Annotated in this window: 51 protein-coding genes and 1 riboswitch (1 of these 52 only partly in view); of the genes, 35 read left to right on the plus strand and 16 right to left on the minus strand. The window is 44.2% G+C overall.

The genetic code is table 11. The features are described 5' to 3' along the window. Positions 1-270: 270 nt before the first annotated feature. The gene (gene ybaK / locus ABXT42_RS00515; protein WP_443628427.1) at positions 271-735 is read right to left on the minus strand and encodes a Cys-tRNA(Pro) deacylase; all 465 of its coding nucleotides are present in this window, start codon (positions 733-735) and stop codon (positions 271-273) included. A gap of 226 nt (positions 736-961) precedes the next feature. On the opposite strand from ybaK, the gene ABXT42_RS00520 reads away from it, so the two are divergent. Next, the gene (locus ABXT42_RS00520; protein ID WP_443628428.1) at positions 962-2,137 is read left to right on the plus strand and encodes an oxidoreductase; all 1,176 of its coding nucleotides are present in this window, start codon (positions 962-964) and stop codon (positions 2,135-2,137) included. 3 nt (positions 2,138-2,140) lie between these two features. Here ABXT42_RS00520 and trmB read toward each other — a convergent pair whose 3' ends face one another. After that, on the minus strand, positions 2,141-2,845 hold the full coding sequence (gene trmB, locus ABXT42_RS00525) for a tRNA (guanosine(46)-N7)-methyltransferase TrmB (RefSeq protein ID WP_443628429.1): 705 nt from the start codon (positions 2,843-2,845) through the stop codon (positions 2,141-2,143). A gap of 164 nt (positions 2,846-3,009) precedes the next feature. Here trmB and hemC point away from each other — a divergent pair, with 164 nt between their 5' ends. The 7 genes from hemC to glpK all read left to right on the plus strand — a co-directional run bounded on the left by hemC (position 3,010) and on the right by glpK (position 11,731). Further along, complete coding sequence (hemC, locus tag ABXT42_RS00530) at positions 3,010-3,936, plus strand: hydroxymethylbilane synthase (RefSeq protein WP_443628430.1); 927 nt, start codon at positions 3,010-3,012, stop codon at positions 3,934-3,936. A 7-nt stretch (positions 3,937-3,943) separates the two neighbouring features. After that, positions 3,944-4,723 (plus strand): uroporphyrinogen-III synthase, encoded by a 780-nt coding sequence (locus tag ABXT42_RS00535; protein ID WP_443628431.1) that lies wholly within the window; start codon positions 3,944-3,946, stop codon positions 4,721-4,723. Positions 4,724-4,817: 94 nt separating this feature from the next. After that, complete coding sequence (locus ABXT42_RS00540) at positions 4,818-6,050, plus strand: uroporphyrinogen-III C-methyltransferase (protein WP_443628432.1); 1,233 nt, start codon at positions 4,818-4,820, stop codon at positions 6,048-6,050. Positions 6,051-6,053: 3 nt separating this feature from the next. Next, entirely contained in the window at positions 6,054-7,253 is a 1,200-nt protein-coding gene (locus tag ABXT42_RS00545; protein WP_443628433.1) for a heme biosynthesis HemY N-terminal domain-containing protein, read from the plus strand. Positions 7,254-7,408: 155 nt separating this feature from the next. Beyond that, entirely contained in the window at positions 7,409-8,668 is a 1,260-nt protein-coding gene (gene rho / locus ABXT42_RS00550; protein ID WP_443628434.1) for a transcription termination factor Rho, read from the plus strand. Between the two features lie 79 nt (positions 8,669-8,747). Beyond that, entirely contained in the window at positions 8,748-10,238 is a 1,491-nt protein-coding gene (ubiD, locus tag ABXT42_RS00555; protein WP_443628435.1) for a 4-hydroxy-3-polyprenylbenzoate decarboxylase, read from the plus strand. After that, a complete protein-coding gene (gene glpK / locus ABXT42_RS00560) occupies positions 10,238-11,731 on the plus strand; it encodes a glycerol kinase GlpK (protein WP_443628436.1) in 1,494 nt (497 codons plus the stop codon). Before ubiD ends, glpK begins: the two co-directional genes overlap by 1 nt. 36 nt (positions 11,732-11,767) lie before the next feature. Here the strand turns inward: glpK and ABXT42_RS00565 are convergent, their stop codons facing one another. The 5 genes from ABXT42_RS00565 to ABXT42_RS00585 all read right to left on the minus strand — a co-directional run bounded on the left by ABXT42_RS00565 (position 11,768) and on the right by ABXT42_RS00585 (position 15,753). After that, positions 11,768-12,214 (minus strand): hypothetical protein, encoded by a 447-nt coding sequence (locus ABXT42_RS00565; protein WP_443628437.1) that lies wholly within the window; start codon positions 12,212-12,214, stop codon positions 11,768-11,770. A gap of 106 nt (positions 12,215-12,320) precedes the next feature. Next, positions 12,321-12,587, minus strand: coding sequence for a hypothetical protein (locus ABXT42_RS00570; RefSeq protein WP_443628438.1), 267 nt, complete (start codon positions 12,585-12,587; stop codon positions 12,321-12,323). 39 nt (positions 12,588-12,626) lie between these two features. Continuing rightward, positions 12,627-13,730: an alpha/beta hydrolase fold domain-containing protein gene (locus ABXT42_RS00575; protein WP_443628439.1), complete on the minus strand. Its 1,104-nt coding sequence runs from the start codon at positions 13,728-13,730 to the stop codon at positions 12,627-12,629. Next, positions 13,727-14,902, minus strand: a complete 1,176-nt coding sequence (locus ABXT42_RS00580) for a vWA domain-containing protein (protein ID WP_443628440.1) — start codon at positions 14,900-14,902, stop codon at positions 13,727-13,729. Before ABXT42_RS00580 ends, ABXT42_RS00575 begins: the two co-directional genes overlap by 4 nt. 5 nt (positions 14,903-14,907) lie before the next feature. Further along, on the minus strand, positions 14,908-15,753 hold the full coding sequence (locus ABXT42_RS00585; protein ID WP_443628441.1) for an AAA family ATPase: 846 nt from the start codon (positions 15,751-15,753) through the stop codon (positions 14,908-14,910). A gap of 158 nt (positions 15,754-15,911) precedes the next feature. On the opposite strand from ABXT42_RS00585, the gene ABXT42_RS00590 reads away from it, so the two are divergent. After that, positions 15,912-16,943, plus strand: coding sequence for a GlxA family transcriptional regulator (locus ABXT42_RS00590; RefSeq protein ID WP_443628442.1), 1,032 nt, complete (start codon positions 15,912-15,914; stop codon positions 16,941-16,943). Here ABXT42_RS00590 and ABXT42_RS00595 read toward each other — a convergent pair. Further along, the gene (locus tag ABXT42_RS00595) at positions 16,940-17,551 is read right to left on the minus strand and encodes an HAD family hydrolase (RefSeq protein ID WP_443628443.1); all 612 of its coding nucleotides are present in this window, start codon (positions 17,549-17,551) and stop codon (positions 16,940-16,942) included. The genes ABXT42_RS00590 and ABXT42_RS00595 overlap by 4 nt on opposite strands. Positions 17,552-17,659: 108 nt before the next feature. Between ABXT42_RS00595 and purE the strand changes: the two genes are divergently transcribed. The 6 genes from purE (at position 17,660) to thiB (ending at position 22,861) form a co-directional block, all read left to right on the plus strand. Then, positions 17,660-18,151, plus strand: a complete 492-nt coding sequence (gene purE, locus ABXT42_RS00600) for a 5-(carboxyamino)imidazole ribonucleotide mutase (RefSeq protein ID WP_443628444.1) — start codon at positions 17,660-17,662, stop codon at positions 18,149-18,151. Positions 18,152-18,160: 9 nt separating this feature from the next. After that, complete coding sequence (purK, locus tag ABXT42_RS00605) at positions 18,161-19,246, plus strand: 5-(carboxyamino)imidazole ribonucleotide synthase (RefSeq protein WP_443628445.1); 1,086 nt, start codon at positions 18,161-18,163, stop codon at positions 19,244-19,246. Beyond that, the gene (locus ABXT42_RS00610; RefSeq protein WP_443628446.1) at positions 19,246-20,199 is read left to right on the plus strand and encodes an ornithine cyclodeaminase family protein; all 954 of its coding nucleotides are present in this window, start codon (positions 19,246-19,248) and stop codon (positions 20,197-20,199) included. The genes purK and ABXT42_RS00610 overlap by 1 nt, the downstream gene beginning before the upstream one ends. A 2-nt stretch (positions 20,200-20,201) precedes the next feature. After that, positions 20,202-20,681: a potassium channel family protein gene (locus ABXT42_RS00615; protein ID WP_443628447.1), complete on the plus strand. Its 480-nt coding sequence runs from the start codon at positions 20,202-20,204 to the stop codon at positions 20,679-20,681. Next, positions 20,674-21,555, plus strand: coding sequence for a heme-dependent oxidative N-demethylase family protein (locus ABXT42_RS00620; protein WP_443628448.1), 882 nt, complete (start codon positions 20,674-20,676; stop codon positions 21,553-21,555). Before ABXT42_RS00615 ends, ABXT42_RS00620 begins: the two co-directional genes overlap by 8 nt. Before the next feature lie 75 nt (positions 21,556-21,630). After that, positions 21,631-21,748: riboswitch (TPP riboswitch) on the plus strand. A 93-nt stretch (positions 21,749-21,841) separates the two neighbouring features. Further along, entirely contained in the window at positions 21,842-22,861 is a 1,020-nt protein-coding gene (thiB, locus tag ABXT42_RS00625; RefSeq protein ID WP_443628449.1) for a thiamine ABC transporter substrate binding subunit, read from the plus strand. Positions 22,862-23,093: 232 nt separating this feature from the next. Here the strand turns inward: thiB and ABXT42_RS00630 are convergent, their stop codons facing one another. Then, positions 23,094-23,447, minus strand: coding sequence for a glutaredoxin (locus ABXT42_RS00630; protein ID WP_443628450.1), 354 nt, complete (start codon positions 23,445-23,447; stop codon positions 23,094-23,096). A 162-nt stretch (positions 23,448-23,609) separates the two neighbouring features. On the opposite strand from ABXT42_RS00630, the gene ABXT42_RS00635 reads away from it, so the two are divergent. From ABXT42_RS00635 to ABXT42_RS00655, 5 genes are all read left to right on the plus strand, one after another. Then, positions 23,610-24,203, plus strand: a complete 594-nt coding sequence (locus ABXT42_RS00635; RefSeq protein WP_443628451.1) for a DUF938 domain-containing protein — start codon at positions 23,610-23,612, stop codon at positions 24,201-24,203. Between the two features lie 24 nt (positions 24,204-24,227). After that, complete coding sequence (locus ABXT42_RS00640) at positions 24,228-25,679, plus strand: DUF1800 family protein (RefSeq protein WP_443628452.1); 1,452 nt, start codon at positions 24,228-24,230, stop codon at positions 25,677-25,679. Then, complete coding sequence (locus tag ABXT42_RS00645) at positions 25,672-26,829, plus strand: DUF1501 domain-containing protein (RefSeq protein ID WP_443628453.1); 1,158 nt, start codon at positions 25,672-25,674, stop codon at positions 26,827-26,829. Before ABXT42_RS00640 ends, ABXT42_RS00645 begins: the two co-directional genes overlap by 8 nt. A 20-nt stretch (positions 26,830-26,849) precedes the next feature. Next, entirely contained in the window at positions 26,850-27,659 is an 810-nt protein-coding gene (locus ABXT42_RS00650; protein WP_443628454.1) for a hypothetical protein, read from the plus strand. Between the two features lie 93 nt (positions 27,660-27,752). Beyond that, positions 27,753-28,544 (plus strand): OmpA family protein, encoded by a 792-nt coding sequence (locus ABXT42_RS00655; RefSeq protein WP_443628455.1) that lies wholly within the window; start codon positions 27,753-27,755, stop codon positions 28,542-28,544. 74 nt (positions 28,545-28,618) lie between these two features. Here the strand turns inward: ABXT42_RS00655 and ABXT42_RS00660 are convergent, their stop codons facing one another. Continuing rightward, positions 28,619-29,134, minus strand: a complete 516-nt coding sequence (locus ABXT42_RS00660) for an Lrp/AsnC family transcriptional regulator (RefSeq protein ID WP_443628456.1) — start codon at positions 29,132-29,134, stop codon at positions 28,619-28,621. Positions 29,135-29,194: 60 nt separating this feature from the next. Between ABXT42_RS00660 and ABXT42_RS00665 the strand changes: the two genes are divergently transcribed. Next, positions 29,195-30,646 (plus strand): aminotransferase class V-fold PLP-dependent enzyme, encoded by a 1,452-nt coding sequence (locus ABXT42_RS00665; RefSeq protein ID WP_443628457.1) that lies wholly within the window; start codon positions 29,195-29,197, stop codon positions 30,644-30,646. 43 nt (positions 30,647-30,689) lie between these two features. Here ABXT42_RS00665 and ABXT42_RS00670 read toward each other — a convergent pair whose 3' ends face one another. Continuing rightward, positions 30,690-31,652, minus strand: a complete 963-nt coding sequence (locus tag ABXT42_RS00670) for a LacI family DNA-binding transcriptional regulator (RefSeq protein ID WP_443628458.1) — start codon at positions 31,650-31,652, stop codon at positions 30,690-30,692. A 236-nt stretch (positions 31,653-31,888) separates the two neighbouring features. On the opposite strand from ABXT42_RS00670, the gene ABXT42_RS00675 reads away from it, so the two are divergent. The 9 genes from ABXT42_RS00675 (at position 31,889) to gnd (ending at position 41,707) form a co-directional block, all read left to right on the plus strand. After that, positions 31,889-33,118, plus strand: a complete 1,230-nt coding sequence (locus tag ABXT42_RS00675; RefSeq protein WP_443628459.1) for an ABC transporter substrate-binding protein — start codon at positions 31,889-31,891, stop codon at positions 33,116-33,118. Positions 33,119-33,190: 72 nt separating this feature from the next. Then, positions 33,191-34,108, plus strand: a complete 918-nt coding sequence (locus ABXT42_RS00680; protein WP_443628460.1) for a carbohydrate ABC transporter permease — start codon at positions 33,191-33,193, stop codon at positions 34,106-34,108. Next, positions 34,101-35,006, plus strand: a complete 906-nt coding sequence (locus tag ABXT42_RS00685; protein ID WP_443628461.1) for a carbohydrate ABC transporter permease — start codon at positions 34,101-34,103, stop codon at positions 35,004-35,006. Before ABXT42_RS00680 ends, ABXT42_RS00685 begins: the two co-directional genes overlap by 8 nt. Positions 35,007-35,013: 7 nt before the next feature. Beyond that, positions 35,014-36,093 carry an ABC transporter ATP-binding protein gene (locus tag ABXT42_RS00690; RefSeq protein WP_443628462.1) on the plus strand — a complete coding sequence of 360 codons (1,080 nt, stop codon included), beginning with the start codon at positions 35,014-35,016 and terminating at the stop codon, positions 36,091-36,093. Positions 36,094-36,111: 18 nt separating this feature from the next. Continuing rightward, positions 36,112-36,876, plus strand: a complete 765-nt coding sequence (locus ABXT42_RS00695; protein ID WP_443628463.1) for a sugar phosphate isomerase/epimerase family protein — start codon at positions 36,112-36,114, stop codon at positions 36,874-36,876. After that, complete coding sequence (locus ABXT42_RS00700; protein WP_443628464.1) at positions 36,869-37,990, plus strand: Gfo/Idh/MocA family protein; 1,122 nt, start codon at positions 36,869-36,871, stop codon at positions 37,988-37,990. The genes ABXT42_RS00695 and ABXT42_RS00700 overlap by 8 nt, the downstream gene beginning before the upstream one ends. A 21-nt stretch (positions 37,991-38,011) precedes the next feature. Then, positions 38,012-39,067 (plus strand): sugar phosphate isomerase/epimerase family protein, encoded by a 1,056-nt coding sequence (locus ABXT42_RS00705; RefSeq protein WP_443628465.1) that lies wholly within the window; start codon positions 38,012-38,014, stop codon positions 39,065-39,067. Position 39,068: 1 nt separating this feature from the next. Next, positions 39,069-40,190 carry a Gfo/Idh/MocA family protein gene (locus ABXT42_RS00710; RefSeq protein WP_443628466.1) on the plus strand — a complete coding sequence of 374 codons (1,122 nt, stop codon included), beginning with the start codon at positions 39,069-39,071 and terminating at the stop codon, positions 40,188-40,190. A gap of 68 nt (positions 40,191-40,258) precedes the next feature. Next, a complete protein-coding gene (gnd, locus tag ABXT42_RS00715; RefSeq protein WP_443628467.1) occupies positions 40,259-41,707 on the plus strand; it encodes a decarboxylating NADP(+)-dependent phosphogluconate dehydrogenase in 1,449 nt (482 codons plus the stop codon). Positions 41,708-41,726: 19 nt separating this feature from the next. Here the strand turns inward: gnd and ABXT42_RS00720 are convergent, their stop codons facing one another. The 4 genes from ABXT42_RS00720 to ABXT42_RS00735 form a co-directional block, all read right to left on the minus strand. Next, a complete protein-coding gene (locus ABXT42_RS00720; protein WP_443628468.1) occupies positions 41,727-43,754 on the minus strand; it encodes an FG-GAP repeat domain-containing protein in 2,028 nt (675 codons plus the stop codon). A 195-nt stretch (positions 43,755-43,949) separates the two neighbouring features. Further along, entirely contained in the window at positions 43,950-44,813 is an 864-nt protein-coding gene (locus ABXT42_RS00725) for a DUF6279 family lipoprotein (RefSeq protein ID WP_443628469.1), read from the minus strand. Positions 44,814-45,309: 496 nt separating this feature from the next. Next, positions 45,310-45,777: a hypothetical protein gene (locus tag ABXT42_RS00730; protein WP_443628470.1), complete on the minus strand. Its 468-nt coding sequence runs from the start codon at positions 45,775-45,777 to the stop codon at positions 45,310-45,312. A gap of 285 nt (positions 45,778-46,062) precedes the next feature. Continuing rightward, the gene (locus ABXT42_RS00735; RefSeq protein ID WP_443628471.1) at positions 46,063-46,761 is read right to left on the minus strand and encodes a hypothetical protein; all 699 of its coding nucleotides are present in this window, start codon (positions 46,759-46,761) and stop codon (positions 46,063-46,065) included. A gap of 849 nt (positions 46,762-47,610) precedes the next feature. On the opposite strand from ABXT42_RS00735, the gene ABXT42_RS00740 reads away from it, so the two are divergent. The 4 genes from ABXT42_RS00740 (at position 47,611) to ABXT42_RS00755 (ending at position 53,438) form a co-directional block, all read left to right on the plus strand. Continuing rightward, positions 47,611-47,808, plus strand: a complete 198-nt coding sequence (locus ABXT42_RS00740) for a hypothetical protein (protein WP_443628472.1) — start codon at positions 47,611-47,613, stop codon at positions 47,806-47,808. A gap of 550 nt (positions 47,809-48,358) precedes the next feature. Continuing rightward, entirely contained in the window at positions 48,359-49,651 is a 1,293-nt protein-coding gene (gene hisD, locus ABXT42_RS00745; protein ID WP_443628473.1) for a histidinol dehydrogenase, read from the plus strand. A gap of 220 nt (positions 49,652-49,871) precedes the next feature. Further along, positions 49,872-50,015, plus strand: a complete 144-nt coding sequence (locus ABXT42_RS00750; RefSeq protein ID WP_443628474.1) for a hypothetical protein — start codon at positions 49,872-49,874, stop codon at positions 50,013-50,015. Between the two features lie 1,506 nt (positions 50,016-51,521). Further along, the gene (locus ABXT42_RS00755) at positions 51,522-53,438 is read left to right on the plus strand and encodes a hypothetical protein (protein ID WP_443628475.1); all 1,917 of its coding nucleotides are present in this window, start codon (positions 51,522-51,524) and stop codon (positions 53,436-53,438) included. A 195-nt stretch (positions 53,439-53,633) separates the two neighbouring features. Here the strand turns inward: ABXT42_RS00755 and ABXT42_RS00760 are convergent, their stop codons facing one another. After that, positions 53,634-54,512, minus strand: coding sequence for a hypothetical protein (locus tag ABXT42_RS00760; protein WP_443628476.1), 879 nt, complete (start codon positions 54,510-54,512; stop codon positions 53,634-53,636). 326 nt (positions 54,513-54,838) lie between these two features. On the opposite strand from ABXT42_RS00760, the gene ABXT42_RS00765 reads away from it, so the two are divergent. Beyond that, positions 54,839-57,671, plus strand: the 5' portion of a protein-coding gene (locus ABXT42_RS00765) for a hypothetical protein (protein ID WP_443628477.1). Its footprint extends 344 nt past the window's final position; 2,833 of the gene's 3,177 nt are visible here — the first part of the coding sequence; its start codon is at positions 54,839-54,841; its stop codon lies beyond the right edge, outside the window.

Genomic DNA, 57,671 nt, shown 5'->3' on the forward strand with positions numbered 1-57,671 from the left:
TTATATAAGAACTCTAGACTTTTTGGGCCTGCATGTTTTTTAATAATCTCTAATAATAAAAACCAGCATAACTATTCGCTTGCTTGTTAACTTGTAACAATTTCATTACTACAGATACGGCCATACTATTCTAATAATATGCAACTTATAGTAATAATGCAAATTAAGAATTATCCCTATATTTATGAATAGAAATTTAGGCGAGCTTATCCACAGCAGTATTTAAGCGCTGTGTTGTATTACAGAGGGGGTGTGGGTAGTGGGTTTTATTTAGGTAAGGCCAGCAAATTTGGCGTTTGTGGCAGTGGCTAGGTCTTGTGCAGCAAGTTCTATTTCTAGGCCGCGGTGGCCGCCACTTACATACATGCTTTTATGGCTTAGAGCGCTTTCATCTATCACCGTGGGCAATGGGCGCTTTTGCCCCAAAGGGCTCACACCGCCCAGCACATAGCCACTGCTGCGGCTTACTGCGGCAGGGTTTGCCATGCTTACTTTCTTTGCGCCTATGGCTTTGGCCATGCGCTTGAAGTTTAATTGGTGGCCCACAGGCAGCACAGCTACGGCTAGGGTATTGGTATGGGTTTCCACTACTAAGGTTTTAAACACGATGTCTGCATTCACGCCTAGTTTGGTGGCGGCTTCCAAGCCATAGGAAGCTGCACTCGCATCATGTGTGTATTCATGCAAGCTATGGGTTATGCCTAGTTTTTTAAGCTGATCAATGGCTGGAGTCATGGATTTTTTGCTACTTATTGGTGAGTATTGCTGAGTGCTGGTGGGCCAAAACTATAGCCTACATGTTACCCCTAAGTGGCTTAGGAATCGAGGCTCAAGCATCACATTACAGCGCAGCCACTATGGCATTATTAAAAGGCATTGTTGGTGGTGAGGTGAGACGATATAATGGTGTTTAAGAATGTTTGATATCTGATTGATAAGGAATATAAAAATTAATACCACCTTGCTGAAAAGCTCACTACACCTTCCATGCGGCCTGTTATTAAAAAACAGGTTGGCAAAGTCTGCTATGTCAGACTCTTTGGCAAATGGCAAAGGTGACTCTACACCAGCCCAAGCCAAGCTATATGAGCGCTGGGCAAAAGGTGGTATTGGCTTGTCTATCGTAGGCGAAGTGCAAGGTGATGCTCGCTATCCAGAAAAGCCAGGTAATTTGGTATTTCATGATGCATCACACCAAAAAGCTCTACAAACGCTGGTTAAAAAAGCCACGGTTAATGGCGCACATATTTGGGCTCAGTTGGGCCATGCGGGGGCGCTTTCTCACCCACCTATTAGCCAGCCTGTAGGCCCATCGGCATTGGATGTGTCAGGCATACAGTGCAGGGGTTTACTGGTGAATGAGGTGCAGCAGCTACCTAAAATGTATGCAAAAACAGCGCTTTTTGCAAAAAATGTAGGCTTTGGTGGCGTGCAGATTCATGCTGCCCATGGATTTTTGCTTAGTCAATTCCTTTCGCCTTTGTTTAACTCTAGACAAGATAACTATGGTGGCTCTATTGAAGCTCGCTCTAGCATTATCATTGATATTATTAATGAAGTTCGCAAAACCGTAGGGCCAAGATTCCCTATCGGTATCAAGATCAATTCTTCAGACATGCTAGAGGGCGGGCTAACAGAAGCCGACGCCTTGGAGTTTGTACGTATACTTGATGGCACTTCAGTAGATTTAATCGAAATTAGCGGCGGTACTTATTTCCCGGGCACTAAGTCTAGCTCTGACGGTGGCGGTGGTGGGCCTTATTTTCTGGGCTTTGCCGAGCAAGCACGTGGGGCAACGAATATCCCGCTCATGCTAACGGGCGGGTTTAAGTATCACCAGCAAGCCGCGGATGCCTTGGCAAGTGGGCATGTAGATATCGTAGGTTTGGCGCGGGCTTTAGTGGTAGAGCCCAATGTGGCTAACCTATGGCTAGCCAAAGATCCCAGTGATCCAAGCTACCCTAGTTTTGAATCAACGCCGCAGGGTGGCATAACGGCGTGGTACACCATGAGAATTAGCGCGTTAAGCCAAGGCTATGAGGATGACTTTGCTCTAAGCCCCGCTGATGCTCTAGCTATTTATGAGCAACGCGACAAATTGCGCTGTGTGCCCTGGCTAAAGCGCTTTAACCAATAGGTGTTAAGCGTCTTTTTGATACATTAAATCCCACACACCATGGCCTTTACCTTCACCGCGGCGCTGAAACTTAGTGCTAGGGCGAAAGTCTGGCTGTGGTGAATACTGTTGTGGCCCCGCTTGGTTGCTATAGCCTGGCGCAGGCTCCATCACTTCCATCATATGCTCTGCATAGGGCTGCCAATCTGTGGCCATGTGGAATACACCACCTGCGCTAAGTTTTTGACGAATATCTTGCGCAAAACTAGGCTGCACTATGCGGCGCTTGTTGTGCTTTTTTTTGTGCCATGGGTCTGGAAAAAATAGTTGCACCCCACCCAAGCTGTCATCTTTAATGCATTGTTCCATCACTTCAATGGCGTCATCACAAAACACGCGCACATTACTTAGCTCTTGAGTGGCTAGGTTATTAAGCAGTCGGCCTACACCTGGGCGATGCACTTCTATGCCAATATAATTATTTTCTGGCATGGTGGCGGCCATGGTAGAAAGCGAGTCGCCCATACCAAAACCAATTTCCATAATCACTGGGTGGTCATTGCTAAATAACTCAGTAAAGTTTAGTGGGCCTTTATCTAAGGTTAAACCATACAATGGCCAATAGTGCTCTAGGGCGTGTTCTTGCGAGGGCGTCATGCGGCCTGCACGTTTTACAAAGCTGCGAATACGGCGTGGGTTTTCAATATCAGGGGTTAAATCAGAATACATAAATAAAGTCTTAGTAGATATGGGGCTGCTTGGTGATCATTTTACCTATTACTGATGAATAAATCAGCATGATGATGATGTCTATATTACATACTATCTCACACAAAAAGCAGAGCAATTTGGTACACTACATCATCTTCTAATATTTAATGATTTTCTTACCTATGACAACCATTCGCATCGCCACTCGTGAAAGCCAGCTTGCCCTTTGGCAGGCTTATTTTATTAAAGCAGAATTAGAGCGTCATCATCCTGGCATCATCATTGAGATTTTGGGAATGAAAACCAAAGGCGACAAAATTTTAGATGTGCCTTTGGCTAAAGTAGGCGGTAAGGGTTTGTTTGTAAAAGAGCTAGAGCATGCCATGTTAGAGGGCCGTGCAGACATTGCCGTGCACTCTATGAAAGATGTGCCAATGGATTTCCCTGAAGGTTTGGGCTTGTCTATTATTTGTGAACGTGAAGATTCAAGTGATGCGTTTGTAAGTAATCACTACGCCTGCTTAGACGATTTACCGCAAGGTGCTAAGGTGGGCACCTCAAGCCTGCGTCGCCAATTACAAGTAAAAGCGCTGCGGCCTGATCTGCAATTATTAGATTTGCGCGGTAATGTGAACACCCGCTTAGCCAAGCTAGATGCAGGCCAATATGATGCCATTATTCTTGCCAGTGCGGGCTTAATGCGCCTTGAGTTTCACGAGCGCATTCGTTCACGCTTAACAGATGAGCAGTGCTTGCCAGCGGGTGGGCAAGGTGCAGTGGGTGTGGAGTGCCGTGTGGATGATGCCCAAACTATGGCGCTACTTGCACCCTTGCACCACGCAGACACTGCAGATCGTGTGATCGCAGAGAGAGCATTAAATAAACGCTTAGAAGGCGGTTGCCAAGTGCCTATTGCCTGTTTTGCGCAGCTAGAAGGTGATCAATTGTGGCTGCGTGGTTTGGTAGGTGAGGTAGACGGTAGCCGTGTGCTCACTACCCAAATCAGAGGCCCGCGCGCACAAGCCGAACAACTTGGCATCCAAGCTGCAGAAGATCTATTAGCACAAGGTGCTGGTGAAATTCTGCAGGCTATTTACGCCGATCAGTAAGCAGCCTATGACCGCTATAAAGGTGCTTGTCACACGTCCCGTTGCGCAAGCCAAAGCCATGGTAGAGCTGCTGCAAAAGCAGGGTTTCCAAGTTCAGCATTTGCCTTGCTTGGCCATTGAGCCTGTGCAGCTTATAAGTGAAGATGGTTTGCAAAGTAAACGTTTGGCTATGGAGCTATCTACTTTTGATCATGTGATTGTGATCAGCACCAATGCTGCGCAACATTGGCTAGACTTAGTACAAGACTATTGGCCTCAATGGCCTGTGGGCGTCAACTGGTGGGGCATGGGCGAGTCTACCCAAGCCATGTTAGTGGCTGCGGGAATTGACGCCGGTAGGCCTGCAACAGGAGACACCAGTGAAGCCTTGCTTGCCCATTTATTACCTCAAATTAGAATGCATGACAAAGTGCTTATAGTGCGTGGTCAAGGGGGTAGGCAAACACTGTCAGATGCCTTAACTGCAGCCGGCGCCAAGGTAGACTATGCCCAGTGCTACCAGCGCAAAATGCCACAGTTAAGTGCGTTGCAGCTTTTGCAAGTGGATGAATTTGCCCCACAAGCAGTGATTTTACAAAGCGGTGAAACCTTAGAAAATTTTGACGCATTATTAGCGCATAAACCCTGGTGTGATAAACACAATATCGTGTTGGTGTTACCAAGCATGCGGGTGGCAGATCAAGCCCGTGCATTAGGCTATAGTGTATTACTCACTAGCAGTAGTGCCAGTAACCAATCTATGTGCGATACTTTGCTACAATCAATGTTGTTACCGATACAAAAATAAGCACCTTGCCCTGTAGTTAATACAAGTGTTAAAACAAGTGGTAAGATGCAGTGAAAGCAGGCCTTACGGCCGCACAAAAAAGGATGCTTACGCAGTGACACAAGATCAAAATAACGCTAATAGCAAAACGCTAGAAAAAGGCGCGGGTCTCAAATCTTCCGCCACCAAAACAGCTAAAGTATCCAAACCAGCAGATCGTGCTACGGCATCAAAAACAAAGCCAGCAGGCCAAGCTAAGCAAGGTTTGTTGTGGCTGCTTGTGCTAATATTAATCGCAGCCGTGGCAGGCTTGGGTTATTTGCAGTGGCAAACTCAGTCTTTCACGGCGCAGCTTACCTCAGGCCAAAGCGGCCAATCTAAAGCCCTAGAAAATTGGCAACAAAAGCAGCAATCTTTGTCACAAAAGCTAGATGACGCCACGCTTGCCAATGCTGCAGCACTTAGCAATATCAAAACCGAACAAACAGATATAAAAAATAATCAACAGGCCATGGATGATGCCCTTGTAGTGGCATTAGAAGCCATGGCAAAAGCACAATTAGATCAGGGCCAAGTGTTACCTAAGTGGCAGTTAGCAGAAGCAGAATATTTATTGCGTCTAGCCAACCAAAGATTAGCCATGGAGCAAGCTAGCGAATCAGCTATTGCCTTGCTTAGCGCTGCTGACATCATCATACGAGACAGCGAGCAAGTAGGCACCTATGGCATTAGGCGTGCCATTGCCCTAGATTTAGCTTCCCTTACTGCAGTGCCAAGTGTGGATGTGCAAGGGGTGTATGCCCAGCTTGCAGCGTTATCTTCTTTGGCATCTAAGCTTACCTTTATCCCCCCTCGCAGTGAGGCGGTGGCGGTTGAAGCAGTACAATCTACTCAAGATAGCACTCTACCGGTTTCTTCTGCACAGGGTGTTACATGGAGTGAGTCTTTATGGCTTGGCACTAAAAGTGCCAGTGCTGGTATTTTCTCAGAGCTAAAGCAGCTGGTTAAAGTGCAATCACGCACACAAGAAGACCAACAATTACTCACTCCAGCGGCGCAGCTTTTAGTGCGCATGCGTATTGAAATGGCGTTAAGCCAAACGCAGGTGGCTCTTTTGCGCCGCCAACAAGGCATTTATGATCAATCCTTGGAAGGTGTGCAGCAGCTTTTAACCCAGTACTACCGCCCAAGTGACGCGGTGGTTAAGGCCATGAATAAAACAATTGACGAACTAAGTGAAGTAAAAGTGTTGGTTAATATGCCCAATATCAGTGGATCTTTGGTGGCGTTGCAAGGCTTTATTGCGACCTTGCATGACACTCCAGCGCAGCCATTGGTGGGAGAATAACTCATGCGTTTTTTCATCCTAGTCATCTTATCGGTGTTAATTGCAGGTGCAGGTTTAGGTGCTTTAGCTAATATAGATCCAGGCTATGTGTTACTAGCTTGGGGTGACACTAGTGTGGAAATGAGCATTTGGATATTACTAGCAGCTATTGTTCTGCTATTTGTGGTGATGTCTTTTAGCCTACGATTGGTTACTTCGCTCAATTTGCCCTTTAAAGTAATCGGCAAATGGCAAGAGACTAGCCGCACCAAACGCATGCAAGCTCAAATACGTTTAGGGTTGTTAGCTTTGGCTGATGGCCAAAACTTGCGCGCACAAAAAAAATTTGCTGAAATATCCTCTACCACAGACCAGCCCTTTGTAGTGTTGCCAGCGCTGGCTCAAGCGCTAGGTAGACAGGGCAAGATGGAAGAAGCACGTAAAGTGTTAAATCAACTGGTGGCCAAATTTCCAGATGCTCAGCAGTTAGTTTATTTAAAGCTTTGCGAAATATGTTTATATCAAGGTGACCATGAAGGTGCTCTTGGCGCATTACAAAGCCTGCATAAGCTTAGCCCTAAACATGCAGAAGCCAATCAGCTACTGCTAGATTTATTACAGCGTCAGCAAATGTGGCCCGAGCTGATTAGTTTATTAAAGGTGGTGGGTAGTTGTAATCAGCTAAGTGAAGAACAGCTAGCTCAGCAGCAGCAGTTGGCCTATGGGCGTGCTTTTAGTACAAGCCAAAACCAAGCAGGTAGTGCAGCAAAAAGCAGCTTAGACCAGCTCCAAGCCTTGTGGAAAAAAGCCCCTAAAAGTGTGACTAATCACACCCCAAGTATTGTGAGCTACGCTAAAGCGATGGCCCGTATTGAGGGCGATAGCGCCGTTACAACACAAACATTCATAGAGCACACACTCAAGCAGCAATGGTCAGATGAGCTAGTGCTTGAATATGCACACCTGCCTTTAGCAGATTTGTCTAAAAGTTTAAAACAAGCAGAAGCTTGGCAAGCCTCTGCAAAAGACAGTGCAGCCTTGCAGCTCACATTAGGCCGCTTATGCGGTGGCTTAGAGCTTTGGGGCAAAGCCCAAGACTATTTGCAAGCCAGTATTAGCTTGCAAGCCAGCAAAGAGGCGCATGCCGAAATGGCTCGATTACAGTATAAAATGGGCCATGTTGATGCTGCTATAGAACATTATCGCTTATCCAGCGTATTTTAAAGTTGACAGTTGGCGCCGCTTAATACAGACTGTAAGCAATCCAGCAAGACCTTCTGTCTTAATCGGCTGTATTTTTACCGGCTAACTTAGCCTGACTATTCCACTAATTTCATTTTCCTCGCTAGCGCGCACTGACGCCCCTTCGCTTATTACTTATGAATCTAACTGAATTAAAAACTAAAACAATGCCTGAACTTGTTGAAATTGCCCAAGGTATGGGTCTCGATAATGTAGCTAGGTCTCGTAAACAAGAATGTATCTTTAGCATTCTTAAACGTCATGCTAAAAGTGGCGAAGATATTTTTGGCCAAGGTGTGCTAGAAATATTGCAAGATGGCTTTGGCTTCTTGCGCTCAGCAGACGCTTCTTATTTAGCAGGGCCGGACGACATTTATGTCTCGCCAAGCCAAATACGCCGCTTTAGCCTTCGCACAGGCGACAGCATAGACGGTAAGATCCGTCCACCCAAAGATGGCGAACGCTATTTTGCCCTGCTTAAAGTGAACAGCATTAACTATGGGCCACCAGAACAAGCAAAGCATAAAGTGTTGTTTGAAAACCTAACACCTTTGTTCCCTACGGAACGTTTAAGCATGGAGCTTGGTAATGGCTCTAGTGAAGACTTAACGGCCCGTATCATCGATTTAACAGCGCCAATGGGCAAAGGCCAGCGTGCCTTGATTGTGTCCCCACCTAAGGCTGGTAAAACCTTGATGCTGCAAAATATTGCGCATTCCATTACGCGTAATAATCCAGATTGTCATTTGATCGTGTTGCTTATTGACGAGCGTCCTGAAGAAGTGACCGACATGAAGCGCTCTGTGCGTGGCGAAGTAGTGGCTAGCACGTTTGACGAGCCACCTTCACGTCACGTGCAAGTAGCTGAAATGGTCGTTGAAAAAGCCAAGCGTTTGGTAGAGCACAAAAAAGACGTGGTCATCCTTTTGGATTCAATCACTCGTTTGGCTCGTGCCTACAACACTGTAATCCCTTCTTCTGGCAAGGTATTAACCGGTGGTGTTGACGCCCATGCATTAGAGCGCCCTAAGCGTTTCTTTGGTGCGGCACGTAATATTGAAGAAGGCGGTAGCCTTACCATTATTGCTACAGCATTGACCGATACTGGCTCGAAGATGGACGAAGTGATCTTTGAAGAATTTAAGGGCACAGGTAACTCAGAAGTGCACTTGGATCGTAAAATTGCCGAGCGCCGTGTATTCCCTGCCATCAACATCCGTAAGTCTTCCACTCGTCGTGAAGAGCTATTAACTCGTGATGAAGAGCTGCAGCGCATGTGGATTTTGCGTAAATTGCTTGATCCTATGGAAGATGGCCAAGCGACTGAATTTTTGTTGGATAAGCTTAAAGGTGCTAAAACCAACGAAGAGTTCTTCATGTCTATGAAGCGTAAGTAAGACATTATTTAGTATTATGAATAAAGGTGGCTACCTAATGTAGTCACCTAATACAGTGGAGAATGGGTAGGCTATGGCCATGAAATATAAAGACCTACGCGACTTCATCGCAAGCCTTGAAGCCCAAGGTGAGCTAAAACGCATTACTAAAGAGGTGGACCCACACCTTGAAATGACTGAAATCTGCGATCGCACTCTGCGAGCAGAAGGCCCCGCCTTATTATTTGAAAACCCCAAAGGTTTTGACACTCCCGTATTAGCTAACCTGTTTGGCACACCCAAACGTGTGGCTCTTGGTATGGGCGCTGAAAGTGTAGAAAGCTTGCGTGATATAGGCCACTTACTTGCCGCGTTAAAAGAGCCAGAGCCCCCTAAAGGCTTTAGAGACGCTTTAGACAAGTTGCCACTTTATAAACAAGTGCTCAACATGGCTCCCAAGCTCATTAGCAAACCACCATGCCAGCAATATGTAATGACAGGCGATGAGGTTGATCTTGCTAAGCTACCTATTCAAACCTGCTGGCCAGGTGATGCTGGCCCTCTAGTAACATGGCCTTTAGTGATTACTCGCGGGCCTAATAAGAAGCGCCAAAACCTTGGTATATATCGCCAGCAAGTGATCGGCAAAAACCGCTTAATCATGCGCTGGTTGTCTCATCGTGGTGGTGCGTTAGATTTTCGTGATTGGAAAATTGCCCACCCAGGTGAAAATTTTCCAGTGGCTGTAGCTTTAGGCGCAGATCCTGCCACTATTTTAGGTGCTGTTACACCGGTGCCAGACAGTTTAAGTGAATATGCTTTTGCAGGGCTTTTACGTGGTAGTAAAACAGAAGTAGCCACCTGTATGACAAGTGATTTGCAAGTGCCTGCCAGTGCCGAATACATATTAGAAGGGCACATCAAGCCTGATGATATGGCAGATGAAGGCCCCTTTGGTGATCACACCGGTTACTATAACGAAGTAGACAGTTTTCCAGTATTCACTGTAACGCGCATCACTCACCGTAAAGACCCTATTTATCATAGTACCTTTACAGGCCGTCCGCCAGATGAGCCAGCAATACTAGGTGTGGCCCTAAACGAAGTGTTTATACCTTTGTTACAAAAACAATTTCCAGAAATCACAGACTTCTATCTTCCCCCAGAAGGGTGCTCCTATCGCATGGCGATAGTCACCATAAAGAAGCAATACCCAGGCCACGCCAAGAGAGTGATGATGGGCGTATGGTCTTTTTTACGCCAATTTATGTACACCAAATTTGTCATTGTTACTGATGATGATATAAACGCCCGTGACTGGAAAGACGTGATTTGGGCCATGACTACGCGCATGGACCCAGCACGAGACACGATGCTAGTAGAAAATACACCGATTGATTATTTAGACTTCGCATCACCCGTATCTGGTTTAGGCTCTAAAATGGGTATGGACGCTACCAATAAATGGGAAGGCGAAACCACCCGAGAATGGGGCACTACCATCACTATGGACGAATCTGTAAAGCAGCGTGTGGATGATATGTGGGACGAGCTGGGTATTTTTAATATCACTAGCCCTGAGGATAAATAATGGCTGACAACGCTTACCTTATCACCATAGATCAAGGCACAACAAGCTCACGCTGCATTATCTTTGCTAAAGATGGCTCTATTGTAAGCAGCGCCCAAAAGGAATTTGAACAACATTACCCACAAAATGGCTGGGTAGAGCATCACCCTCAAGACCTTTTAGATACGGTTGTGGCAGTGTGCCAAAAAGCCCTTGAAGATAGTGGGCTAAAGGCCTCTCAAATTGCTGGTATTGGTATCACTAACCAGCGTGAAACTACTTTGGTGTGGGACAAAAACACAGGCCAAGCTATCTACCCTGCTATTGTATGGCAAGACCGTCGCACTGCTAAAGTATGCGATGCTCTCAAGCAAAGCGGCCATGAACCGATGGTTAACGCCAAAACAGGGTTATTGTTAGATCCTTATTTTTCAGCTTCTAAACTGAGCTGGATATTAGATCATGTAGAAGGCTCTCGTGCGCTAGCACAAAAAGGTGAGCTACTATTTGGCACTGTGGATAGCTACCTTATGTGGCATTTAAGTGGTGGGCGTATTCATGCCACAGATGCTACCAATGCTTGCCGCACTTTAATGTTTAACATCCATACTCAAATGTGGGATGAAGACTTACTAGCGTTATTTAATATCCCCAAACAGATGTTGCCAGAAGTTAAAGACACGGCTGATAACTATGGGCTTATTGAAGCAGATATTCTAGGGCATCCGTTACCGATCTATGCGGTAGCAGGTGATCAACATGCTGCTCTTTTTGGTCAAGCGTGCTTTGCCTCAGGCATGGCTAAAAGCACCTATGGTACAGGCTGTTTTTTAATGCTAAATACAGGTGACAAACCACAAAAATCCACGAGCCGTTTGTTAACTACTATGGCATACCGCCTTAATGGTAAGCCAGTGTATGCCTTGGAAGGTAGTATTTTTGTAGCAGGCGCAGCTATTCAATGGCTAAGGGATGGCTTAAAAATTATTGGCAGTGCAAGCGAGGCTGAGAAGCTCGCAGGCTCAATAGCCATAGATCACGGCGTGTATATGGTGCCGGCATTCACTGGCCTTGGTGCGCCTTATTGGGACCCTCAGGCACGAGGGGCCATATCCGGTTTAACCCGTGATACTGGCATTGAAGAGATTGTCAGTGCAGGTGTTCAGTCTGTGTGTTACCAAACTAAAGACCTACAAGAAGCGATGAAAAATGATGGTGTGTTACTTGAAACCTTAAGGGTAGATGGCGGCATGGTAGTGAATGACTGGTTTTTAAATCACTTAGCCAACATGTTAGATGCGCGAGTTGATAGGCCTACGTGTGTAGAAAGTAGTGCCTTAGGCGTGGCTTATTTGGCAGGCTTGCAGAGCAAGGTGTACGCTTCATTAGATGAGATTAGCCAAATGTGGCAGTGCGACCGAAGCTTTGAGGCGACTATGCCAAAGGCCAAAAGAGATCAACTGTACGATGGTTGGCTTAATGCTGTGAGTAAAGTACAAACCCAGCCTGCTTAAGCAGGCCAAGCAATATTGCAAAATGCTGTTTTTGTCTTATTGTGACAGTGCATCTCTGGGTGACACGGTCACAGAAATTTGGCTTCCCCGAAGGGTGCCACGCTTAATCTGAATGGTAGCCACACGGCTGCCTTTTTCGTAGGTCAGCACTGATACGTCAGATTGCACAGAGGTAATGTTTAACCAGCCTTGGTTAGGCATATTTTTTAAATAGTATTCAAATGCCTGCACCGGATCTAACTTAGATTTAAGCACTGCGCGCCCAATCCATTGTTCACCTGTGTTTAGTAACAAAGATTTATCTACGGCAAGCTCATCGTTGGCAGAGATAGGAATGTCTGCGTAAGAATTTGTCACTGCTGGGCTGTTGCCCGCCAATGTATTGCCATCTGCAGTGGGTATAGTGGTAGCAGGCAGGCTACAAGCAGTCATCAATAGCAGCCCAAACACTAAACTTGCTGCTTTAATAATTTGTTTTAACATTGCTCAAGATCCTTTTAACACGTTAATTTAATCGTTATAGCATAAGTATAACTAAGCCAAGCTATGAAAGCAGCACTTTAGCTAGATTACCTGTATTGATTGGTGGTTATGGTTGAGTGAGTTGCAGTTGCTGCCATTTTTTTGCAGCTTTAAGGGTAAGCATACCATTGGGGTTTAACACTTGAGCTTTTTGTAATCGTTGCTGCGCCAAGGCAAGCTGCCCACTTTCCATATATCCAAGTGATAACTGGGCGTATATGTCTGCAGCTAATTGCTGTTGCTGAGGATCAATCTTTGGGCCAACACTACATGCCGTAAGCCATGTTAATGCAATGGCCATTATAGCTGTGGTGGTTAAGTTATTTTTTATCATGACTAAAGCTTAGTCTAAAACTCACACATTGCTGGCGTTTTAGTCGAAAATTAAGTCAGTCATTAATTGGGTCAGCTTTTGGTTAATATTTGCACCTTCTTTCGCTAGGTCAAATACGATGTCAAAGTGGTTTTTAGTATCCACCTCAAAACACTGGCTGGCTGCACCGTCGCTCAATAGCTGTTGATGGTACTCTTGGCTTTGACGCTTAAACTCCTGGGTTTCGTTGCTGCCATAAGCAATAATGCAAGGCGGTAAGCCTTTATTTGTAAACAGCCCTGGGCTTAGATCTGTGGCACTTTGTGGAGTGAGGTGCAGTGGTTCGTTGATGTAAGTGTTTACCAATGGGCGCAAATCATAGACACCACTGATAAGCACTGCACCTCCAATAGACTGTGGGCTAAGGCCGTGAAGGCTTTGTTGGGCCGCTTGTAATACGCTGGCACATAAATGTGCCCCTGCAGAGCTGCCTGCAATGATCACCCTGTTAGTATCAAAGCCTAGTGTTTCATTTTGTGCGATTAGCCAAGCCACTGCATAGCAACACTGGGCGATCATTTGGTTAATGGTAGCTTCTGGCGCAAGGGTGTAGTCGACCACAGCTAAGTGAGTGCCTTGCTCGTTTAATCCAGGGGCCATAAAGCAGGATTCATCTTTGCTAAGTTGCTGCCAATAACCGCCATGAATATAAATGACTAAAGGGCCACCAGTTTTGGCTGCAAAGTAATCTAGTCTTTCGCCTTTCGTTGTTGTGGCATCACCGTAACTAAGATTGGCTTGATAATTGAGTGTATCTTGAGCCATCTGTGAGTGGCTTATGTAGTCATTGATATACACCATAATGTCTTCTACACAGGAGCTGGGAGAGTACTCTTGCTCAATTTTTGCAAGGCTCATGTGTTTCCATGGCATGGGGAATCTGCGCCTTAAAGGCTCCACTTTTGCGGGTGTTTGGGCGCGGCGATGGGCTTTAAGTAAGCTATTAATAGGGCGATGGCAATTACCACAATCTCCAGCCACGCCAAGGGCTACCCGTAGTTTACGAAAGTCGTCATAGCCTTTTTCAATGGCTTCGTTGACACTATCTTGATGTACGTTAAAGCAAGTGCAAATAACAGGATTATTGCGCTCAAGCTTAGTCATTTTGCTAGAGCCTTAATGGCATCACTTAGTCCACTTAAAGTCATAGGGAACATTTTGTCATCCATAAGCTGCTTGGTCATGCCCACAGACTGGGTATAGCGCCAATGATCGGGTGCCACTGGGTTAAGCCATGTCACTGTATCAAAATGATTGGTGAGCCTTTGCATCCAAACATGGCCAGGCTCTGCATTCATATGCTCCACACTGCCATATGGGCTATTTATTTCATAGGGTGACATGGAGGCGTCACCCACAAAAATAACCTTATAATCACGGCCATAGGTGTGAATAATGTCATACACACTAGTGCGTTCATGTTGCCTGCGCATATTGTTACGCCAAAGGCTCTCATACACAAAATTATGAAAGTAAAAATGTTCTAAATGTTTAAACTCAGAGCGACAAGCGGCAAATAATTCTTCACACACTTGGATATAAGGGTCCATAGACCCACCCACATCAAGCATAAGTAACACTTTTACAGCGTTGTGCCGCTCGGGCACAAGCTTAAGGTCTAGCATGCCAGCATTTTTAGCTGTAGCGCTGATCGTATGATCTAGATCCAACTCATCTGCAGCACCTGTGCGGGCAAATTGGCGCAGCTTTCTAAGGGCTACTTTTATGTTGCGAGTGCCTAATACCACGCTATCATCAAGGTCTTTAAATTGGCGCTTTTCCCACACTTTTGCAGCGCTCTTATTGCGGCTTTCACCGCCCACACGGATGCCCTCTGGATGGTAACCACTGTGACCAAATGGAGAAGTGCCTCCAGTGCCAATCCACTTACTGCCGCCTTGGTGGCGTTTTTCTTGCTCTTTAAGGCGTTCTTTAAAGGCGTCTAATAGCTCTTCTAACCCGCCTAAGGACTCAATTTTTGCTTTGTCTTCATCACTAAGCTGTTTCATAAACTCTGCGCGCAACCATTCTTCTGGAATGAGGGCGCTTAGCACATCTTCTAAGCTTTCTAACTGCTTAAAATACGCACCAAATACACGATCAAATTTATCGAAGTTGGCTTCATCTTTTACCAGGCAGATGCGTGCAAGGTGATAAAAGTCGTCTATGTCTGCAAAAGCTAGATGATGTTGCAGGGCTTCCAGTAATATCAAATATTCTTTGATTGAAACAGGAATTTGAGCACGCTTTAAAGTGTAAAAAAAGTTAACCAGCATAGTAACTAACGCTGTTCCCTGCGGGCCATAAATGCCAGCCGCTCTAGTAGAGCAACGTCTTGTTCATTTTTTAACAAGGCGCCGTAAAGGGGAGGTATGGCCTTTGTTGGGTCACGGTTGGCTAATAAATCTTCAGGGATTTCGTCTGCCATAAGCAGCTTTAACCAATCAATAAGTTCAGAGGTGGAGGGTTTCTTCTTTAGGCCAGGGATGTCGCGCACATCAAAAAACATCTGCATAGCTTCTGCTACAAGGGCTTGGCTAATGTCTGGATAATGCACATCCACAATGGCCTTCATGGTTTTTTTGTCAGGGAAGTTAATGTAATGGAAAAAACAGCGTCGTAAAAAGGCATCAGGCAGTTCTTTCTCATTATTACTAGTAATAATAACCACAGGACGATGTTTAGCTTGGACGCGCTGCCCTGTTTCATAAACATGAAACTCCATTTTATCCAGCTCTACCAATAAGTCGTTAGGAAATTCAATGTCGGCTTTATCTATTTCATCAATCAACAATACAACACGTTCATCCGCATCAAAGGCTTGCCATAGTTTGCCCTTTTTAATGTAATGTCCCACATCATTAACTTTCTCATTGCCTAGCTGCGAGTCTCGCAAGCGTGACACTGCATCATATTCGTATAATCCTTGTTGGGCCTTGGTGGTAGATTTCACATGCCATTGCATTAACGGCATACCTAACGCTTGGGCCACTTCTTCTGCGAGCAAGGTTTTACCGGTGCCAGGCTCGCCTTTAATTAATAAGGGGCGTTGCAAGGTGACTGCAGCATTAACAGCCATTTGTAAGTCTTTGGTGGCGACGTATTTCTTAGTACCAGTAAAATTCATAATCTAAACTCAAGCATTTGCTAATGAGGCTATTTTGGCATGAATAGCACGACTAAGCAGCAAAACTTATAAGTCACTTAGTCGCTAACATTAATAGATGATCCGATGCACAGGTGAATTGCTTTGAGGCTGTCAAAATCCAGTGGTATAATTTATTTATGACAGACTTCCCCCACACAAAGCTTAAAGCTCAGATTTATCCCATAGAAGCAGCGTGTACTCCTGTCACCAATAAACATGCAGGGGAGCTTCGTAACTTTTGCTTTTTCTTGCAAAATAATTTCTCCATGATGGCGCTGACCTCTGCACTTGACGCATTGCGAACAGCTAATTTACTCAGTGAAGAACAGCTTTACACTTTTCGCTTGGTGAGTATAGATGGGGGCCCTGTGTGCAGTGACTTAGGCTTTGCCGCAATGGCAGATGAAGGCTTGGATGATCTTAATCTTAACGATCTTGACGCGTTTGTGATTTGTGGAGGGCTGCGGGTAGATCTACATGCTCCCGCTCCACTGATCAAGTTTTTACGGCTATCTGATCTGCGTAAAAAGGCATTAGGGTCTTTGTGGAATGGGTTATTTGCCTTAGCCGAAGCTGGCCTAATGGAGGGTAAAGCAGGTGTGGTGCATCGGGGAAATAAAGCTAGCCTTAGAGAGCGATTTCCCAGTGTAGACCTCAAAGATAAAGCGTACATTATAGGTGAGCAATGTTTTAGCTGTGCCGGTGGAAATAGTGCGTTAGATATGATGTTAGAGCTAATGCTTGAGCATCGTGGTAAACCTTTTGTAAGAGGTATTTGTGACATTCTTACCTGTGATCGTATTAATGACACAGGCGAGCCTGCTTTTTTAAATAATCAGGCTGATGTGAGGTTACCGGAAAATCTCAAAGACGTGATCGCACTAATGGAAAACAATATGGAAGAAATGCTGTCAGCTGAAGAGATAGCTTCTTTGGTGGGCATTTCTCGACGCCAAATCGAGCGCCAATTTCAACGATATCTAGATAGTACACCTACCCGATTTTACCTGGAGCTGAGGCTTAAGCGTTGCCACCAATTACTAACCCAAACGGCCCTTAGTATGAGTGACATTTCACTGGCTTGTGGGTTTGTGTCTTACCCTCATTTTAGTAAATGTTACCGGCAATATTTTGAAGTAACACCGTCCCAAACGCGCAGGAAGTCTTAAGATTTAAGCAGTTTTAAGTGATTGATTCCCCAATCAGTCATTTGAGGCCATGAGTAAGTTTCAGATGTATCAATATGTACTGTGGACACTTGCGCTGCTTTACCTGCTTCTAAGTCGAATAAATAATCGCCAACCATAACACTCTCGCTGGCTTTAGCTCCCCACTGTTTCAGCAACAAAAGAATACCGTCAGGCTTGGGTTTTGGCTCACAAGATGCCCGATCAAGAATATCCTCTGGTGCAAAAAACTGATCTAAATCGCAAGTTTTAAGGGTATGTAAGGTGGCAGGCATCACATTGCGGGTTAATACCCCTAAGCTGACACCTTTTTCTTTCAAGTGCTCTAGCAATTCAAATGCTCCAGGCATCGGTTTGGCTAAGCTGGCAAAATAATATTCCAATTCATCAAGTTTGGCCCACAGTGGCGCAGCTTGCTGCGCACTCATAGACTGCATGGTTTTTAAGATATCTGCGTCTGGCGCTAAGCCAAGCTCTCGTCTCATTAGGTCAAAGTCATGTACACCAATAGTTAAGGTGCCATCCATATCGAATATCCAGTGCTTACTAGCCAGAATACGTTTGTGATTTTGATTTGAAGTATTATTCATGCCGCTAATTTAACAAATTTTGTTAGAAATAAGCTAGTTTTACTTTCCATTGTTTTGCCCAATGAGGCCTTGTGGTAAAGTGGAAGCTTCATTATGGGAGGATAATTAATGGGCGCACAAGTAGCCGTTATCATGGGGTCTAAGAGTGACTGGCCATGTATGCAAGAAGCCACACAAATTATGGATCGTTTGGGTGTAAGTTACGAAGTAGAAGTGGTTTCTGCTCATCGCACTCCAGACAAGCTTATGGAGTTTTCGTCCCAGGCTGCAGGCCGAGGTATTCAGGTGATTATTGCAGGTGCCGGCGGCGCAGCTCATTTGCCTGGTATGGTGGCCTCAAAAACACGGCTGCCTGTACTGGGTGTGCCTGTGCAAAGTAAAGCCTTAAGTGGGGTGGATAGTTTGTACTCTATTGTGCAAATGCCTCGTGGAGTAGCGGTAGGCAGTATGGCTATAGGTGGTGCTGGTGCTTTTAATGCAGGTTTACTCGCTAGCCAAATCTTGGCCAACCAAGACCCTGAGCTGGCTGCGCGTATTGAAGATTTTCGTACGCAGCAAACGCAAACTATATTAGATAACCCTGATCCTAGGGAAGGTTAATTCAAACATATGAAGCCAGTAAGTAAACGCGTGTGGGTATTAGGTGCAGGCCAATTAGGTGCCATGCTTAAACATGCCGCTCAGCCTTTGGGAGTGGATCTGCGTCCAGTGGATATCGAATTGGATGCAAATCTGCCTTTAGAAGATGATGACGTTATTACGGCAGAGCGTGAGCAATGGCCCTCTACAAAGGCTACGGATCAGTTGGCAGCTCACCCTAATTTTGTAAATCAAAATGTATTTGGTTTAGTGGCAGATAGAGTGACTCAAAAACAGCTGTTAGACCGTTTAAAGCTAGCTACAGCCCCTTGGACTTTGGTAGAAAATAAGCACACTGCCACTAGTCTCCATGCCAGCTATGGCGAGCGAGTATTGCTTAAACAGCGCACTGGCGGTTTTGATGGACGCGGGCAGCACTGGTTGGTAGAAGACCAAGATAGTGCTATTCCTGATGGATGGCATGGCAAAGTCATTGCTGAGCAAGCGATTGGCTTTGATGAAGAAGTGTCTATTGTAGGTGTACGTAACCGAGCCGGTGAATGTCACTACTACCCCTTGGCACTTAACCGTCATCAAGACGGTATTCTTACAGTCACTTTGGCGCCTTTAGCGCGCTTGCGCAATCTTCAAAGCGAAGCTGAATCTATGCTTGGAAAAGTCATGGATGAGCTAGATTATGTCGGCGTAATGGCTATGGAATTATTTCGAGTTGGTGAGCACTTACTTATTAATGAGCTAGCACCACGTGTGCATAATAGTGGCCACTGGACTCAAGCAGGCGCTAGCATTAGTCAGTTTGAATATCATGTACGAGCCACAGCAGACTTGCCTCTTGCTCCGGCACTTATTAAGCACAATAGTGTCATGATTAACCTTATAGGTATCGACTACAATTTAGCGTGGTTGGCTTTGCCTGGCGCAGAGGTATTTTGGTATGGCAAAGAAGTGAGACCGGTTCGTAAGGTAGGACATATCAACTTTTGCATGGCAGATAAGGCACAACTAATTAGTGTATTAAAGCAGCTGCAAGCCACTCTTAACGATTGGTATCAGCCGGCGTTAGATTGGGCCATACAAGAGTTGGAAAACTCATAATGCAAGTCATCGATGGGCCAACTACGCAAAAGCTGTTGCCTTATCCTGCGCTTATTAATGCGTTAGATGAAGCTTTTGCTAAAGGTGATAGTGCGGCTACCGCGCCGCCTCGCCTACATTACAGTGTGCCTGAGCCTTTTGATGCTAAAAACCAACAAAAACAAGCCGATCGCACTCTGCTTATTATGCCCTCGTGGGCACAAGATGCAGGTGTTGTTGTAAAGTTAGTCAATGTGGTGCCAAGCAATAGTGCTCGCAGTCTTGCTGCTATTCAAGCTCAGGTGCTGGTGGCTGATGCTCAAACGGGCGCTTGGTCTACTTTGATTGACGGTGCAACACTTACGGCACGAAGAACCGCTGCTGCCTCGGCTTTAGCCGCGCAATATTTAGCTCCTAAAGAGTCCAGCACATTACTCATTGTAGGCACAGGGCGGCTATCTTTAGAGCTAATTCAAGCGCATATGGTTGTGCGCCCATCTATTAATAAGGTGCTTATTTGGGGTAGAAACCAAGCAAAAGCCCAGTTGCTAGCAAGTGGGCTAGATTATGCTCACGCGGTGAGTGATCTTGCACAGGCGTGCGGTGAGGCGCACGTCATAAGCTGCTGTACTTTATCCAGTAAAGCCTTGGTAAAAGGGGCGTGGGTAAAACCCAATACGCATATTGATCTTGTAGGTGCATACCGCCCAGATTTACGCGAAACAGATGGTGAACTGGTGGCTAAAAGTGAGGTGTTTGTAGATACCTACGCTGGTGCCCAAGGAGAAGCGGGTGACTTATTACAAGCTGTAAAGGAAGGCTTTTTTGATATGGCTAACATCAAGGCTGATTTGCACAAGCTTAGTATGACTGGCTACCAAAGGCCCAAGGATAGTATTACCCTATTTAAATCTGTCGGGGCCTCTATTGAAGACTTTGTTGCTGCACGCATGGTTGCGGAAGCAACAAGATAACCATGCTAGTCAATAAAGAGCGTCTTTATAAAACAGACCAATATGGCATTCGTAATTATAGCTTATTGGCACTAGGAGCTGCTGGGGTCTGCTTGCTTTATAGTATCATCGCGATATTTGCCTTTGCGTTACTTCACTTTGAGTCAGGCTCAGATAACAGCAATATAAATACCTATGTTGATGCTTTTTGGACCTTACAAATGAGTGCCAGCACGATTGGTTTTGGAGACCACTATCCTGTGACTATTGGTGGGCGTGCGGTGGTGGCTTTAATGTTTTACGTGGGTGTGGGCTTAGTGGGTTTTATTGGTGCTTTAATTGCTGAACGGTTGCTTGGTTTTGCGGATACAAACGTGAAAAATCGTGAACTACGCCAACAAAACAGTGATATTTTGGAGCGTACTAAAATTCTAGAAAAGAAAATAGACATACTCACCAGTCGCATTGAAGACACTAATAATTCGCAAAAAAATCATGGTTAATTCAGCCTTTAAAATGCCCAAATATCTGCCACACATGCAGCATAAAGACGTCATTTCTATGGGTATGCAATCTTTACATCCACAAAAATGGATAGAACCAGATGAAGAATATCCTCGATACCTAGAACATAAACTAAGCTTAAGTCAGGCACATAAACAGCGTATTTTTGACGCGTTACCTAGTGCCTATGATGCGCAAGTAGAGCTGGCATTTGAACTAAAAAACCATCTGTTACAGCATCATAGTCAGCTATATTGTTCGTTAGCTGATGGCTTGAATTATTTACCCATGGGTATCCAATTACCTTCAGTAAGCCCCCACCCTTTGTGGCAAGCATCCTTGTGGGTCGCAGATGATTTGCTCATTATGCAAAAACTAAATGGACAATACTGCCTTACAGCAGCCAGTTTATGCAGCCCTAGTAATTGGCATTTGTCAGAAAATATAGGCCAACCTATGGCCAGAATACATGACCCTGTGCCCACTTTGCATGCCAAACTAACACCTAAAATAGATCGATTTTTTGACCATCTTTGTGTTGGAAAACCGGTTCAGAGGTTTAATTGGTCTTTGCAGGCAAATACACAGCTGGCACAATTTCCTGAAAAAAAAATCATTCATGCGGCAAATACGCCGTTATATTATCGCTGCGAACGACAAACCCTTACCCGATTGCCAAAAACCAATGCCATCGCTTTCACTATTAGAGTTTATGTGTATCCTTTAATGAGCCTTACTCAAGTGCCCAATGCACTTACGCAGCTGCAAGTGGTCATTAACGCTATGCCTAAACCTGTGGCAGGCTACAAGGACATTATCTATTTTGCTCCAGCATTACAGAAGTACTTTAGTGACTTGAGCTTACTAAAATAATTGAATAGGATTTTTGACATTAACTTGCTCAACAGTCTTGCAATATAGGCTATTTTTAGTCTATATTACGCCTACTATGACTTGTCGGGGTGCCTAGTTAATTTAAATTAACGTTTAGGCTGAGATCACTAAAGTGAATCCCGTTGTACCTGATCTGGATAATGCCAGCGTAGGGAACAAGGATAAGCATCTAAGTAAGCCAGCCTTACGTCGCTCCCTCCTCCTAATAGTGTCAATATCGTATTGGCCGTCATAGCAATTAACTAGTTAATTTTTAGGAGTAATTATGTCTCACTATACGGCACCTTTTGCCGCCTTTTTTCTCACTTTTTGCATGGTAAATACACCCGCTTTAGCTACAGACACAGCCAAACCGGAACTTACAGTGTATACCTATGACTCATTTATCTCAGAATGGGGTATGGGCCCTCTGATTAAGCCTACCTTTGAAGCGGACTGTGGGTGCACATTAAATTTAGTGGGCATGGAAGATGCTGTTTCCATGTTGCAAAGACTTAAATTGGAAGGTGTATCCACTAAAGCTGATCTGGTTTTAGGGCTAGATTTAAACCTAGTGGATGATGCTAAAAATAGTGGCTTGTTTGCCACTCACAAAGTGAATACTACAGCACTAGAAATGCCTATTAATTGGCAAGATGATACTTTTGTGCCTTTTGATTATGGCTACTTTTCGTTTGTTTATAATACCCAACTGATGCCCAACCCGCCTAAGAGTTTGGATGAGTTAGTGAATGCTGGCCCAGAATTAAAAATAATCATTCAAGACCCACGTTCAAGCACGCCAGGCTTAGGTTTATTGTTGTGGATGAAGGCTGTTTATGGGGATGATTCTGATGCAGCTTGGGCTAAGTTGTCGGATAACATATTAACCACCACTAAAGGTTGGAGCGAAGCTTATTTTAGTTTGTTTTTAGCAGGTGAAGCGCCTATGGTATTAAGTTATAGCACGTCTCCAGCATACCACATGGCTGTAGAGGGCACAGACCAATACCAGGCGGCTGCATTTGAAGAGGGGCATTATCTGCAAGTAGAGGTAGCCGCTAAACTAAAGTCATCTAACAATGAATTGCTGGCTGATGAATTTCTTAATTTTATGGTCAGTGAAGATTTCCAAAAACACTTACCTTTAAGTAACGTGATGTATCCAGTAAACACCCCAAAAGATATGCCAGAAGCTTATAGCAAACTAATTGTGCCTAACAAAGTGCTGCAGCTAGACACCGCTGAAATTAATCAAAGCCGCAAGCAATGGGTAAGTGATTGGCTTAATGCGATGACTCAATAATTTAAGCACAATGACCTATTAAGTTGCCATTAGTGACTAAGCTAGTTACATGACCTTGTAGGCATTACTGCTGTTGTAGACTCAAAAAGCGCACTTTTTCTGGGCTTTTTGAGTATTACTAATGGATGCTATTTAAGCTAAGTCTACCAACCCTTCACTGCCTAATACACCAGTAATCATTTTTAAAAAAATGGCTAGAGCAATAAGTGCTATGCCAGCTTCAGTGAGTTTTTTATATTGCTTTGTTGATAATTAGCTTTTTCAAATCACTTGCACCACCTATCAAGATGCCTTTAACAAAAACTTGTGGATAGGTTGGCCAGCCACTCCACATTTTAATAGCTAAACGCTCTTGCCACATACTGCCATATCCACCAAATTCTAAATAAGTTACCTTTAAACCATGCTCCTCAAGTAACTTACGTGCTTTTTTAACAGCAGGATTTAGAGCCATACCAATCACTACGGCTTCATTATTTTCTACAGCATTAATGACTTGGTTCACCGTGTCACAATGATGCTGCGCCACATTAGTGCAAATGGCTGGGTGTACTTTGTTGCTGTTTAAGATTGGGCGACCTGTCATCTGTATAAATCTCTGGTGGTTAAAGGCCGGTATTATCTGCCTGATAAAGTGATTGCACAACTAATAAAAATATATATTATATTAGTTGTAAACGATGCATTTAATCGGACCAGAGCCACCTAGCTGTGGTTCGCGTGGGGTGTATTACTAAAGGCTAAATAAATGAGTAAACCTTTCTCTCAAGCTTGTGCTAATAACCAAACTATTATTTTGGATGTGTTAATACCCATTTTTGAGCATAAAAAATATGCTTTGGAAGTAGGTAGTGGCACAGGGCAGCATGGGGTTTTTTTTGCTCGAAACATGCCCCACTTAAGCTGGCAATTAAGTGATAGAGCGCAAAACCATGCAGGTATCAACCTGTGGGTTGATGACTTTCCATCACCTAATTTACTACCACCCATCTTACTAGATGTGCTGCAAGACCCTTGGCCCATATCTGCCTACGATGCCGTGTATTCGTCTAATACAGCCCATATAATGCCATGGGAAGCTGTGGTGGCTATGTTTTCTGGTATTGGAAAGTCACTTTTATCAGGTGGGATATTTTGTCTTTATGGCCCAATGAAGTATATGGGTGTTCTTGAAGCCCAAAGCAATGTTGCTTTTGATACGATGCTGCGCCAGCAAAATCCTTGTCAGGGTATTAGAGAATTTTGGAATATTAATCGTTTAGCCACGCAGGCTGGGCTAGAACTTATGCAAGATAATGCGATGCCTGCCAATAATCGATTAATTGTTTGGCAAAAAAATTGATCACTATTTAGGAAGGTTTTTGTTATGAATAAGCATTTTAGCATCGCTCAAAAAACGGGTTTAATGTTTAGGTATGATCAAGACTTGCCAGAAGACATGAACGCATGGATTCAATCTCAATTGCAGGCGGCTTCGCCTGCTTTAGGTTTGGCTACAAGCTACGCAAAAGTTGCACAGTGGCCTGATGAGCTGCAACCTGATTTATCCCGCCGTGCGTCTATGTGGCGGCGTTATCGTGATTTAAAAAAGCAGCAGCGCGAAGGAAAAAATGGCCAAGAGACTCAAGCTGCGCGCCAAGCTAATCGACATGAAAATTTAATGCGTGATATGGATGAACACAAATTTGTGCAGCGAAATGTTTATGGAGCAGACCAGGTAAAGCTTCGCTTCACTGCTTTTTGGGCCAATCATTTCACCATTGGTAATACCTTTGATACTGGACAAATGATTGGCCATGCTATCGATGAAGGCATTTTAGCCAAACTTAACGGTAGCTTTGCTGACTTGCTTTATGGCATGACCACTCACCCTGGAATGCTCACTTATTTGGATAATGTGTGGAGTGCTGGCGAGCGTTCAGAACAAGCTAAAGGTTGCGCCCGAAAACCTAATTGCCAAGCAGGTTTAAATGATAATCTAGGGCGCGAATTACTAGAGTTGCACACCGTTTCTGTGGCTGCAGGTTATACCGAAGACGATATTCATGCGGCGGCCAACGTCTTGGCAGGTTGGGGGATCGATTTTGGTGAAGAGTTGCCCCAGATGCGCAAAACTGCAGGGGGTACAAACCATTGGAATGCCTACAAAAAGCGCTGGGCGGAGCCTGGCAGCAAAAAAGTAATGGGCCAGAGTATCTATGCTGGCCGCAATGGGCTTCAGCAATTAACAGATTTTCTTGCAAGCCATGACGCTACCATTCACCATATATCCACTAAACTATGTCAGCACTTTGTGAGCGATAACCCTTCTACCTATGAAGTAGATGCGGTTAAATTGGTGTGGCGTGAAAGTAAGGGAGACTTACAAACCATCCACACTAAGGTACTCGAATTAGCTATTAATAGCCCTGAGGTTAAATTTATTTGGCCTATGACATGGCTGTTTCAGGTAGTACGGCTTTCTGGTGCAACTTATTTTAAAGGTTGGGAAAAGGTTCATGACTATGACGATAGGCTAATGAGCACTAAAAAGGTGTTTGAAGAGTTGGGCCAGTCGTTTTGGAGCTTACGCCAACCCAATGGTTACTCTGATGATAAAGATGAGTGGATGTCTGCAGAAATGTTTGAGCGGCGATTTCGGTTTGCTGATGCAATTTATAGAAATGGCAAGCCGCGTCAATCTGCGAATGAGATTATGGATAGGATAGGGGCTTCACAGCAAACTCGTGCTTTGGTGGCAAGTGTTGGCCCCTCAGGTAGAGATCGGTTCATCACGCTGATGTGTAGTCCAGAATTGATGGGGTTGGAATATGTCTAAATTAACCGTAGGTCGGCGTAATATCCTTAAAGCAGGTGCTGCATCACTTTTTCTTGCAGGTATGCCAGTGACAGGGTTTGCAAAAGCAAAACCGCCAGGCAGTATCTCTGTAATTATTTTAGAAGGCGGCATGGACGGCCTTGCTGCCATGCCCCCGATTGGCGACCCAGATTTAATGCGTATGCGCCAATCTGTCACTCCAGATAATTACTTGGCATTAAACGATTTCTTTGGGTTACATCCATCACTCAAGTTTTATGCACAATTGATGGCCAGTGGCCATGCTAGCGCGGTTCATGCGACCGCGTTTCCTTACACTAAACGCTCTCATTTTGAAGGTCAAAACCTTATTGAAGGTGGAGGTTTGTCACCCTTTAGTGAAAAAACGGGTTGGTTAGGGCGTGCGCTGGATTTGTCAGGTGTGGCTGGTAGGTCGTTGTCTTTGGACATGCCATTAATTTTGCGGGGATACCATGAAAACGATAATTTTTATCCTGCCAGCATTAGAGGCTCAAAGAAACCCAATGCCAACTTGTTAAACATGATTGCTATGGGTCATCACATGGATGCAGCACAACTGTTTACCAAGGTGGCCCGCAAAAGTGAAGATAATGTACAAGTGCCAAGAGATCCTGCTAGTTTAGCTAAATACGCAGGTCGTGCTATGGCCCAAGTGGATGGCCCGGTGGCTTCTGTAATTAGAGTGGGTGAGTTTGATTCTCACTCTAGCCAGACTGAAGATGGCAACACAAATGAAGGACGCTTGGCTCGGCAATTAAGCGTGGTTGACGATGTAATAGCAGGCTATAGGCGCGGTTTAGGAGAAGCTTGGGATGACGCCATTATTTTAACACTCACTGAATTTGGCCGCACTGTGGCAGTTAATGGAACCAAAGGCACAGACCATGGTTATGCTAGTGTGGGCCTGTTAGCAGGAGGCTCATTATCTAATAGTGGTGTTATCACAGATTGGCCTGGGTTAAGTAAAAAAGATCAGTTTGAAAAGCGAGACTTGATGGCTACTATTGATTATCGATCAGTGTGTGCTGCTTGCATAGAAAAGTCTTTAGGCCTTGATCATGATCTGATTGCTCAGCAAGTATTTCAGCAACCAGATCTGCCCCGTATGTTTGACCACTTATTTACTTAGTGCTGCTTTAAGGAGTTAATTTGTCCTCATTATCTTTTATTGGCCATTATTGCAAAGGAGTAGGCGCATTTTTTTGTAGTGCGCTGCTTGCCAGTTTGTTGTCTTTTCCTGTTTGGTCTGCCGATATGTCTGGTTGGAGTGATAAAACCTTATGTCGGTTAATGGCTTCTGCAAGTGGCAATGCCGACTATTTGGCGGAAGCCAAAAGGCGTAAGTTAGATTGTGATTCGGGTGTGAGCGCTGGCAAAAAGTCTAGTAAATCCATATCTAAGCAAGGGCTTTTGCCTAAAAATAAGGGTATTGTATTTTATCCACTGAAACTAGATCCAAAGGTTAAGCAGCAGCTTTTAGCTAACCCTATTGATAAAACAGCATTTGACTTTAACCCATATCAACTGGCTTCATTAGTGAATCCTATTAAGTGCCAATTTAACTTACGTAGAGTGCAGTATACAGACGATGTGAAGGGCAGGGTTGAACATTGGGACATGGCCAATGGCAACATGGTGCTGACTAATGATGGGGCCAAAATAAATGGTAATTGGCGTATGAAAGGCCTATCAAAAGATCCCAGTTATCTAAAACATGAAGTTAACCTGAAGCTAACTAAGGCCGGTCACTTAGTAGGGAAAATGGCATATTTCCATTTAATGGTAAGTGATGGTGAAGCGTTAGAAAACCCCGTATATGTAAAATTTACGCCCCATCAGCGCAGCAAACCACTTGATGTAAACAACCTTAACAAAGGTGAATTATGGGTAGATGTGGAAGACTGGGCAGGGGGTGTCTTATATCTAAAACGATGTAAAAATATATCTCCTAGTAGCTAAGCAGTGGGATGGTTAGGTGAGCTAGATATGTTTGCGCTTATGCAAAATAGGCTGTAATATTTTTACTTATCAAGATTTTTATATGGAACAGTTATGTTACGAATTTTATGCTTAATTACGCTGCTTGCCGGCAGCACTGTTGCTCAAGCACACGGGGATAATGATTCAGTTGTCCATCGCGCTTTTTGGTTTTCTGGTAACGGTACCCCTGTGTTAGATGGTTTTGGGGACTGCGTGCGTAATGGCTCGTGGGAAGCCTTAGGGGGCCCTAAGTGTAGCCTTGAAACTGCCGAATTAGAATTAGAAGTAGTAGAAGTCGCTCCAGCTGAGGCAGTGGTAATTGAAGAAACTGTGGCTAAAGTAGCGCCAGTGCCAAAACCTGAAGTAGTGGTAGAGCCTGAAGTAGTGGCAGAACCTGCAGTGTTGGTGAAACCTGAGGTAGTGGTAGAACCTGAGGTAGTGGTAGAAACAAGCACAGAATCTTTGATGGCCTCCCAACCTGAGGCTGCTGTAGTGACTTACAGTTATCCAGTAGAGCAGATTACTGCTAATGTGTATTTTGATTTTGACAAAAATAATTTACGCGTAGACCAACAAGAAAACATCGAGTTGGCCATGATAGATGCCAGCAAAGCTTACAAGATATTTAAAGTTAGCCTAGGTGGGCATACGGATAGTGTAGGCACAGATGAGTATAACTATGACTTGTCGCAAAGGCGTATTAATACCGTCGTCAACTATTTAAACTTACGAGGTGTAGAAGCCAACTCTACTATGGCCTGGGGTGAGCAACAGTTAGTGTTTAACGCTGACGGTAGTGAGAATGATGAGTTAAGCCGCCGTGTAGAATTGGTGTTCAAAGTACAACAAAAAGTCGCTAACTAGTAATAACTTTGGAGCTGCATACATTGCGGCTCCACACTAGCTCGCAATATACTGCCACTCTACCCATGGAAGCATTACACAGGTAAATCGCGACTATCGGCTATGGCTTCCATAGTGATGTAAGAGGTCACAGCTTCCAGCTCTAGCTTTCTAATCAGCCTTTGATAAACCTGATCAAAATCATTCATATCTTTGGCTACTACTTTAAGCATGTAGTCATAGTCACCTGCAATGCGGTAAAAGTCGATCACATTCTCCAACGCCAGTACCGTAGTGCGAAAATGCGCTAACCACTCTGCACTATGATGACGTGTGCGCACCATAACAAACACCGCCAAATTCAAGCCAATTTTGGTGTGTTCTAGGCGCAACGTTTGGCCAGTGATTACCCCCATTTCTTTAAGCCGTGCTAGTCGGCGCCAACAGGTGTTTTGTGAAATACCTATTAAGTCTGCAAGCTCGCGCTGTGACAGTGATGCGTCTTTCTGTAGGGCACGTATAATTGCTTTGTCGTTATTACTTAAATTATTATCAATTTTGTCGTTCATATGATCTTTTAATAGGCCTATGATGTTATCAGATGTGTGCATTAATCTACAACTATAGTGATAAAATTCTCAATTATCAAGTCACGTAATTGAGTGCAATTTATGCCTACTACTTCTGCCACCTGTTTGTTGGAAACCTTCCAAGAACAGTTTTTTCGTACCGACCTCACAGCCTATTTGTCCCAAGGTTTGATTGGCGAGGGAGTGAAAATACCCGGGATTAACGGCGTAAAAACACTGATTTATGCAGACTATGTAGCGTCTGGCCGCGCACTACAACAAGTAGAAGAGTTTATGCTTAATGAAGTGTTGCCCTATTATGCCAACAGCCACACAGAGGCGTCATTTTGCGGGCAGTTTATGACTCAGCTGCGCCAAAGCTCACGTGAAACTATCGCTCAAATCTGTGGTGCAGATAGTCGGCATGCTGTGGTCTTTACGGGTGCGGGTGCTACCGCGGGCCTTAATCGACTTGTCCATCTTTTGGGTGTGAATAAGCCAACTAAACAAGTGCCCCTAGTGATTACAGGCCCCTATGAACATCATTCAAACATCTTGCCTTGGCGTGAAAGTGGTGCGCAGGTCATCCAGCTACAAGAAGCTGTAGAAGGTGGTCCAGATTTAGTTCAATTAGAAGAGTTGCTTCAAACCAATAGCGCACGTTTAATTGTGGGTGCTTTTTCAGCAGCTTCTAACGTGACGGGTATTAAAGCAGATGTGTGTAAAATCACTAAACTGCTAAAGCTATATGAAGCCCTAAGTGTGTGGGACTATGCTGGTGGTGCTCCTTACATGAACATTGACATGGCAGCAGGTACAGACTTTGAAATTGATGCAGTGGTTATGTCTCCACATAAATTTATTGGAGGCCCTGGTGCATCTGGAGTGATGATTGTGCGCAAGGCCGCTGTCACAGCTACCACCCCCACTAACCCTGGAGGTGGAACGGTAAGTTTTGTATCGCCGTGGGAGCATCATTACTCAGAAAGTATTGTTGCCAGAGAAGAGGCAGGCACCCCTAATGTGGTGGGTGATATTCGTGCCGCCCTTTGTTTTATTGTTAAGGCAGCTATAGGCCAAGATTACTTTGATAAGCGTCTGGAAGAGTTACGTCTGCGGGCCATAAAAGTATGGGCACATAACCCCAACCTTACCCTATTGGGCAACCCCAATGCTCACAACCGCTTGCCCATTTTTTCATTCCAAATATATGACCCAGACACTACCAAGTTGGTACATCAGCAACTGATTACACGTATGTTATCTGATGTTTATGGTATTCAAGCTCGTGGTGGCTGTGCATGTGCTGGGCCTTATGCCCATCGCTTGTTAGATATTGATCAGGCCCGCTCAACAGTGCTTAAAGAGGCTATTTTACAAGGTGAAGAAATACACAAGCCAGGCTGGACTAGGCTGAGTTTTTCGGTACTTATGAGTGATGAAAAAGTGGATAAAATCATTCAGGCAGTAGACCAGCTAGCTAGCAATCCAAACCAGCACAGTGGTTCATATCAAGTAGATGAACCTAACGCACGTTTTGCATTGAGAAGCTGAGTTCAAACACACAAGTGTTGCCTTGCTTGTTTGAAGCTTTATTTTAACACTTCTCTAAATTTGGAGGCGCAGTGCTTTCACGAATAACCAAAGACACTGGCAGTATTGCGGTATGGTCGTGAATATCTTTATCTGGCGATTCAATTCGCTGCATCAACATGGACGCCGCGGTCTCACCAAGAAACAACCTGTCTTGGCGTATGGATGTGAGCGATGGGATGTATTGTTCTGAAAAATCAATGTCATCAAAGCCCATCACAGAGACGTGGTAAGGCACGTTGTAATCATGGCGAGACAATTCGGCAATGAATCCTAGGGCAAGTTGATCCGATGCGCAAAACACTGCAGTGGGGCGATCATCTAATGCGATCCAAGCCTGCGCTGCAATACAACCTGCGGCCAGTGAAAAATCGCCACTGATGATCCATTGAGATTTTAATTCAAGCTTAAGCGTTTTTAATTCACAAATAAATGCATCTTTTCGAGCCTGAGCAAGGACATTATTTTTAGGGCCAGTCACATGGCCGACCTTACGATGGCCCAAGCTATGTAAGTGCTTAACAGCTTTGCGTGTACCTTCCTCGTTTTCACTACGTACAGATGGGAAATTTGCTCCCTCGATCCATTCACAGGCGAACAAAATGAATTTGGCCTTTGAAGCTTTTTCCAAAGACTTGACCACCTCAGCATCCAACCCACCATCAAGGATAATCATGCCGTCAGCACGAGCGTCATCAAGGTAATCAACGAGTAGCTCACCACTTGTGTGCACTTGGTTAGTGCTGGCGATTAACATGGAGTATCCCTTGCTTGAAAGATAGCGAGAAATGCCTTCAAGAATGTTTGAAAAGAATGGATTAGCCAAATCTGGTAATAAAACCAATATTGAATGCGCACGTTGCGTGCGAAGGTTTCTTGCTGCTCGATTAATGCGATAGCCAGTTAATTTCACGGCGTCAAAAACACGATCTTTGGTTGATGTAGACACAATATTAGGGTGAGACAAGGTGCGTGAGACTGTTGCCGTTGAAACCCCTGCAGCGCGTGCAACATCTTGGATGGTTGAATTTTTCAGTGTCGTAACCTTATATGTAGCACATCTAATACAGGGTGGGCTTTCATTGTAATCGTTTACATAAACACTTGACAAGATTAGTGTTGATAAAGTTTAATGTAATCGATTGCATTATAAGTGATCAGAAAAATAACTGGCGAAAAGCCGCATTTTTGGAGTATAAACTCATGTCTAAAATATTGAAATCGCTACTAATTGGTAGCGCGCTTGCAGCCGCCCCTGCGTCTCAAGCAACTGAATTGGAAGTAACTCATTGGTGGACTTCTGGAGGCGAAGCCGCGGCTGTATCAAAGTTTGCGGATGCTTGGAATGCTACAGGCAATACATGGGTCGATGGAGCCATTGCTGGATCTGGTGGCACAGCTCGCCCAATCATTATATCGCGTATTCTTGGTGGTGACCCTATGGCAGCAACACAGCTAAACCATGGCCGTCAAGCTGAAGAGCTGATTGAAGCAGGATTATTGTTAGACCTAACTGACGTAGCAGAAGCGGGTAACTGGGCAAACATCGTTAACCCCAAAGCATTATTAGATTCATGTACCCTAGATGGCAAAATCTTCTGTGTACCTGTTAACATTCACTCTGGGCAGTGGATGTGGTTATCCCACGCTGCATATGAAAATGCAGGTCTTGATGTTCCCACTGATTGGAACGAATTTGTAGCTTCTGCTGGCAAACTTGAAGCAGCTGGAACATTGCCACTAGCGATGGGTCAACAAGGTTGGCAACAAAATCTAGCGTTTGGCGCAATCACCATAGCAGTTGCTGGCACTGAAGCTTGGCGTGAAGTGACAGTTAACAAGAATGCTGAAGTGGCAAAGGGTCCAGAATATAAGGCTGTATTTGAAGCCATGGTTAATGCACGCGAGCTTGCAGCTGGGTCTAACGTTCAAGACTGGAACCAAGCGACCAACATGGTTATCACAGGTTCTGCCGGTGCACAGTTGATGGGTGACTGGGCGCAAGGTGAATTTGCTGTTGCAGGTAAGGTTGAAGGCGTTGACTATTCTTGCTTACCAGGTCTAGGTTTGAATCAAATACTGGACACAGGTGGTGATGCTTTCTACTTCCCAGTAAATGATGACCCAGCCATTACAGCGGCTCAAAAAGAGCTAGCTGCTTTGCTAATTTCACCTGAAGTTCAGGTATCTTTCAACCTTGCTAAAGGTTCCTTGCCAGTGCGTGGTGACATTGATATGTCTTCTGCCAACGGTTGTATGCAGAAGGGTCTAGGCATCTTGGCCGGTGGTAACATTCTGCCTTCAGGTGACCAATCTTTGTCTGCTGATACGCAGACACAAATCGAAGACTTGATGGCACAGTTCTGGTCTGGTGACATGTCTGCTGCCGATGCACAGGCAGATTATGCTCAGCTAATCAAAAGCGCTGACTAAGTTGCTCCTTGGCCCGGTGGCGTCGCTGCTGGGCCATTCTCATTTCTCATATTTATAGCTGGAGCCTATACGATGGCTGTCACTACAGATTCTGTCATCAAGACTGCAAAACGACCTCGTCGTTTGTTTAAGAACCTGATGGCTAAGCTTGCATCGATCCCAATGATTTTAACCGCACTTGTGGTTTTTGTGGGCGGCACAGGCTGGACGATTTTATATTCTTTTACCGGTTCACGGATGCTACCCAAAACTAAATGGGTTGGACTTGATCAATACGAGCGCCTTTGGGACTCTGACCGTTGGATCATATCAATTACTAATCTTGGAGTTTATGGTGTTTGTTCCTTGGTTTTGACACTAGTGATTGGTTTTTGCCTGGCGGCTTGTCTTGATCGAAAAATTCGATTCGAAAGCGCCTTTCGTTCTATTTTTTTATACCCCTTCGCGCTTTCCTTTGTAGTCACAGGTTTAGCCTGGCAGTGGATTTTGAACCCTGATTTTGGTCTCCAAAGTGTGGTGCGTGGCTGGGGCTGGGAAAGCTTTGCATTTAACCCACTCAATGACGCTAACACAGTTATTTATGGCCTTTTGATTGCGGGGCTATGGCAGGGGACAGGGCTAATCATGTGTATCATGTTGGCCGGCCTTCGTGGCATTGATGAAGATATTTGGAAAGCAACCCGTGTTGATGGCATTGGCACAATCAAAACCTATCTTGTGGTTATCATACCTATGATGCGGCCTGTATTTATCACTGCCTTAGTGCTGATCGCCGCAGGCATTATTAAGCTTTATGATTTGGTCGTCGCACAAACGGGCGGAGGCCCAGGCCTAGCCTCTGAAGTACCCGCAAAATATGTCATTGAATATATGTTTCGTGCTCAAAACTTAGGCCAAGGTTTTGCGGCTTCTACAATGATGTTGTGCTCTGTTGTGATCGTTTTGATCCCATGGGCTTACCTAGAATTTGGAGGCCGTAAACGTGGCTAATATAACAACAAGTTTACTTGATGGACCTCGTGGCCCAAAGCCCAAAAAGGCCTTTTCACGTGCCAATATTATCCTTTATGGCACGTTAATTATGGTTTCTATGTACTACCTTCTACCCCTTTATGTGATGATTGTTACTTCATTAAAGGGTATGCCAGAAATTCGCATGGGTAATGTGTTTGGGCCTCCTATGGAGATCACCTTTGCACCTTGGGTTAAGGCGTGGTCAGAAGCTTGTACTGGAATTAATTGTGATGGATTGTCACGAGGTTTTGGTAATTCTGTGCGTATTCTGATCCCCTCGGTTTTACTGTCTATTACTATTGCATCCATCAATGGTTATGCATTGTCAAATTGGAAGTTCAAAGGCTCTGAAGTGTTCTTTAGCATTCTGATCATTGGTGCGTTTATCCCCTATCAAACCATGCTGTACCCGATTGTAATATTGCTTCGAGAGCTGGGGTTGATGGGCTCTATAGGGGGCTTAGTTTTGGTACACACCATTTTTGGCATGCCCATACTTACGCTATTGTTCCGTAACTATTTTGCATCGATACCTCAAGAACTGTTTAAGGCAGCCAGAGTGGATGGGGCAGGGTTTTGGCAGATTTATTTTCAGATTATGATTCCTATGGCATTGCCCATTTTCGTAGTGGCTATCATTTTGCAGGTCACAGGTATCTGGAACGACTTCCTGTTTGGGGTAATCTACACCAAACCTGAAACTTACCCGATGACGGTTCAACTGAACAACATCGTCAACTCAGTCCAAGGGATTAAAGAATATAACGTCAATATGGCAGCCACCTTGCTGACGGGCCTGGTTCCTTTAATTATTTACTTTGCGTCTGGCAAACTCTTTGTTCGCGGCATTGCCGCTGGCGCAGTCAAAGGCTAAATGACTCATGAATAACTCTGTAGAAATAAAAAATCTAGACCTGAATTTTGGTGCTGTAAAAGTACTTAAACAACTAAACTTAGATATAGTAGAAGGTGAATTTATCGTGCTTTTGGGTTCGTCTGGGTGTGGTAAATCTACCCTGTTGAACTGTATTGCTGGGCTTTTGGATGTGACCGATGGTCAAATATTCATCAAAGGCGAAAACGTCACATGGGCGGAGCCTTCTGATCGTGGCATCGGCATGGTGTTCCAATCGTATGCGCTCTATCCACAGATGACCGTGCGTGGGAACCTGAGCTTTGGATTAAAGAATGCCAAGGTGCCAAAGCCTGAAATAGCAAAGCGCATAGCGTGGGCAGCTGAAGTGTTGCAGATTGAATCACTTTTAGATCGTAAGCCTGGTGCATTGTCAGGTGGACAGCGCCAGCGAGTTGCGATTGGCCGCGCGTTGGTGCGTGATGTGGATGTGTTTTTGTTTGATGAGCCCTTGTCCAACCTCGATGCAAAACTACGTACCGACCTTCGGGTGGAATTAAAGCGCCTTCACCATAAACTTAAAAATACCATGATCTATGTAACCCATGATCAGGTCGAAGCCATGACGCTTGCCGATCGAATTTCAATCATGAAAGATGGTCTAATAGAACAGTTGGATACGCCAGAAGTTATTTACGCAAAACCGTGTAACAAATACGTTGCAGACTTTATTGGGTCACCCGCAATGAACCTCTTTAAAGGCCATATAAGAGGCACACAATTCTCTTGTGATGGGTTTGAAGTGGACGTTACAGGCTACGAATTTGATAATAATGACCAACAAGATGGATCAGTATGGCTTGGTATTCGGCCAGAACACATGCTCACAGGTGATGCTGCGGACAAAGCGTCTTTTAGTAGCTCCATCGTGGTTGATATTGTTGAGCCCATGGGCTCTGATACTTTAGTTTGGGTTAACTTTGCTGGTCAATCTGTGCGTGTGAGAACTGAAGGTTTAGCGGTCATTAAAGCAGGTGACACGCTTAAAATTGGTTTTGATGCAGCTCGAATACATTTATTTGATATGAACTCTGAAGTTCGTCTCTAATTGAACTGGAAAAAAATTATGACTTTATCTATTCAACTTTATTCAATGCGTGATTATGAAGACCAAATTGGTCTCTTGGATGAATTGGCTGCGATTGGAATGACACAAGTGGAAGGTTATGGCGGAGTGTATGGCGACCCTCTTGCCTACCGCGCAGCGATGGACGCTAATGGCATTTCTATGCCCTCTGGGCATATGGGATTAAACGACATTGAGGATGACTTTGAAGCCACATTGGGCGTTGCTAAAACACTGGGGATAGGCTTTATTGTCGCACCTTATTTAGAAGAGCAAGATCGCCCTGGCACAAGTGTTGGATATACCAGGCTAGCACACCGTCTAAATGCAGCAGCAAAAAAATACGCCAAACACGGCATTTTATTTGGTTGGCATAATCACGATTTTGAATTTGTGGCTCTTGCAGATGGCGGTATTCCCATGGATATTATTTTAGAACAAGCCCCTGATATTAAATGGGAGGCTGATCTAGCTTGGGTTGCGCGCGGCGCAAGTGATCCTTTGCAATATATCCAACGTTATGGAAGCCGTTTGGCTGCCATTCACGTAAAAGATATCGCCCCTGTTGGTAAAAATTTAGACGAGGATGGCTGGGCTGATTTGGGTGCAGGCACGTTGGATTGGGCTGCACTTTTGCAAGCCTGTCGCAGCCAATCTAACCATTTACTCTATGCGCTGGAGCACGATAAACCTAAGGATCCATTAGGTTATGCAACTCGCTCGGTGGTTGCTTTTGAAAAATTATGGGATAACACACATGACTAAGCTATTAGGTGTGGGTATTATTGGATGTGGGAACATTTCGGCCGCCTATCTGCAGTTGGCGCCTATGTTTAAAGGTTATAAAATTTTGTCTGTGGCAGACATCAACATGGATAATGCCAACGCCAAAGCCAAAGAATTTGGCGTGCGTGCTCAGACAGTGGAGCAGCTATTGCAGGCCAGTGATATTGATCTGGTGATCAATTTGACAATACCTGCTGCGCACCTTGAGGTTTCCCGAAAGATTTTAGAGGCGGGCAAACACGTTTATTCTGAAAAACCATTTGTGCTTAGCCTTGCTGAAGCACAAGAGCTCGGCGCGGTGGCCAAAGCCAATGATGTGCGCATCGGATCTGCTCCAGATACGTTTATGGGGGCTAGTCATCAGCTTGCACGTAATCTTGTAGATAATGGTGTGATTGGAGACATTACCTCAGGTACAGCCGTGGTGATGTCATCGGGAATGGAAGATTGGCACCCTAACCCAGACTTTTTCTTCCTTAATGGAGGGGGCCCAATTCTAGACCTTGGGCCTTACTACATCTGCACCCTAGTGCAGATTCTTGGGCCTGTAACGAAGGTGGCCAGTTTTACAAATTCAGCAACTAAGACACGCACTATCGCCAATGGCCCGCGCAACGGTGAAATCATTCCGGTGGAAACACCCACCACCATTCATTCGGTGCTGTATTTTGAAAATGGTGCAATTATTACATTACTTGCCAGCTGGGATGTTTGGGCTACTGCACATCCCATTATGGAACTCTATGGCTCTAAAGGAACAATGAGCGTGCCTGATCCAAACTTCTTTGGCGGCATCGTAACGATCACCGAGCAAGCCAATGACCCAGTTGAAAAAACATGGGATCATCCCTTTGCCATACCAAATTTTGAAGACACTAAAGCCAATTATCGTGGCGCTGGCTTGGCTGATATGGCGTTATCGATCAGTGCGAATACCCCCCACCGTTGCAATGAAGCCTTTGCCACTCACGTTGTTGAAGTGATGACGGCTGTATTGGAAGCAGGGCAAACACAAGAAGTAATGACAATGACAACCACCTGCCAGCGCCCAGAAGCATTGGGTCCAGACCAAGCAAGAGCTTTACTGGTGTAATCGATATACACGGAGAATAAGATGAGCAGTTTAATTAAAGGCCCTGCAATATTTTTGGCCCAGTTTGTAAGTGATGAAGCGCCGTTTAACACCCTGCCCTCTATTGTTGAATGGGTGGCAGGTTTAGGCTACAAAGGGGTACAAATACCCACCTGGGATACTCGGTTGTTTAACCTAGAGGAAGCGGCCAGCAGTCAGAGCTATTGCGATGAAATTAAAGCCATTTGTACTTTACATGGGGTCACTATCACTGAGCTTTCTGTGCACTTACAAGGTCAGCTTGTTGCTGTTAATCCAGCGTATGACACTGCATTTGATGCATTTGCACCAGAACATGTGCATGGTAAACCAGCAGAGCGCCAAGCTTGGGCAGTGGATCAAGTGATTAAAGCTGCAAGTGCATCACAAAAACTTGGCTTGACGTGCATTGCAGCTTTTACTGGCTCTTTGGCCTTCCCCTATGTATATCCCTGGCCGCAGCGGCCTGCAGGATTGGTGGAAGAAGCATTTAGCGAACTAGCACGTCGGTGGAAGCCCATTTTGGATGTTTATGATGCGGCAGGTGTTGATGTGGCTTTTGAAATCCACCCTGGTGAAGATGTTTTTGATGGCACTACCTTTGATCGCTTTCTTGGCGCTTTGGATAATCACCCGCGTTGCAAGATTCTTTATGATCCCTCACACTTTTTATTGCAGCAGTTAGACTACCTCGCCTTTATCGATATTTATCACGAGCGAATTGGCGCCTTTCATGTCAAGGATGCCGAATTTAATCCAACCGGGCGACAAGGTGTTTACTCTGGCTACTCCGACTGGACAGATCGTGCGGCTCGTTTTCGATCCCTTGGCGATGGCCAAGTGGATTTTGTGAGTATCTTTTCCAAGCTTGCCCAGTATGGGTTTGAGGGCTGGGCTGTGCTGGAATGGGAATGTTGCTTGAAGCATCCTGAACAAGGTGCTGCAGAGGGAGCGCCGTTCATAGCAGATCATATTATTCGCCCTACAGATAAGGCTTTTGATGATTTTGCAGGTGGAGCCACAGACAAAGCAGCGCTGCGCAAAATGATGGGCTTCTAACATGACTCCTCTTAAGCTGGGTATGGTAGGTGGTGGCCAAGGCGCATTTATTGGTGGCGTTCATCGCATGGCCGCAAGGCTTGATGGGTGTTATCAACTTGTTGCAGGGTCGTTTGCATCAGATCCTTTGCGTGCCCATGCTTTTGCTGGCGAACTAGGTGTCGATAAAGATCGTTCCTATGATGATTACACGCAAATGGCGAAGATGGAGTCGGCTAGGCCAGATGGTATAGATGTCGTGTCTATTGTGACACCAAATCATCTGCATGGACCCATAGCCGAGGCCTTCTTAGCTGAAAATATTCATGTAATATGTGACAAACCCATGACAGCCACCTTGGCTCAGGCAAAAAGTTTAGTCGCAGCTGCTGCTGTGTCTAAGGCGTCTTTGTTTGTGACGCATAACTACACGGGTTATCCAATGATTCGTCAAGCCCAGCAGATGGTGACAGAGGGGGTGCTGGGTGACATTCAAATTGTCGAAGCGAATTACCTACAGGACTGGCTGAGTAAAGCCCCCAATCCTGACAATAAGCAGGCCGCATGGCGCAATGACCCCTACCAATCTGGCGGCGGTGCGATTGGTGATATTGGCACCCACGCATACAACCTTGTAGGCTTTGTTACAGGCCTTCGTACCCGCACATTAAACGCGACATTACACACGCATGTAAAAGGGCGCTTAGTTGATGATGACGCCCGCATTAATTTGCACTTTGATGGGGGTGCCCGTGGGCATATTTGGGTGAGCCAAGTGGCTATTGGAAACGCAAATAATCTAACATTGGCTATTTATGGCACTAAAGGATCGATCAGATGGTCACAAGAAGACCCTAACAAGCTTTGGTACACTAAATTGGGTGAGCCACCAGTCATGTACACTCGTGGTGGTGGCTTCGCATACGCGGCGGCTGCAACAGTGACGCGTATTCCAGCGGGCCACCCAGAAGGCTACTTGGAGGCTTTTGCGACGCTTTACAAAGAGGTGGCGCAAGTGATCATTGCCAGCGAAACCACCCATCCAAATACAGTGATTGGTATCGAGCAAGGGTTTGATGGCGTGCGCTTTGTTGATGCTTGTCAAAGATCATCAAAAGCAGGCGCAGCCTGGGTTGAGCTATAGTCTGTTGTTTGATTAATGAATGTTAGCACTACCTCAGCTAACCACTGAGCAATACAAAGGATATTAATATGGCAGCACATATTGGGCTTATTGGCCTTGCCGTTATGGGTGAGAACTTAGTATTAAATATGGCGAGTAAAGGGTTTACAGTGGCCGTATTTAATCGAACGATGGGAAAAGTAGGCCGATTTATATCAGGTCGAGGTGCAGATAAAAATATCATTGGATGCCACAGCATTGAACAACTTTGTGAAAGTCTAGCCCGTCCGCGCAAAATAATGATGTTGATAAAGGCCGGTGAAGCTGTGGATGACGTCATTGAGCATCTGGTTCCGCTGCTTGATAAGGGTGATATTATTATTGATGGAGGCAACAGCCGTTATCCTGATACTGTTCGTCGCTGCAGTTATGTTGAAAGCAATGGTCTTTACTATATTGGTGTTGGCGTCTCTGGTGGTGAAGAAGGTGCACTTTTGGGGCCCTCTATCATGCCTGGGGGTTCAGAAGCCGCATGGCCTTTGGTAAAACCGATCTTTCAAAGGATTGCTGCCAAGACAGATAAGGGCGAAGCTTGCTGCGAATGGGTTGGCAACGATGGTGCTGGGCACTTTGTGAAAATGGTTCACAACGGCATCGAATATGGCGACATGCAGATGATCTGTGAATCCTACCAAATTATGAGGGATGGACTTGGGTTATCCAATGAAGCCATGCACCATGTATTTAAGCAGTGGAATAAAGGGGTGCTTGACTCTTATTTGATTGAAATCACCGCTAATATTCTAGGTTATAAAGACAGCAATGGTGAAGCCGTCATCGATAACATTCTTGACGCTGCAGGACAAAAGGGAACTGGCAAATGGACTGCTGTGACGGCCCTAGACTTTGGTCAACCGGCAACCTTGACTGGTGAAGCTGTATTTGCGCGCTGCTTATCTGCATTGAAAAACGAACGCATAGAAGCAGCCAAACAACTCAGTGGCCCAGAACTGAGTTATGAGGGAGACACAACGGCATTTATTGATGATTTACAGCAGGCATTATATGCTTCAAAAATTGTTTCCTATGCACAAGGTTACCAACTTTTGCGAGCCTCAGCCATTGAGTATGGATGGCATTTAAATTATGGTCAGATAGCTCAGATGTGGCGTGGTGGCTGTATCATTCGATCTGTATTTCTTGATGATATTAAGCTCGCCTTCGATACTAATCCGGAGCTAGTCAATCTAATGCTAGACACCTTTTTTAAGGGAGCTATAGAGACTGCACAAGCTGCTTGGCGCCGGGTTATTATTCAGTCAGTTAAGCTTGGCGTTCCAATGCCAGCCATGGCGGCGGCATTAGCCTATTACGATGGTTACCGTACTGAGCGTTTACCCGCTAATCTACTGCAGGCCCAGCGTGATTATTTTGGTGCTCATACTTATGAGAGGCTTGATAAACCAAGAGGTGAATTTTTCCATACTAATTGGACTGGTAGGGGAGGCACAACTTCTGCGTCTACCTATCTTGCTTAATTAGGTTTAAGCCACAGTGTCAATTAACGTCTTGGCTGAGGAGGAATTGGGCAGAAATATTTGACTGAGCACTAATTCCTTCTAGGAACTGGCGATAGTTTAAACGCACATCATCAATAACTGCTTTAATTCCCATCGCCTCTAACTTAGAAGCATTGTTGTCGTACTCCCAGTTCCCTACGAAGCCATTACACCCCCGAGAACTATGCTCATACTCCTCGACATCTCCCCAATCGCCTCTTGTAAATGAAACACGTGGTGCTAGGAATTTATATTCTGGGTAATATTGAACACATAAGTTGGTCGATATATCCTGGTTGCCATACTGCAGGTGTATTCTCGCTTTGAGCCACGGACTGTTATGTTGTCGGTCAACTTCTATATCTTTAAAGCCCATAATTAAAGCACCCGATGTGGTTAAACTAATCGGAATTTCAAATGCTTTAAACGCATCTATACCTTCAAACTCTATCGATGGTAGCTTTGATAACGCTTTAGAGAAATTATTGGAGTGGGCTGTGTCTTTAGCAACTGCTTGCTTTCTTGCATAATCAAGGTCGATCAGGATTTTCTTTTGACTACCATCTTCAAAATATTGCGTCGATTCACTAGGACTTAATATTTCAAATTTGAATTCCCCATTGTTAATCAAAGTTGCCCCATTAGTTTTACGTGACCCAGAAGACAAATAAATGTCACTGTCACCATCTTGGTCAAAATCTCTGAACATAATGTTCTCTATAAAATCATTCCACTCATTCCCTTCTCCAATCGGTTTAAAATCAGATGGAGCCTCGACTAAAGGAAATATGCCGTGATCTTTAAACTGCTTGTTGCCTAAGTTTTCAATAATTTGTATTGCAGTGCCCACATATAAAACGCCCGCTCTACTATAAACAATATCTAGATCACCATCATTATCTAGGTCTGATCCTGAAACTTCAGGAATGGTTCCCCATTTCTTTTTGTGTTGTGGGAGTGCGGTTTTTTGAGAAAAGTACCCTTTGCCGTTATTCCAAACAATGCCAGTAAATGCTTGGTTTCCTCCATATTCGTGAGCGCCAACCAGTGCGTCTAAATCGCCATCACCATCCATATCTGCAAGTTCTAACCCAAAAGCGTTACTGCCACCACACTTACGTTTTTTTAAAAAGCCACTGCCATCATTCATCAAGCACCAAAAAGAGGTGCCATTCTTTTGGTGATGCAGTTCAGTTATAACAATATCCATATCACCGTCATTATCAATGTCACCAGTAGCACCGCCGTGATCAAAAACCCTAAAGTTAGAGTGGCTTAAATGTGTGTCGGATGACTCTATCCAAGTGCCATTAGGTTGACTTAGAAAGTAACTATCCCTAACACCCTTGTGGGTGCCAATTCCGTGATCGGCGACATAAAAGTCCAAGGTGTCATCGCTATTGAAGTCGGCAACCAGTAATTGTCGACCTAACGACATACCACTGTCTTCTCGCTCGTCAATTAACAGTTGAGGTGAGTAAGTCAATTGTCCGTTTTTATCCCCCAGATACAATGATGGTAGTGGTTTGAATCCTGAGCAAGCCTTTGTCCCACAGATATCCCCCGTATCTTCTGATCCAGAAACAGAATTTTCTGCGTTCATAGTGCCTATGTAGAGCACATCGGAAATTCCATCATTGTTATAATCTGCGACTTTCCACATTTTCCCAAACCAGTACAATTGATTCGTTGGTTTCGGCGCCATTGGCGGTTTGAAGAAGTCAATATTGGGGTCATTTTCAATATCAATGCCAGCAAGTGCCTTGGCTACTTTTGCTGAGGAAGCACTGATGCTATTTTTGTTTGAACCACCGCAGCTTAGCCCTCGGCTTGCTGACTCGGTTTGATATTCAATATTATCAGGAGTCGCTTTCGCCAGACGGCAAATAGTCTTATCAGACCAAGATGAAAAGTGGTCATTTGCTAATGAATGTATAGGCGTCAACAAGACACATAAAGCGATCAAATTTCTAAGGTGTCTGTTCTTTGATGGTTTGATCAGTGTTTGAAGAGAAAGAAATAGCATTGTGAGGGCTCCTTGTTGTCATAACTATCACTATTAATAACATCAGGCGCAGCTTGGGTTGCGCTATAGTCCGTCTGTGTCGATCAAGGCGTGCTTTAGTGGGCCCAACACATGCAAGAAAAGCAGAGGTATCCACAAGTGTGAAAATAACTCATGCATCAGTTGTAACGCTTTTTTTAAGCTTACCAGAGTTATTCAATTACTTAAATCACGAAAGTCTTTGACAAAGTCTTTTAATTTTTTAACCAGCTTACTGCGCTGTTGGGTTGTTAATGTTTGGTTTAAATCAAATATTAACTGTAGTACTAAGCGTCTGTTTTTATCAATAATCTGGCGATAGTTAGCTGACCTGAGCTGGTCGGGATTGGCGAATAATACTATCAGATGTTTTTTCAACTTCTTTTTATTTTGGCGATCAGCCATTGCTGACTGCATTGTAGTTCGCCATTGAATGGCCTGAATTAATGAAAGCTCTTTAGTGGGGCTCATGCTGCCTGCCCATCGCGTAATTAAGATATTTTGCTCGTTATTTAACTTACCAATGACGCCAACGATCTTCTTCTCAACATAGCGCTCACGCTCTTCTATAGTTCGTATGTTAGTGCCATTTTCAATATCCGTGGCATCATCAACTTCTTTTTCAATTAACATCTCAAAAAAACTATTCACTTGTTGGTCATTCAGGTCTGAAATGATGTTGACGGCAGCAGGTAAGGTTTTAATGACAATTCTCTGCCAGCTACTTTTGAGATTTTTATATACAAATTCTAACTCTTCAACATTCATTCCACTCTCTAGTCCAATAGAGAGTTCTTCTAACTGGTCGGCGTACTGAGGTAACTCATCACGGCGATGCCAGTTAATTAATTGGGAAATCTCATCTTTGACTAGTAAGCGCTGGTCTTGATTAAATTTAACATACTCTTTTAATTCCCAGTACAAACCCCAGTCTAGAAAATTGTAAGCAAGTTTAGTGGTGCATCCGCTAGCAGACACGCTAATCACAAGTACGGCAAACACAGCACGCAAAGCCTTGTAATTTAACTTTAGTATTTCCATTGCTCCAACTGCCTGGTTAGTTGTCAATAACTCAAATTACACCCGTGTTGAGGAGTTTACTTAAAGCAAACAAAGTGGTCAAAGAAATAGATCGGTGTTACAGGTGCGATGTTTGATGGTAATGTTGAATGAAGGAATTATTAAGGTTTGCAGTAGTTTTTACATTATAGTTGCTTTAAGAAGGTGGATATTTCTTAGACACAGAGCTAGGTTTTTTGAAACAATAGGTTGATCTAGTAAATGGTGCCCGGAGACGGCAGTCTTACAGTTCCTTTCCTATGAGTGGCGCTAAGACGCTTAATAAATGCGCTTCACGACGTTACTATGGGGCCTGTAGCGACGTCAAGCTTGCGCTTAGGTGCTGAGTGTTCCATAACAGCACCATGCGGTCACCCCTGGGTAGTGCGTTGTGGCTGCTACTCTTTTGGATCTATCGGTTTTGGTGGGAGTTCTTGAAGATAATCGCCACTTACCTAATAATATATACTACAGATGATTAAGGCCGCAGCAGTTCTGCTGTCCAAGCCGAATGAAAATTATAGCCATCACTATCACCTTTGAAATAACACACAAAGGGGTGGTGGTCTTTTAGGGCAAGCTCAGCTTTGCCTTTTTTGCTTTTTAAAATGACTTTGATGCCTGTAATATTAGTTTTGCAATTGGCCTGTTTACCGTTGCCACTCACTTGAGATGGGCGTACGAAGCCATAGTAATTGGCGCACAGTTCGTTTTTGCCTAGCTTAGTTTGGGATACGTCATATCTAGGCTCATAAGTATAAAGCCCAGTGCCCTGCTGCCAAGTGGATGGGTAGGCAATGCCTGGGTAGCCTTCTAAAACCCCATCTAATCCTTTTAAAAACAGACTTTTAGTGCAGCTTAAGGCTAACTTCTGGTCTATGGCATCAGTGGCTAAGGCAGTCAATGGCATGCTCAACACTATTACCAAGGTCATCAGTTTAATCATGCTTTAATGCTTCCATAAAAAGGGGCTGAGGTTGTCTGCAGTGCTTGTGGTGAGCCGCTTGCAATACTGTCACTGGTTGATTAAAACTATTTTACCATTATGTGTCTGCTTTTGGGCCTTTTAGGCTGAATGGATTTAATTTTACATCATTGATTTATATTGAATATTTAGCAGTATCAAGGCCCCATCGTAAATTTTTACATAGTTTTTTTTACTTTTGAATTTCACTTTTTTAAAGGTGCTCATGACTATCTGCAGCGTCTTGGCGCAGCCAAGACAAGCTTCTTAGAATCGATAACTGATACCTAATTTAACTACTGGATAAAAGAGCTTTCTATCAAGGTCATTATTTATCGTACTCATCTCCGCCGCTACATCCGATTGTAATGCTGAACATTGGGAACTGCTCAATCCACTGCCACATTCCACAGCTAAGTCTACACTACCTGTTCCAACATCAATTAGGCCTGCTTCAAAAGAAAAAGCGACCCCGGATGAACCCTTGTTCCGGTTTGACCAACCAAGACCTAGATAAGGTGCCATTGAATTACTGAAGCCAGCATTACCTGTAAATTTGGCCACATTAGCGTAAGCATAAGATGTTCCATTAAAGTTAAAAGCCGAAATTGACGGATTACCCTTTAGTTCAAAGTTAAAATTTTGACTTATTAAACCTCCAGTCAGATAAAATGTATTTGAAAAGGGATGAATATCAACGAACAGCGATTTTATATCTGGATTAAATGTTATGTCATAACGGTTGTTCTCTAATGTTAATTTTCGATCAACCTTTCCATTAATATTCATTTCACCACGCACTGAAACATAATTATTGAGTGGTGTAGATATTTCTATATTTGTACCAGTTAGACCTATCGTGACGCCTACATTAGCCTGTTGCGCGTTTTTAATCTCATCTGAGAAGGCTGAGTTTGTAAATAGCACTGAAGCTGCAAGTGCAATGGATTTTAGTGCGCGTTTCATATTGGACATTCCTTGTTTTATGCTAGAAACTATTTTTATACCAGCTAGTATTTTAGTTTTTTCAGATAGATATAGCAACTGGCTATAACAACAGGCAAAGTCATGCAGAGAGTAGAAATTAGAAAAAAGAAAGTCAATCAAACCTTCACGCAAGTCAGAGTTATAGAAGCAAAACCACTCTACTGTATGTTTGAAAAGTTACAAAGTTTATAGCAGAACCAATCCCATCAAGATTGAGATAAAACCAACCGTTAACGAATCTACAGATCCTCAAACTTAAGGACTTGGTATTTAACACTGTTGATGAGCTAAAGCGGGCTGACATACCGTGTTTGACAGTCCATGATTCTATTATTGTTCAGAAGAATCATCAGGGGCTTGTTAAGTTGCTTATGGGTTCCACTACATTTCCTGATCCAGACCTGTTTGAGTGGCTTACTTAGCGTTCACCAGCACCGTAGTACAACTTAAAGTCGATATCTTCTTATTGATCGTCAGTGCCAGTGCTTTGCCGATACCATTCACCATTATCTAACTTGTAGCGACATAGCCAAAGTGGACTTTTAGGTCGCTTATACATGGAAAGTTTGTTGGGGAGTAGGTTGATGCTAGACACTATTTAGATCCAATATGTTGGAGTCAATTCAGTGTATTGGGAATGCCGGTGGGGGTCAGCGCGGTTGTTGAGTGTGCTACGAGTGAGTGAGCCAGTCATTCGTACAGATACATGATTAGTATTTAATAAAGTGGAGGAGTAGAGTTATATCGAGCCTGAGGAACACATGTCTAGTTAGGCTTTATATATTGGTCTTCAAATGACGAAGCCAGCAATTTTATAAGGAGAGTAAAATGTCTATCTATAATCCATTAATACACGCTATCAATGCAAAAGATATCGATAAAGTCATGGGGCTATACGCCGATGACTATGCGTTGGTCCGTCACCAAACCAATAGCACGATGAGTAAAGCGGATATGCGTGCTCAATTTAAATACATGATGGCAAGTGATAAGTTTAAAATATCGGCATCAAAGATGCTTATATGAAAACGAGGAAGTATTAGTAACTCACCAGTTTATTGATTTCCCAGATGGCCGTCGTGAAACACTTCTGATGATGCACTCTCTTAGAAATGGAAAAATTGTTCGAATTGAAACAGGTGCAACACCACTTTCAGTTTAATGAGCGTGGGCGGCTATACAACTTTGTGTACGAAAGGACAGATGTTGGTTATTGAAGACTGGTTGTAGTATCGTCATTATGTTGCGACCGCTTTTTTTCATATAAAAGATGTATAAACGGATAGGTTTAAAAATGCTAAATTGTATTTTTAAGTTCCATATTTTGATAATAACATGTCATACGCCCCCAGTTTAATAGACACTCCAGTTGGTTAGAACTTAACGCAATCGGAGGCCAACAGAAGTTAGCACTTACAATTGAAATTATTGTAACGCGGGTACTAATAAAATTATGATTTATTGGAGAAAAGAATATGGCGCATATATTAATTACAGCTAATATATATAATGGTATTACAAGTTGGGAAACAACAGATGTTGCCCCAACTACTGCCAGATTGTCTGGAGGATTACTATGTCTCAATTAAGTCCAGATTTACAGAGTAAACTCTCTCATATCAAGTCGGCAAAAACAGACATCAGTGCCGACACTCGTGTTATTGAAGATGCCGTTAAGGATATTATTAGGTCTGTTTGTGACAGTGGTGATAAAGCGTTGCAGCATTATTCAAAATTATTTGACAAGGTAGACGTCGAAAGCTTTGAAATAACCTTGGCTTCGCGTGAAGCGGCGGTTCTCAACCTAGATCCACAGACTCGTAAAGACTCAGAGTTTGCGATTGAACAGGTTAGAAACTTTGCACAGGCTCAACGTGACACTATTCTTCCGCTGGAGATTGAGACTTTACCTGGTGTGCACTTAGGGCACCGAGTTATCCCTATCGAACGCATTGGTGCCTATGTGCCTGGTGGACGTTACCCTATCTTGGCGGCACCTCTTATGACTATCATTCCAGCTAAAGTGGCAGGTTGTGATGAAGTTATTGTCTGTTTACCACCTACAGCACACGAATCGATGATCGCAGTGTGCCACCTATGTGGGGCAGATCGAATTTTTCGTGTTGGTGGTGCCCAAGCCATTGCAGCCATGGCTTATGGCACCGAGAGTATACCGTCGGTTGACAAAATTGTTGGCCCTGGTAATGCCTATGTGAATGAGGCAAAACGGCAAGTCTTCGGTCCAGTCGGTATTGATGCACTGGCTGGGCCCAGCGAAATATTCATTGTCGCCGACGAAACTGGGAATGCCGAAATGATTGCTACTGATCTTCTTGCTCAAGCTGAGCATGATGTAAGGACACGCGTTGGCCTTATTACGACAGACCGTGCATTGGCGCAGGCTACTCTAATAGAAGTAGAACGGCAGCTTGAGAGTTTGTCAACGGCTGATGTTGCAGGGCCAGCATGGCATGATTATGGTGAGATTACGTTTTGTGACAGTGAAGAAGCTATGATCGCCTATTCTGACTATATTGCGGCTGAGCACCTCCAGGTTCATACGGCAGACCCACATGCTACAGCTGCAAAATTGAGGAACTTCGGATCACTATTCATTGGTGAGTTAGCAAGCGTTGTATACTCAGACAAAGGTTGTTGTGGAACCAACCATACTCTGCCAACTATGAGCTCTAGTCGCTATACAGGAGGTCTGTGGGTCGGTGCTTATCTGAAAATATGCACACATCAATGGCTTGATAAGGAAGCCGTTGAGATTGTTGCACCGTCAGCAGTTCGACAAAGCGCGAGCGAAGGTATGGAAGGTCACCGCAGAGCTGCAGCTTTGCGTTTAAACGATGTAGAGAAATAATGACCACACAACTTCAGCTTTATTGAGCCTTAGTGTAATTACTAGTTGATTTAGTGAAGTGCAAAAAATAGTAGCTCCTGGGGATAGCCTTTTGGTGGCCACGTCATAATCACCCCTGCTTGTCTAGGCATGTATGTTGACAGAGATGGCCATCCCCGTCTAATAATTGCACCTTCAAGGGGTCCACACCTATGGCGCCTTAGATGCGCTGGTAGAAGTCATGCATTCAAGCCAGAGCGATTCAGCTTGGATGGCAGCTGCTACTGCGATACTTGATTGGGTGTATGGCAAACCGTCAATAACTCAAATCGATGACTCAGTTGCACATGAAATTAAGGCGTTTGAGGTTGTGGCTGATTGTTAGGTGTATTATGAAAAAAATGGTCTGAAGTAGGCCATGGGTAGACCGCGAGTTATTTAGTTTTTTCTAATTTGGCTGGAAGCCTTGTGTAATGGTGCCCGGAGACAGCCTCGATTCCTTAAGAAGGTCTCAAAACCTTCAAATACATGCACTTACAACGATATCAGTGCCTCTCCCGCTGGTCAAGAGGATCTCACCGGTCTACAGTTTGGTCTACAGTTATAACAAAGCCATACATTGCAGCCTCTAATGGTTGTAATGTATGGCTTCATTTTTGTATTGATAATCCCAATACCCATAGCCCCTCACACCACCCAACTCCTGTGATAACTGCATGACTTCACACACGGTAAAGCACACTAACCGTCAACACGTTCAGCAGGTTCTATTGAGTAGCGCAAAAGCTGTCTAAGCGTAATGTATGGCATAACTGACAGACTAGATATGGGCCTCAGGAGGCTCAATAGATCCTGAGGGAGGGGTTTATAGCTGCAGCATGTAACTTATTGATATTCCTAGACTTAATGATGGACCCCTTGACCCCAACATTAGCTCTTACACCTTGATTTATATCCCTAATGCTCTTGCTTTGGTTAGTATTATAGCGTCCCTCAGGAGGCTTGTATGGAGCCTCAGGGGTAGTTCTGATGGTGGTTGTTTCGTGTCTAACTAGGGGGTCTAGAAGCTATTAAGGTACCCCTAGTATGTGAGTGTCTTTGTGGTGTTGTTGAGGGGGGAGCGCTATAAGTCATCCCCTATAGAACTACTTGAGGATAACTGTAGATCCAGAGAAGTCTTCTGCTGGTGGGGGATGAGGGTAGACCAATAAGGGTAGGAGCATATAGGCCCTTAAGGGTCCACTGGGTATATGGAAGATAAGACATAAGAAGATGGTTGTATAGTAACCTTCCCGTGTTCTCAGTGGAGCCTTAAAGGAGACATCTAAAGCAGCCTACTTAAAGGAACCTACCTTAAGGAACTCTATAGGGTTCCTATAGTATCCCTAAGGTATTAACTTATATGTGTATTGATAAAGTAGTCTGTAGGTAGACCTTAAGGGGTTAACAGCAGCAGATACTATAAGCCTACATCAATAGGATCTTCCCCATGTCTTTAATGGAGCCTTAAGCTTCTAGGAACCTAACTTAAGAAGTCCTGAGGAGTCTGTGGGGAGACCTTAAGGGATAACAGCTACAGATACCTTAACGCACTATCTTGAAGTGTGTATTGCCCCTTAAAGGTAATAACAATATTAGCCTGCATCAATAGAATCCTCCCCCATGGTTCTAATGGGGCCTTAAGGGAGACATCTTCTACTACCTACTAAAATGCTGCTTTAGGGAGCCACTTAGAAATTATGAAGAGTCTGTGGGGAGGCGTTAAGGCATATAAGAATCAGATATTACTAATATATCAGAATTGTTCCTACAGTTTTTTCTGTAGTATTGCCCTTAAAGCGTCCACAGACTATGCAACTAAGTTAGGTGGGTATAACAATAAAGGATTCACATGAATGTATTGCCAAGGTTAATTTTATCGACTGCTTTACTCATCTCTTCTAACACTCAAGCTCAAGACACAAGCAGTTGGTCGGATAAGACCATTTGTCGACTGGCAAATAGTAGCGGTACCCAAGCGTATGTCGATGAAACGGTCAGGCGCAACTTAGACTGTGTAGCTTCAAGCTCTGGCACTAGCACTCCTTCCCTAACAGACCCATTAAACGAGCTGTCGTTACCCTCCGACTGGCAATTATCTATGTACCCTGCTGTTTTTGATCAAGAAAGGCGTCTGATTAGCGCAGCGACGATAGGTCAATCTACAGACCATTTCTGGCGACCCTTCGCCAAAGGTTGTTATGATGTGATGAGCAATTGGCAGAAGAGTTTAATGTGGTATGTCAAAAATCAGGAAGCTGCAGAACGTTCTTCCGCAGTAACGGCAGATGCTGCATCTTATAGATTGGTTCATGTAAATACTTGTTTAGATTACTATGCTCAGCTGCCTGGTATGCTGGGCGATACACCCGACGAGCTGCAGTCTTTGATTTTAGGCTGGTCTAAAGCAAACCCTTTTAAACTTCCCAGCACCAACGACCGTTATTACGATGGTAAGTTTTATGAAACGGTCTCTGTCCTATCTGTGCTGAGTGCATATTATGCGGTTTATTACGATGAATTTGACTACACAGCCAACGAACGACAGCAAGTAGACAGTTTTTTAAGTGACTGGATGCTAAAGCTAAAAGTCCGAACGCGACCAGAAGGTGGGCGCAAGGCATGTCATAAAGGCAATATCCAAACCCACGTTCGCTTAATACGTAATCATAAAATAGACGAAGACACTTGTGGTAGCTTGGTATGGAAGGAAATGGTAGGGCAGTTGTTGCTTGGCTTGCGATTAGGAAATGAAAAACTATTTAAAGCTGGCGTGGCCACTACCCAGTGGCAGCTTAACTTCTTTGATAAAACGGGGATTTTTATTTCGTGGGCCTCAAGAGGCGCAAGTTCAATGCAATACACTGGAGACTTGCCAACTTTTTTAGGCCTATTGACGGAAATCTTCGCCTCTATTGGTTATGACTTTATGCAACACAAAATACCCAACGGACTAACAATTAAGCAAGTCATGGATCGACAGGTCGATATTCATCAAGACCATATGGTGTTGGCTGACTATGCATTAGTGGGTGGGGCCTATAAAGGTGTTGATGCAGATGAGTTTAAAGAATGGGACTCGCTTACCGCTTTGCATCTTGCAGGTACTAATATGAAAACCATGGTGCGGGAGATGGCGCGTTATGTTGATCAGTATCGTCCTGATCTACAGCACTTAAGGGATCGTAGCTATCGACCCTCTGACATGAATGCTCAAAGTATTCAAATTTTAGCTAGTTTTCATGCAATTGAACCTTACAAAATGTACTTGGGTTCCACTGAAACACAGATGGTTCGTGAAGACCTCATACCGCCAAGACCAAAACGATTTGATTTTAAAACCAAGAAAAGCCTAATCGCAGCATTTAAGTCCTTAGTGCCTGAAGTTCATCACTACGACATTTTGTATGGCAACTCCAAAAGCATGATGGCTTCAGGCCATGATGGTCGCTACAAAGTGGAGTGGTTCTTCCTTAATAAAGATGGCACGACGCAGCTGCGAGCAACTGATATGTTGGAGATAGAAGGTGGGCGCATTACCTTCACCCCTAGCGGCGCTTCGATACCCACAATAGCGCAACGAAATGGGCTAAATTTCAAACTAAGTCTAGGACAACTAATCACGGCCAAAGGTCTTGTGAGTAGTGTGGAAGGAAGTAGCCCAGAGTCAATTAATATTCATGTTAACCTCAATAATTCAGCAGGTTACGGCGTGTCAGAGTCGGGGAAAATTGCTTACATTTGGCAGTTGACCAAGTTAGAGAATTAAGCTCGGACAGACAGTCGTCCCTAGGAGAGCCTGGGGGCCTTTAGCCTGCGGCTTCTGGTACAGAGTCTGTGGTTAATCCCTTAACTAGTTCTTGATTAGGGAATGCTGCTATATCTATAAGGAACCTAACACCTCAATATCTTGGTTCAACAAGAATACAATCATTGGCCATAACGCACGGTATATCCCTGCAAGTTAGTTCACCAACGATGCTACACCACAGGTTCCAGTTAACTGACGTAACCTGCCCGTCCAATCACCTATCTTAAAGTGTGACTCTTCATTCGCTTGGGTTGTTAGCCAACCATTGATACAGCTGTCCAAAGAGTCTCCATCAACCCCGATTTCAATCTGCTCACTTAACTCAACACCAACAATCTCAAACCCAGTTTCATAATCATACTTGCGAACTATCCAACCTACGCAAGCACTGGCACTGTTGGTTACATCATCATATGGAAGCCAGTCATTCAGTACAGGAGGCTGCTCGATCTTGTCTCCTGTGTATTCCATCATGGCATTTGCGTTCCGCCAGTTACGCCAGTCCGTAGTATCTTCAGGATTAATTAGTCTAAAGGGTGTCGCTGCTGATTTAAATACAAAGCCTCTTGGTGACACTTCAGACACCGTTTTGTAGCCATCATTACATCGGTCACCGCTTGGGGTTCGGAGCCAAACTGTGTATTTATTCTTGTCTACCTTGCCCCTTTCTAAGAATACTATCGAGCTGAACGCCCCTGAACCACCACTACGTATCTCCACTTCCAAGAGTCTAAAATCTCGACCTGTAGACGCTGAACCGCTCTTCGCAGGGTAACTATAATGGATGCTTTGCCTATTTCCGTAGCTGGCACTAACATTGTTGTCATTCTGCTTAACAATAGATAAGTCGTAATCTGAGCATTCAAATGTATCTGAGTTGGCTTTATTCCAAGGCCCAAGGAACTCCAGACACTGTGGATGGATGAACAAGTCATTACCAGGTTGCACAGGGGTGGGGTCAATTTCAGTCTCAGTCTCTAGGGGAGGATCTATTGTCTTCTTACTTTGTGGAATGGACAGGAACAAAACCAATAGGAGGAACACCCCCATGCAACTAAAAAGTACTACCTTGATTAACTTAAAGAATATGTTGATATTTGCCTCTTAGGTATTGACTTTTCACCTGTTACAATTTTTAGCATATAGCAATAACTCGAGGAATAGTTATTGATTTATTATCCTTCATGAAATCTTCATGGTTGACCTGATTAGATTTGCTACACTGAGATTTACCACTTCAATAAAGCGCAAATATATTTTAGGGTTATCTTCAAATGCTGTGCCATTATGAACTTCAATTTACTCTATGAAACCCTTGCCAAGACAACTCAGCATATAAAAACTAAAGGCGCTAATTAATGAACCAGATAACGATTCTCCAAGCAGCCGAAGCTCCAACCAAGCGCCTGTCTAAAGTATTTATGCTGGATCCTGATAACAACATACAGTCAATTGGATATGACAAATGTAAACATTTTAAAATAAAGCTTCGTAAAGTTAGCAACATTAAAGACCTCAGTAATCTACTGCTGAAGCTCGAAAACAGGTCAGATTTGATGGTTATTCGCGGAGTCCCAAGGGACGATGTTGATCAATCAAAGGTAGTCTTTAGGCAAACCTATGATCCAAGAAAAGGCTTCACTAACCAGCCCCCTGAAGAAAAGCCATTTGAAGATAAACCAATCAGCTGGGTAATGATTGACGTGGATAAGCAACGTCTGCCAAGTGGAGTGGATCTTATTAAAGACACAGATATGGCTATTGGTCACATTGCGTCTCAACTCCCACTTGAGTTCCAAGGGGCTTCCTATTACTGGCAGTTGTCCAGTTCTGCAGGAATTTATAACACTGACCATATTTCAGTTCATTTATGGTTTTGGTTATCATCACCGCAGACTTCGATGGACCTCAGAGAATGGGCTAAAACCTTTAATTTAACCAAAGGCAAAAGCCTTATAGATACCGCATTATTTCAAGCGGTTCAACCTCACTATACATCAGCACCTGCTCTACATAGTGGGATCAGTGACCCTTTTACGAATCGTTCAGGGTTGGTCAAGTGTTCTAAGGCATCAGTTGATATAGATTTCAGCATACAAGCCCCGTCAATGACACAAGCCACTGCTAACCCTCCTGTTATCCAGGGAGGCCGTCGCTTACTTCACCATTCAACGACAACTGGCTTTGATAACATATTAGCAACAATGGGTGACAACAAAGAGGGTTTCTATACGCCAATATTAAGGGCAGTAGCTTCGTTTATGTCTACAAATGGCGGCCCAATGTCGAATGATGACAGTGCTGCGTTAAAACAAGTAATCCGTGAACAGGCATCAACTGCAGATAAGTCAGCCTCAAGGTTATCTGATGGGTCTTTGGCTAAATATTTGTCAGACAGTCATTTAGATAAAATGATTATAGATACAGCTTTTAAGCTGGACTTTGGCAGCACTTTGATGCCCCCACACTTCGATACCAAGCGCCTTTCACTGTCAGAAGCAGAGGCTAAACTACACGATACAATTGATCAGTTTACAAACAGTGTCTTCCATTTCAATCGGTCTGATAACCCTTATATTGAGACCCCTTCGATAGCGATAAAGGCCTCAGCTGGCTTGGGGAAGACGAGTAGTATTATTACCCGCTGCCTGGATAGTGGAGCTTTCTCTGGAAACATTGAGTTTTATGTTCCTTCACATGCTCTGTCTGCGGAGCTTGAGGTCGATCTAAAGGAGACCCTGGACATCGATTTAAGCGAATATGAAATAAATGACTTTAGCAGAGTTAAAGTTATTTCAGGGCGTTCACAGGTCACTAAGAATGGCATCCCTCTGTGCATGAAATCAACACAAGCTGATAAGGTTGGGAAACTTGGGCTAAGCGTCCAAAAGACCTTATGCAAAGACTCAGGTGGAAACACCTGTGAGTTTTACAATGAATGTTTTTACCAAAAGCAGTTTGTTGACGAAGCTCCTCCAGTATCCAAGAATCCAGCCATTGCAGCAGAGATCGAAGTGCAAGGGGGCTTAACTATGATTGAAGACTTTAGGCCTGCTGTGCGTGTTATGGCACACAATCACCTCTTTTTGCACACAAGAGATAACCTACCAACCCCAGAGTTAATTATCATAGATGAAAGTTTCTTTAGTGTCGGTATAGAACAAATAGATATAGAAATTCTTGAGCTTCTTATGTCAGAAGGAGACATCCCTAAAACTGTGCTGAATGCACTGCTGACTAAAAACCCTCTGTTTACCCATCTCAGATTATTGGGCGTTACACCTCTCAAACTAAGAGCTGAGGCAGATAAGTATGATCAAACTATAGCGCTGAGTATTAACCCTTCAACCTCCATCAGTGACCAAGATAAATCGATTAACCAAGCTGAATCCGGTAGTAAGCTAGGGTCAATGTTTAACACGTTAGCCGATGAAATGAGCTTATTTGATAGGGGCATTTGCCACAGCGTACGCTTAGCCGGTGAAGGTAAAGACGCATATATCAAGCTAAGCCGCCGCATGCCCTTGGCCATTCCGCGCGATGTCCCCGTGCTTTTTATTGATGCAGATATAAATAAGAACATTCTAGATCAGTTTAGAGGAGGTGTGCCTGTAGTTGATATCCCCGTAGAAAGGATTTGTACAGTTGTTCAAGTGACAGATAAAACGTTTAGCCTCAAGGATGTCACATCTGATTCAAGTCCAACCTTGTTTGATCAGACTGAAGACTTCGTTCAGAGAATAATTAAAACTGGCAGCACTCTGATTGTCACTAACAAGGCCGTTAGACTCAAATTAACCGGTGAAAGTACATCCGACATAAAAAAGATAGGCAATTATCAAGGTGCCAGTATTATTCATTTTGGAAACCTGAGAGGTCTAAATGAGTTCAAGGAGTTTGAAAATGTCATCATTATTGGCAGAAATGAACTACCTCAAGACGCAATAGAGCACACAGCAGGCGGCCTGTGGTGGGACTCAGAAGATGAGCTTGGGCTATCAGCACACAGTGAAGACGGGCTTAGTTATGAAAAGAGAGGGTATTCTGATCAACAGAACTCAGGAAAGTACTCTGGGACAAGGGTTCACCCAGATAAGCGCGTTCAAATGGTTCAAGAGCAGAAGCGTGAATGTGAAACTACTCAAGCAATCGACAGGCTTCGGTTGTTAAGGCCAAATAAGCAAGGGACTA

Source organism: Candidatus Njordibacter sp. Uisw_002 (assembly GCF_047730155.1).
Taxonomy (GTDB): Bacteria; Pseudomonadota; Gammaproteobacteria; order Pseudomonadales; family Balneatricaceae; genus Njordibacter.

Bases quoted from the DNA above. Each gene is read 5' to 3' on its own strand.
- ABXT42_RS00725 (WP_443628469.1), bottom strand. From the start codon at position 44,813: ATGGAAATACTAAAGTTAAATTACAAGGCTTTGCGTGCTGTGTTTGCC.
- ABXT42_RS00660 (WP_443628456.1), bottom strand. From the start codon at position 29,134: ATGCACACATCTGATAACATCATAGGCCTATTAAAAGATCATATGAAC.
- ABXT42_RS00565 (WP_443628437.1), bottom strand. From the start codon at position 12,214: ATGTTAAAACAAATTATTAAAGCAGCAAGTTTAGTGTTTGGGCTGCTA.
- ABXT42_RS00575 (WP_443628439.1), bottom strand. From the start codon at position 13,730: ATGACTAAGCTTGAGCGCAATAATCCTGTTATTTGCACTTGCTTTAAC.
- trmB (WP_443628429.1), bottom strand. From the start codon at position 2,845: ATGTATTCTGATTTAACCCCTGATATTGAAAACCCACGCCGTATTCGC.
- ABXT42_RS00695 (WP_443628463.1), top strand. From the start codon at position 36,112: ATGACTTTATCTATTCAACTTTATTCAATGCGTGATTATGAAGACCAA.
- ABXT42_RS00590 (WP_443628442.1), top strand. From the start codon at position 15,912: ATGACAGACTTCCCCCACACAAAGCTTAAAGCTCAGATTTATCCCATA.
- gnd (WP_443628467.1), top strand. From the start codon at position 40,259: ATGGCAGCACATATTGGGCTTATTGGCCTTGCCGTTATGGGTGAGAAC.
- ABXT42_RS00620 (WP_443628448.1), top strand. From the start codon at position 20,674: ATGGTTAATTCAGCCTTTAAAATGCCCAAATATCTGCCACACATGCAG.
- ABXT42_RS00545 (WP_443628433.1), top strand. From the start codon at position 6,054: ATGCGTTTTTTCATCCTAGTCATCTTATCGGTGTTAATTGCAGGTGCA.
- ybaK (WP_443628427.1), bottom strand. From the start codon at position 735: ATGACTCCAGCCATTGATCAGCTTAAAAAACTAGGCATAACCCATAGC.
- ABXT42_RS00580 (WP_443628440.1), bottom strand. From the start codon at position 14,902: ATGCTGGTTAACTTTTTTTACACTTTAAAGCGTGCTCAAATTCCTGTT.
- ubiD (WP_443628435.1), top strand. From the start codon at position 8,748: ATGAAATATAAAGACCTACGCGACTTCATCGCAAGCCTTGAAGCCCAA.
- ABXT42_RS00535 (WP_443628431.1), top strand. From the start codon at position 3,944: ATGACCGCTATAAAGGTGCTTGTCACACGTCCCGTTGCGCAAGCCAAA.
- ABXT42_RS00665 (WP_443628457.1), top strand. From the start codon at position 29,195: ATGCCTACTACTTCTGCCACCTGTTTGTTGGAAACCTTCCAAGAACAG.
- ABXT42_RS00640 (WP_443628452.1), top strand. From the start codon at position 24,228: ATGAATAAGCATTTTAGCATCGCTCAAAAAACGGGTTTAATGTTTAGG.
- rho (WP_443628434.1), top strand. From the start codon at position 7,409: ATGAATCTAACTGAATTAAAAACTAAAACAATGCCTGAACTTGTTGAA.
- ABXT42_RS00615 (WP_443628447.1), top strand. From the start codon at position 20,202: ATGCTAGTCAATAAAGAGCGTCTTTATAAAACAGACCAATATGGCATT.
- purK (WP_443628445.1), top strand. From the start codon at position 18,161: ATGAAGCCAGTAAGTAAACGCGTGTGGGTATTAGGTGCAGGCCAATTA.
- ABXT42_RS00675 (WP_443628459.1), top strand. From the start codon at position 31,889: ATGTCTAAAATATTGAAATCGCTACTAATTGGTAGCGCGCTTGCAGCC.
- ABXT42_RS00705 (WP_443628465.1), top strand. From the start codon at position 38,012: ATGAGCAGTTTAATTAAAGGCCCTGCAATATTTTTGGCCCAGTTTGTA.
- ABXT42_RS00690 (WP_443628462.1), top strand. From the start codon at position 35,014: ATGAATAACTCTGTAGAAATAAAAAATCTAGACCTGAATTTTGGTGCT.
- ABXT42_RS00630 (WP_443628450.1), bottom strand. From the start codon at position 23,447: ATGACAGGTCGCCCAATCTTAAACAGCAACAAAGTACACCCAGCCATT.
- ABXT42_RS00730 (WP_443628470.1), bottom strand. From the start codon at position 45,777: ATGATTAAACTGATGACCTTGGTAATAGTGTTGAGCATGCCATTGACT.
- ABXT42_RS00720 (WP_443628468.1), bottom strand. From the start codon at position 43,754: ATGCTATTTCTTTCTCTTCAAACACTGATCAAACCATCAAAGAACAGA.
- ABXT42_RS00680 (WP_443628460.1), top strand. From the start codon at position 33,191: ATGGCTGTCACTACAGATTCTGTCATCAAGACTGCAAAACGACCTCGT.
- ABXT42_RS00595 (WP_443628443.1), bottom strand. From the start codon at position 17,551: ATGAATAATACTTCAAATCAAAATCACAAACGTATTCTGGCTAGTAAG.
- ABXT42_RS00655 (WP_443628455.1), top strand. From the start codon at position 27,753: ATGTTACGAATTTTATGCTTAATTACGCTGCTTGCCGGCAGCACTGTT.
- ABXT42_RS00710 (WP_443628466.1), top strand. From the start codon at position 39,069: ATGACTCCTCTTAAGCTGGGTATGGTAGGTGGTGGCCAAGGCGCATTT.
- ABXT42_RS00700 (WP_443628464.1), top strand. From the start codon at position 36,869: ATGACTAAGCTATTAGGTGTGGGTATTATTGGATGTGGGAACATTTCG.
- hisD (WP_443628473.1), top strand. From the start codon at position 48,359: ATGTCTCAATTAAGTCCAGATTTACAGAGTAAACTCTCTCATATCAAG.
- ABXT42_RS00635 (WP_443628451.1), top strand. From the start codon at position 23,610: ATGAGTAAACCTTTCTCTCAAGCTTGTGCTAATAACCAAACTATTATT.
- ABXT42_RS00645 (WP_443628453.1), top strand. From the start codon at position 25,672: ATGTCTAAATTAACCGTAGGTCGGCGTAATATCCTTAAAGCAGGTGCT.
- glpK (WP_443628436.1), top strand. From the start codon at position 10,238: ATGGCTGACAACGCTTACCTTATCACCATAGATCAAGGCACAACAAGC.
- ABXT42_RS00740 (WP_443628472.1), top strand. From the start codon at position 47,611: ATGTCTATCTATAATCCATTAATACACGCTATCAATGCAAAAGATATC.
- ABXT42_RS00750 (WP_443628474.1), top strand. From the start codon at position 49,872: ATGCATTCAAGCCAGAGCGATTCAGCTTGGATGGCAGCTGCTACTGCG.
- hemC (WP_443628430.1), top strand. From the start codon at position 3,010: ATGACAACCATTCGCATCGCCACTCGTGAAAGCCAGCTTGCCCTTTGG.
- ABXT42_RS00570 (WP_443628438.1), bottom strand. From the start codon at position 12,587: ATGATAAAAAATAACTTAACCACCACAGCTATAATGGCCATTGCATTA.
- ABXT42_RS00755 (WP_443628475.1), top strand. From the start codon at position 51,522: ATGAATGTATTGCCAAGGTTAATTTTATCGACTGCTTTACTCATCTCT.
- ABXT42_RS00585 (WP_443628441.1), bottom strand. From the start codon at position 15,753: ATGAATTTTACTGGTACTAAGAAATACGTCGCCACCAAAGACTTACAA.
- ABXT42_RS00610 (WP_443628446.1), top strand. From the start codon at position 19,246: ATGCAAGTCATCGATGGGCCAACTACGCAAAAGCTGTTGCCTTATCCT.
- ABXT42_RS00735 (WP_443628471.1), bottom strand. From the start codon at position 46,761: ATGAAACGCGCACTAAAATCCATTGCACTTGCAGCTTCAGTGCTATTT.
- thiB (WP_443628449.1), top strand. From the start codon at position 21,842: ATGTCTCACTATACGGCACCTTTTGCCGCCTTTTTTCTCACTTTTTGC.
- purE (WP_443628444.1), top strand. From the start codon at position 17,660: ATGGGCGCACAAGTAGCCGTTATCATGGGGTCTAAGAGTGACTGGCCA.